The organism is Streptomyces sp. NPDC004126 (assembly GCF_050275515.1).
In the GTDB taxonomy this organism is placed as follows: Bacteria; Actinomycetota; Actinomycetes; order Streptomycetales; family Streptomycetaceae; genus Streptomyces.
The window spans coordinates 236,636-290,785 of record NZ_JBNNPF010000001.1; the positions used below are offsets into that span (position 1 = coordinate 236,636).

Annotated in this window: 53 protein-coding genes; 25 read left to right on the plus strand and 28 right to left on the minus strand. The window is 74.2% G+C overall.

All coding sequences use genetic code 11. The features are described 5' to 3' along the window. Positions 1–102: 102 nt before the first annotated feature. The 5 genes from ACQKM2_RS01065 to ACQKM2_RS01085 all read right to left on the minus strand — a co-directional run bounded on the left by ACQKM2_RS01065 (position 103) and on the right by ACQKM2_RS01085 (position 4,765). Complete coding sequence (locus tag ACQKM2_RS01065; RefSeq protein ID WP_427705028.1) at positions 103–1,401, minus strand: DUF6986 family protein; 1,299 nt, start codon at positions 1,399–1,401, stop codon at positions 103–105. A gap of 195 nt (positions 1,402–1,596) precedes the next feature. After that, positions 1,597–2,559, minus strand: a complete 963-nt coding sequence (locus ACQKM2_RS01070; RefSeq protein ID WP_427705031.1) for an electron transfer flavoprotein subunit alpha/FixB family protein — start codon at positions 2,557–2,559, stop codon at positions 1,597–1,599. Positions 2,560–2,619: 60 nt separating this feature from the next. Then, positions 2,620–3,405, minus strand: a complete 786-nt coding sequence (locus tag ACQKM2_RS01075) for an electron transfer flavoprotein subunit beta/FixA family protein (protein WP_427705033.1) — start codon at positions 3,403–3,405, stop codon at positions 2,620–2,622. A 202-nt stretch (positions 3,406–3,607) separates the two neighbouring features. After that, positions 3,608–4,138 carry a flavin reductase family protein gene (locus tag ACQKM2_RS01080; RefSeq protein ID WP_427705035.1) on the minus strand — a complete coding sequence of 177 codons (531 nt, stop codon included), beginning with the start codon at positions 4,136–4,138 and terminating at the stop codon, positions 3,608–3,610. Positions 4,139–4,390: 252 nt separating this feature from the next. Next, positions 4,391–4,765: a TlpA family protein disulfide reductase gene (locus ACQKM2_RS01085; protein WP_427705037.1), complete on the minus strand. Its 375-nt coding sequence runs from the start codon at positions 4,763–4,765 to the stop codon at positions 4,391–4,393. Positions 4,766–4,955: 190 nt separating this feature from the next. Here ACQKM2_RS01085 and ACQKM2_RS01090 point away from each other — a divergent pair, with 190 nt between their 5' ends. Continuing rightward, a complete protein-coding gene (locus tag ACQKM2_RS01090) occupies positions 4,956–5,684 on the plus strand; it encodes a lysophospholipid acyltransferase family protein (RefSeq protein WP_125814484.1) in 729 nt (242 codons plus the stop codon). 7 nt (positions 5,685–5,691) lie between these two features. Here ACQKM2_RS01090 and ACQKM2_RS01095 read toward each other — a convergent pair whose 3' ends face one another. Then, complete coding sequence (locus ACQKM2_RS01095; protein WP_427705039.1) at positions 5,692–6,300, minus strand: CGNR zinc finger domain-containing protein; 609 nt, start codon at positions 6,298–6,300, stop codon at positions 5,692–5,694. An 82-nt stretch (positions 6,301–6,382) separates the two neighbouring features. On the opposite strand from ACQKM2_RS01095, the gene ACQKM2_RS01100 reads away from it, so the two are divergent. Beyond that, entirely contained in the window at positions 6,383–7,636 is a 1,254-nt protein-coding gene (locus ACQKM2_RS01100) for an MFS transporter (RefSeq protein WP_427705042.1), read from the plus strand. On the opposite strand, the gene ACQKM2_RS01105 is transcribed toward ACQKM2_RS01100, so the two are convergent. The 5 genes from ACQKM2_RS01105 to ACQKM2_RS01125 form a co-directional block, all read right to left on the minus strand. Further along, positions 7,572–8,171: a transglutaminase-like domain-containing protein gene (locus ACQKM2_RS01105; protein ID WP_427705045.1), complete on the minus strand. Its 600-nt coding sequence runs from the start codon at positions 8,169–8,171 to the stop codon at positions 7,572–7,574. The genes ACQKM2_RS01100 and ACQKM2_RS01105 overlap by 65 nt on opposite strands. Positions 8,172–8,262: 91 nt before the next feature. After that, complete coding sequence (locus tag ACQKM2_RS01110; protein ID WP_427705047.1) at positions 8,263–9,324, minus strand: threonine aldolase family protein; 1,062 nt, start codon at positions 9,322–9,324, stop codon at positions 8,263–8,265. Further along, on the minus strand, positions 9,321–10,070 hold the full coding sequence (locus ACQKM2_RS01115) for an SDR family NAD(P)-dependent oxidoreductase (RefSeq protein ID WP_427705049.1): 750 nt from the start codon (positions 10,068–10,070) through the stop codon (positions 9,321–9,323). The genes ACQKM2_RS01110 and ACQKM2_RS01115 overlap by 4 nt, the downstream gene beginning before the upstream one ends. 26 nt (positions 10,071–10,096) lie before the next feature. Beyond that, positions 10,097–11,503, minus strand: coding sequence for a DUF6421 family protein (locus tag ACQKM2_RS01120; protein ID WP_427705052.1), 1,407 nt, complete (start codon positions 11,501–11,503; stop codon positions 10,097–10,099). Positions 11,504–11,716: 213 nt separating this feature from the next. After that, positions 11,717–12,859, minus strand: coding sequence for an LLM class flavin-dependent oxidoreductase (locus tag ACQKM2_RS01125; RefSeq protein WP_427705054.1), 1,143 nt, complete (start codon positions 12,857–12,859; stop codon positions 11,717–11,719). A 49-nt stretch (positions 12,860–12,908) separates the two neighbouring features. Here ACQKM2_RS01125 and ACQKM2_RS01130 point away from each other — a divergent pair, with 49 nt between their 5' ends. Continuing rightward, entirely contained in the window at positions 12,909–13,559 is a 651-nt protein-coding gene (locus ACQKM2_RS01130; RefSeq protein ID WP_427705057.1) for a PadR family transcriptional regulator, read from the plus strand. 190 nt (positions 13,560–13,749) lie between these two features. Continuing rightward, positions 13,750–14,442, plus strand: coding sequence for a glycerophosphodiester phosphodiesterase (locus ACQKM2_RS01135; RefSeq protein ID WP_427705059.1), 693 nt, complete (start codon positions 13,750–13,752; stop codon positions 14,440–14,442). A 14-nt stretch (positions 14,443–14,456) separates the two neighbouring features. Here the strand turns inward: ACQKM2_RS01135 and ACQKM2_RS01140 are convergent, their stop codons facing one another. Continuing rightward, positions 14,457–14,999 carry a GNAT family N-acetyltransferase gene (locus ACQKM2_RS01140; protein ID WP_427705062.1) on the minus strand — a complete coding sequence of 181 codons (543 nt, stop codon included), beginning with the start codon at positions 14,997–14,999 and terminating at the stop codon, positions 14,457–14,459. 146 nt (positions 15,000–15,145) lie between these two features. Between ACQKM2_RS01140 and ACQKM2_RS01145 the strand changes: the two genes are divergently transcribed. The 4 genes from ACQKM2_RS01145 (at position 15,146) to ACQKM2_RS01160 (ending at position 18,099) form a co-directional block, all read left to right on the plus strand. Beyond that, positions 15,146–15,688 carry a DUF5134 domain-containing protein gene (locus tag ACQKM2_RS01145; protein ID WP_427705065.1) on the plus strand — a complete coding sequence of 181 codons (543 nt, stop codon included), beginning with the start codon at positions 15,146–15,148 and terminating at the stop codon, positions 15,686–15,688. Between the two features lie 102 nt (positions 15,689–15,790). Continuing rightward, the gene (locus ACQKM2_RS01150) at positions 15,791–16,729 is read left to right on the plus strand and encodes a M56 family metallopeptidase (protein ID WP_427705067.1); all 939 of its coding nucleotides are present in this window, start codon (positions 15,791–15,793) and stop codon (positions 16,727–16,729) included. Between the two features lie 34 nt (positions 16,730–16,763). Continuing rightward, positions 16,764–17,429, plus strand: a complete 666-nt coding sequence (locus ACQKM2_RS01155) for a phosphatase PAP2 family protein (RefSeq protein ID WP_427705070.1) — start codon at positions 16,764–16,766, stop codon at positions 17,427–17,429. Between the two features lie 37 nt (positions 17,430–17,466). Next, positions 17,467–18,099 carry a TetR/AcrR family transcriptional regulator gene (locus ACQKM2_RS01160; RefSeq protein ID WP_427705072.1) on the plus strand — a complete coding sequence of 211 codons (633 nt, stop codon included), beginning with the start codon at positions 17,467–17,469 and terminating at the stop codon, positions 18,097–18,099. Positions 18,100–18,105: 6 nt separating this feature from the next. Here ACQKM2_RS01160 and ACQKM2_RS01165 read toward each other — a convergent pair whose 3' ends face one another. Further along, on the minus strand, positions 18,106–19,593 hold the full coding sequence (locus tag ACQKM2_RS01165; RefSeq protein ID WP_427705074.1) for an LVIVD repeat-containing protein: 1,488 nt from the start codon (positions 19,591–19,593) through the stop codon (positions 18,106–18,108). Between the two features lie 76 nt (positions 19,594–19,669). Here ACQKM2_RS01165 and ACQKM2_RS01170 point away from each other — a divergent pair, with 76 nt between their 5' ends. The 3 genes from ACQKM2_RS01170 to ACQKM2_RS01180 are packed head-to-tail and all read left to right on the plus strand — an operon-like array spanning position 19,670 to position 22,187. Continuing rightward, positions 19,670–20,326, plus strand: a complete 657-nt coding sequence (locus ACQKM2_RS01170) for a DUF305 domain-containing protein (RefSeq protein ID WP_427705076.1) — start codon at positions 19,670–19,672, stop codon at positions 20,324–20,326. 52 nt (positions 20,327–20,378) lie between these two features. Further along, complete coding sequence (locus tag ACQKM2_RS01175) at positions 20,379–21,734, plus strand: FAD-dependent oxidoreductase (RefSeq protein ID WP_427705079.1); 1,356 nt, start codon at positions 20,379–20,381, stop codon at positions 21,732–21,734. 36 nt (positions 21,735–21,770) lie between these two features. Then, a complete protein-coding gene (locus ACQKM2_RS01180) occupies positions 21,771–22,187 on the plus strand; it encodes a hypothetical protein (RefSeq protein WP_427705082.1) in 417 nt (138 codons plus the stop codon). On the opposite strand, the gene ACQKM2_RS01185 is transcribed toward ACQKM2_RS01180, so the two are convergent. Both ACQKM2_RS01185 and ACQKM2_RS01190 read right to left on the minus strand, forming a co-directional pair. Beyond that, the gene (locus ACQKM2_RS01185) at positions 22,184–22,549 is read right to left on the minus strand and encodes an ArsR/SmtB family transcription factor (protein ID WP_427705085.1); all 366 of its coding nucleotides are present in this window, start codon (positions 22,547–22,549) and stop codon (positions 22,184–22,186) included. The genes ACQKM2_RS01180 and ACQKM2_RS01185 overlap by 4 nt on opposite strands. A gap of 101 nt (positions 22,550–22,650) precedes the next feature. Then, positions 22,651–23,751 carry an NADH:flavin oxidoreductase/NADH oxidase gene (locus ACQKM2_RS01190; RefSeq protein WP_427705087.1) on the minus strand — a complete coding sequence of 367 codons (1,101 nt, stop codon included), beginning with the start codon at positions 23,749–23,751 and terminating at the stop codon, positions 22,651–22,653. Positions 23,752–23,969: 218 nt separating this feature from the next. On the opposite strand from ACQKM2_RS01190, the gene ACQKM2_RS01195 reads away from it, so the two are divergent. The 3 genes from ACQKM2_RS01195 to ACQKM2_RS01205 all read left to right on the plus strand — a co-directional run bounded on the left by ACQKM2_RS01195 (position 23,970) and on the right by ACQKM2_RS01205 (position 26,825). Next, on the plus strand, positions 23,970–25,058 hold the full coding sequence (locus tag ACQKM2_RS01195) for a WD40/YVTN/BNR-like repeat-containing protein (protein ID WP_427705090.1): 1,089 nt from the start codon (positions 23,970–23,972) through the stop codon (positions 25,056–25,058). Between the two features lie 49 nt (positions 25,059–25,107). After that, complete coding sequence (locus ACQKM2_RS01200) at positions 25,108–25,794, plus strand: uracil-DNA glycosylase (RefSeq protein ID WP_427705093.1); 687 nt, start codon at positions 25,108–25,110, stop codon at positions 25,792–25,794. A 110-nt stretch (positions 25,795–25,904) separates the two neighbouring features. Beyond that, the gene (locus ACQKM2_RS01205; RefSeq protein ID WP_427705096.1) at positions 25,905–26,825 is read left to right on the plus strand and encodes a hypothetical protein; all 921 of its coding nucleotides are present in this window, start codon (positions 25,905–25,907) and stop codon (positions 26,823–26,825) included. Positions 26,826–26,908: 83 nt separating this feature from the next. Here the strand turns inward: ACQKM2_RS01205 and ACQKM2_RS01210 are convergent, their stop codons facing one another. The 3 genes from ACQKM2_RS01210 to ACQKM2_RS01220 all read right to left on the minus strand — a co-directional run bounded on the left by ACQKM2_RS01210 (position 26,909) and on the right by ACQKM2_RS01220 (position 30,902). Continuing rightward, entirely contained in the window at positions 26,909–27,976 is a 1,068-nt protein-coding gene (locus tag ACQKM2_RS01210) for a lactonase family protein (RefSeq protein WP_427705098.1), read from the minus strand. 56 nt (positions 27,977–28,032) lie between these two features. After that, the gene (locus tag ACQKM2_RS01215) at positions 28,033–29,172 is read right to left on the minus strand and encodes a nitric oxide synthase oxygenase (protein ID WP_427705101.1); all 1,140 of its coding nucleotides are present in this window, start codon (positions 29,170–29,172) and stop codon (positions 28,033–28,035) included. Between the two features lie 224 nt (positions 29,173–29,396). Continuing rightward, positions 29,397–30,902, minus strand: coding sequence for an FUSC family protein (locus ACQKM2_RS01220; protein WP_427705103.1), 1,506 nt, complete (start codon positions 30,900–30,902; stop codon positions 29,397–29,399). Between the two features lie 329 nt (positions 30,903–31,231). On the opposite strand from ACQKM2_RS01220, the gene ACQKM2_RS01225 reads away from it, so the two are divergent. Beyond that, positions 31,232–32,854, plus strand: coding sequence for an FAD-dependent monooxygenase (locus ACQKM2_RS01225; RefSeq protein ID WP_427705106.1), 1,623 nt, complete (start codon positions 31,232–31,234; stop codon positions 32,852–32,854). Positions 32,855–32,865: 11 nt separating this feature from the next. On the opposite strand, the gene ACQKM2_RS01230 is transcribed toward ACQKM2_RS01225, so the two are convergent. From ACQKM2_RS01230 to ACQKM2_RS01240, 3 genes are all read right to left on the minus strand, one after another. Next, complete coding sequence (locus tag ACQKM2_RS01230; protein WP_385758849.1) at positions 32,866–33,288, minus strand: universal stress protein; 423 nt, start codon at positions 33,286–33,288, stop codon at positions 32,866–32,868. 11 nt (positions 33,289–33,299) lie between these two features. After that, a complete protein-coding gene (locus ACQKM2_RS01235) occupies positions 33,300–34,817 on the minus strand; it encodes an APC family permease (protein ID WP_427705109.1) in 1,518 nt (505 codons plus the stop codon). A gap of 64 nt (positions 34,818–34,881) precedes the next feature. Beyond that, positions 34,882–35,334 carry a carboxymuconolactone decarboxylase family protein gene (locus tag ACQKM2_RS01240; protein WP_427705111.1) on the minus strand — a complete coding sequence of 151 codons (453 nt, stop codon included), beginning with the start codon at positions 35,332–35,334 and terminating at the stop codon, positions 34,882–34,884. 46 nt (positions 35,335–35,380) lie between these two features. Between ACQKM2_RS01240 and ACQKM2_RS01245 the strand changes: the two genes are divergently transcribed. Beyond that, entirely contained in the window at positions 35,381–36,814 is a 1,434-nt protein-coding gene (locus ACQKM2_RS01245; RefSeq protein WP_427705114.1) for a PLP-dependent aminotransferase family protein, read from the plus strand. A 7-nt stretch (positions 36,815–36,821) separates the two neighbouring features. On the opposite strand, the gene ACQKM2_RS01250 is transcribed toward ACQKM2_RS01245, so the two are convergent. Continuing rightward, positions 36,822–37,415, minus strand: a complete 594-nt coding sequence (locus ACQKM2_RS01250; protein WP_427705116.1) for a histidine phosphatase family protein — start codon at positions 37,413–37,415, stop codon at positions 36,822–36,824. Between ACQKM2_RS01250 and ACQKM2_RS01255 the strand changes: the two genes are divergently transcribed. Together ACQKM2_RS01255 and ACQKM2_RS01260 are read left to right on the plus strand one after the other, a co-directional pair. After that, positions 37,414–38,202 carry a YoaK family protein gene (locus tag ACQKM2_RS01255; protein WP_427705119.1) on the plus strand — a complete coding sequence of 263 codons (789 nt, stop codon included), beginning with the start codon at positions 37,414–37,416 and terminating at the stop codon, positions 38,200–38,202. The two genes, ACQKM2_RS01250 and ACQKM2_RS01255, sit on opposite strands and share 2 nt — an antisense overlap. A 97-nt stretch (positions 38,203–38,299) precedes the next feature. After that, entirely contained in the window at positions 38,300–38,935 is a 636-nt protein-coding gene (locus ACQKM2_RS01260) for an RNA polymerase sigma factor (RefSeq protein ID WP_427705121.1), read from the plus strand. On the opposite strand, the gene ACQKM2_RS01265 is transcribed toward ACQKM2_RS01260, so the two are convergent. Then, entirely contained in the window at positions 38,859–39,845 is a 987-nt protein-coding gene (locus ACQKM2_RS01265; RefSeq protein WP_427705124.1) for a MerR family transcriptional regulator, read from the minus strand. The genes ACQKM2_RS01260 and ACQKM2_RS01265 overlap by 77 nt on opposite strands. 4 nt (positions 39,846–39,849) lie before the next feature. Next, positions 39,850–41,247, minus strand: coding sequence for a cryptochrome/photolyase family protein (locus ACQKM2_RS01270; RefSeq protein WP_427705126.1), 1,398 nt, complete (start codon positions 41,245–41,247; stop codon positions 39,850–39,852). A 222-nt stretch (positions 41,248–41,469) separates the two neighbouring features. On the opposite strand from ACQKM2_RS01270, the gene ACQKM2_RS01275 reads away from it, so the two are divergent. The 3 genes from ACQKM2_RS01275 to ACQKM2_RS01285 all read left to right on the plus strand — a co-directional run bounded on the left by ACQKM2_RS01275 (position 41,470) and on the right by ACQKM2_RS01285 (position 43,041). After that, positions 41,470–41,748, plus strand: coding sequence for a DUF6959 family protein (locus tag ACQKM2_RS01275; protein ID WP_427705129.1), 279 nt, complete (start codon positions 41,470–41,472; stop codon positions 41,746–41,748). 83 nt (positions 41,749–41,831) lie between these two features. After that, positions 41,832–42,311, plus strand: coding sequence for an Lrp/AsnC family transcriptional regulator (locus tag ACQKM2_RS01280; RefSeq protein ID WP_427705132.1), 480 nt, complete (start codon positions 41,832–41,834; stop codon positions 42,309–42,311). A gap of 46 nt (positions 42,312–42,357) precedes the next feature. Beyond that, positions 42,358–43,041 (plus strand): HAD family hydrolase, encoded by a 684-nt coding sequence (locus ACQKM2_RS01285; protein ID WP_427705134.1) that lies wholly within the window; start codon positions 42,358–42,360, stop codon positions 43,039–43,041. Between the two features lie 54 nt (positions 43,042–43,095). Here ACQKM2_RS01285 and ACQKM2_RS01290 read toward each other — a convergent pair whose 3' ends face one another. After that, a complete protein-coding gene (locus ACQKM2_RS01290) occupies positions 43,096–44,577 on the minus strand; it encodes an MFS transporter (protein WP_427705136.1) in 1,482 nt (493 codons plus the stop codon). A gap of 101 nt (positions 44,578–44,678) precedes the next feature. On the opposite strand from ACQKM2_RS01290, the gene ACQKM2_RS01295 reads away from it, so the two are divergent. Both ACQKM2_RS01295 and ACQKM2_RS01300 read left to right on the plus strand, forming a co-directional pair. Further along, positions 44,679–45,536 carry a helix-turn-helix domain-containing protein gene (locus tag ACQKM2_RS01295; RefSeq protein ID WP_427705139.1) on the plus strand — a complete coding sequence of 286 codons (858 nt, stop codon included), beginning with the start codon at positions 44,679–44,681 and terminating at the stop codon, positions 45,534–45,536. Between the two features lie 58 nt (positions 45,537–45,594). After that, entirely contained in the window at positions 45,595–46,779 is a 1,185-nt protein-coding gene (locus tag ACQKM2_RS01300; RefSeq protein WP_427705708.1) for an FAD-dependent oxidoreductase, read from the plus strand. On the opposite strand, the gene ACQKM2_RS01305 is transcribed toward ACQKM2_RS01300, so the two are convergent. The 3 genes from ACQKM2_RS01305 to ACQKM2_RS01315 all read right to left on the minus strand — a co-directional run bounded on the left by ACQKM2_RS01305 (position 46,674) and on the right by ACQKM2_RS01315 (position 50,502). Then, a complete protein-coding gene (locus ACQKM2_RS01305; RefSeq protein ID WP_427705142.1) occupies positions 46,674–47,594 on the minus strand; it encodes a hypothetical protein in 921 nt (306 codons plus the stop codon). The two genes, ACQKM2_RS01300 and ACQKM2_RS01305, sit on opposite strands and share 106 nt — an antisense overlap. 71 nt (positions 47,595–47,665) lie before the next feature. Further along, complete coding sequence (gene mltG / locus ACQKM2_RS01310) at positions 47,666–48,547, minus strand: endolytic transglycosylase MltG (RefSeq protein ID WP_427705145.1); 882 nt, start codon at positions 48,545–48,547, stop codon at positions 47,666–47,668. Between the two features lie 62 nt (positions 48,548–48,609). Then, positions 48,610–50,502 (minus strand): ABC transporter ATP-binding protein, encoded by a 1,893-nt coding sequence (locus tag ACQKM2_RS01315; protein WP_427705148.1) that lies wholly within the window; start codon positions 50,500–50,502, stop codon positions 48,610–48,612. A gap of 86 nt (positions 50,503–50,588) precedes the next feature. Here ACQKM2_RS01315 and ACQKM2_RS01320 point away from each other — a divergent pair, with 86 nt between their 5' ends. After that, on the plus strand, positions 50,589–51,059 hold the full coding sequence (locus ACQKM2_RS01320) for a MarR family winged helix-turn-helix transcriptional regulator (RefSeq protein ID WP_427705151.1): 471 nt from the start codon (positions 50,589–50,591) through the stop codon (positions 51,057–51,059). A gap of 64 nt (positions 51,060–51,123) precedes the next feature. Then, on the plus strand, positions 51,124–54,060 hold the full coding sequence (locus ACQKM2_RS01325; protein WP_427705153.1) for an FAD-binding and (Fe-S)-binding domain-containing protein: 2,937 nt from the start codon (positions 51,124–51,126) through the stop codon (positions 54,058–54,060). The last annotated feature ends 90 nt before the right edge of the window (positions 54,061–54,150 follow it).

Below are 54,150 nucleotides of genomic sequence, written 5' to 3' on the forward strand. Positions count from 1 at the left end.
GAACCTCGGCGCCTTCGCCGTGGCCGCCCTCGTGGCCCGTACGAAGCCGCTGCACCGGATCAGCGACTACCGCGCCGGGCCGGGCCGTCGGGGGCGCGGGGATCAGGCGGTCGCCGTCAGGGTGGCCGAGCGGCGCGGGATGGCGAAGGCGTCCAGTTCGGCGCGGGTCAGGCCGGTGAGGGCGGTGACCTCCTCGGCGCCGACGGCGCCGCAGTCGAGGCCGCGGACCAGGTAGCCGGCCAGGGCCTTCGCGGTGGCGGGCTCGTCCATGACGTCGCCCTCGATCTTGGCGACGTACGCCTTCAGGCGGGCGGCTGCGGCCTCCAGGCCCTCGCGGTAGAAGGTGAAGACGGCCGCGTAGCGGGTCGGCAGGTGCGCCGGGTGCATGTCCCAGCCCTGGTAGTAGGCGCGGGCCAGGGCCCGGCGGGTGAGGCCGTAGTGCAGCTTCCAGGCCTCGTGGACCTTCTCGGTGGTGCCGATGGGCAGCACGTTCGTCGAGCCGTCGGAGACGCGTACGCCGGTGCCGGCCGCGGCGACCTGCATGATCGCCTTCGCGTGGTCGGCGGCGGGGTGGTCGCTGGCCTGGTAGGCGGCGGAGACGCCGACGCAGGCGCTGTAGTCGAAGGTGCCGTAGTGCAGGCCGGTGGCGCGGCCCTTGGCGGCCTCGATCATCCGGGCCACGGTGGCGGTGCCGTCGGAGGCCAGGATGGACTGGCTGGTCTCGATCTGGATCTCGAAGCCGATCCGGCCGGTGCGCAGGCCGCGGGCCGATTCGAAGGCCTCCAGCAGCTGCACGAAGGCGGTGACCTGCTCCGCGTAGGTGACCTTGGGCAGGGTCAGGACCAGGTTGTCCGGGAGGCCGCCGTGGGCGAGCAGTCCCGAGAGGAAGACGTCGGTGGTGCGGATGCCGCGGTCGCGGACGTTGGACTCCATGCACTTCATGCGGATGCCCATGTACGGGGCGTTGGTGCCGTTGGAGTACGCCTCGGAGATCAGGCGGGCGGCGCGGGCCGCGGCCTGGTCCTCCTCCTCGTCGGAGCGGACGCCGAAGCCGTCCTCGAAGTCGACGCGGAGGTCCTCGATGGGCTCGGTGGCGAGCTTGGCGCGGACGCGGTCGTAGACCGGTACGGCCAGCTCGTCGGAGATGCCGAGCACCTTGGCGAAGGTGGCGGCGTCCGGGGCGTGCTCGTCCATGGCCGCGAGGGCCTGGTCGCCCCAGGAGCGGACGGTGTCGGCGGCGAAGACGTCACCGGGGACGTAGACGGTGTGGATGGGCTGGCGGGTGCCGGGGTCGCCCGGGTAGTGACGCGCGAGTTCCGCGTCCACCGGCGCCAGGGAGGCGCTGATGCCCTCGCTGACCGCGCCTGCGAGGCTCGTCGCCACCTTCTCCTGCTGACCCATCGTGCACTCTCCTCTTTTCCGCTTCACGGAAGCTTAGATCCGCATAGCAGAATTTAGTCACGGGGTTCCGCTCAGTCAATGGTCCCTCCACCGCCTGGGACAAACGACTCGGGGCCGTGCGGTGACAATCACCACACGGCCCCGTAGGCCAAGAGATGCGCAGGTCAGGGACCAGGCGCCGGGTCAGCCCCGGTGTCAGCCCTTGCGCGCCTTGATCTCGCCCGTCAGCTGCGGGACGACCTCGAAGAGGTCGCCGACCACGCCGTAGTCGACCAGGTCGAAGATCGGGGCCTCGGCGTCCTTGTTGATGGCCACGATGGTCTTCGAGGTCTGCATGCCGGCCCGGTGCTGGATCGCGCCGGAGATGCCGGAGGCGATGTACAGCTGCGGGGAGACCGACTTGCCGGTCTGGCCGACCTGGTTGGAGTGCGGGTACCAGCCGGCGTCGACGGCGGCGCGGGAGGCGCCGACGGCGGCACCGAGGGAGTCCGCGAGGTCCTCGATGATCGCGAAGTTCTCGGCGCCGTTGACGCCGCGGCCGCCGGAGACCACGATCGCGGCCTCGGTCAGCTCCGGACGGCCGGTCGACTCGCGCGGGGTGCGGGCGACGACCTTGGTGCCGGTGGCCAGGGCGCCGAAGGTGACGGCGAGCGCCTCGACGGCACCGGCGGCCGGGGCGGCCTCGACCGGGGCCGAGTTCGGCTTCACGGTGATGACCGGGGTGCCCTTGGACACGCGGGACTTGGTGGTGAACGACGCGGCGAAGGCGGCCTGGGTCGCGACCGGACCCTCGTCACCGGCCTCCAGGTCGACGGCGTCGGTGATGATGCCGGAGCCGATGCGCACGGCGAGGCGCGCGGCGATCTCCTTGCCCTCGGCGGAGGACGGGACGAGCACGGCCGCCGGGGACACGGCGTCGTACGCGGCCTGCAGCGCGTCCACCTTCGGTACGACGAGGTACTCGGCGAACTCGGGGGCGTCGGCGGTGAGGACCTTGACGGCACCGTGCTCGGCGAGCACGGCGGCGGTGGCCTCGGCACCGGCGCCCAGGGCGACGGCGACGGGCTCGCCGACGCGGCGGGCCAGCGTCAGCAGCTCGAGGGTGGGCTTGCGGACGGCACCGTCCACGTGGTCGACGTAGACGAGAACTTCAGCCATGGTGACTGCTCTCCTGCTGTTGCGAAGTGTCTGGGGGCTTGAGAGGGGTGGCCGAAGCTCTTAGATGAACTTCTGGCCGGCCAGGAACTCGGCCAGCTGCTTGCCGCCCTCGCCCTCGTCCTTGACGATCGTGCCGGCGGTGCGGGCCGGACGCTGGGCCGCGGAGTCGACCGCGGTGTAGGCGCCCTCGAGGCCGACCTCTTCGGCCTCCAGGTCCAGGTCCGACAGGTCCCAGGACTCCACCGGCTTCTTCTTGGCGGCCATGATGCCCTTGAAGGACGGGTAGCGGGCCTCGCCCGACTGGTCCGTCACCGAGACGACGGCCGGGAGGGAGGCCTCCAGCTGCTCGCTCGCGGAGTCGCCGTCGCGGCGGCCCGTGACGGTGCCGTCCTCGACCTTGACCTCGGAGAGCAGGGTGACCTGCGGGACGCCCAGGCGCTCGGCCAGGATCGCCGGGAGGACACCCATGGTGCCGTCGGTCGACGCCATGCCCGTGATGACCAGGTCGTAGCCGGCCTTCTCGATCGCCTTCGCGAGGACCAGCGAGGTACCGATGACGTCGGTGCCGTGCAGGTCGTCGTCCTCGACGTGGACGGCCTTGTCGGCGCCCATCGACAGCGCCTTGCGCAGCGCGTCCTTGGCGTCCTCGGGGCCCACCGTCAGGACGGTGATCTCGGCCTCGTCCGCCTCGTCGGCGATCTGCAGCGCCTGCTCGACGGCGTACTCGTCGAGCTCCGACAGCAGACCGTCGACGTCGTCGCGGTCGACGGTCAGGTCATCGGCGAAGTGCCGGTCACCGGTGGCGTCGGGCACGTACTTCACACAGACAACGATCCTCAGGCTCACGCCGGCTCTCCTACCGCATCGTCTTTTTCTGAAACCGCCTTGTGCAGGCAGCATAGGCGCCTTGTAGGGCGGGTCCCGGTCGGGGCGGCCCGCGCTCCGAAGGGAATGTTACTCGTCAGTACACAGTGGGTCTTCCCCGGTTGCAAGGCCGCTGAACTGTGATCTGTCCAACGCCGCCCGAACCCGCCCCAGCAGGGACGATTCAGTCCCGCAACGCGTTGAAGCGCCCCTGGTGGTACAGCAGGGGGCGGCCCTCCCCGGCCGGGTCCCCCGCGACCGCCTCGGCGATGACCACCCGGTGCGCCCCCGCGGGCACCCGCGCCACCACCCGGCACACCATCCACGCCAGCACCCCGCCGAGCAGCGGCACGCCGTGCGGGCCGGGGGACCACTGGGTCTGCGCCCCGAAGCGGTCGGCGCCGCTGCGCGCGAAGAGGCCGGCCAGCTCCCGCTGGTGCTCGCCGAGTATGTGGACGCCGAGGTACTCGCTGTCGCGCACCGCCGGCCAGCTGGAGGCGCCGGTGCCGATGGTGAACGAGAGCAGCGGCGGGTCGGCCGAGACGGAGTTGAGCGAGGTCGCGGTGAAGCCGGCGGGCCGGCCCCCGGTCTCGGCGGTGATCACCGCGACGCCCGCGGCGTGCCGCCGGAAGACGGAGCGGAGCAGTTCGGGGGAGCCGGGCAGGGGGTCGTCGGCGGAGCCGAGGGACACGGGCGGGGCCGTGGGGGCCGTCATGGGGATGCTTCCTTCTGCCGCGGGGTCGCGGGCGTGCTGGGGGGACCGGGGACCTGGGGCCTGGACGGGGCCGTCAGCGGTCCCGACAGCGCGCGCTCGCATGGCGGACGAGGTCCACGTGGAGCCGCCCGTAAAGCAGGAGTTCATACCGCATGCGGCCAGCCTGGCGATCTCACGCGCGCACAGTCAAGCCGCAGCGGGCAGATGTCAGGCGCGTCACGCTGCGTGCGGGCGCGCGTACCGGCGCGTCCGTCACACCGCGGCCCCCAGTGCGGCGATCACGTCGGCCTTGCGGGGCATCCCGGCCGCGCGCCGGACGACCCGTCCGGCGGCGTCCAGGACGAGGACCGTGGGGGTCTTCACGATGCCGAGGGCGCGCACGAGTTCGAGGTTGCGCTCGGCGTCGATTTCGATGTGCTCGACGCCGTCCACCATTTCGGCGACTTCGGCGAGGACCCTGCGGGTGGCCCGGCAGGGCTGGCAGAAAGCGGTGGAGAACTGGACCAGGCTGGCCCGCTCCCCCGGCTCCCGGCCCAGCTCGGCGGCGCCGAGGGGCCCCTGCCCGCCCGCCGCCGGCGTTCCTTCTCCGTGCCCGCGCACACCCGCTCCCGTCCGCCCTGTTCGCATGTACGTACCCTGGTCCGAGCACCCGTCCGGCGCCCGGCATTCCCCGCGTGACGAGAATCTCGCCCGGCGCGGGCGTCTGGGCTGGCCAGCGGGCCGCGTTTGGGGCACGATCCCCAATGGCCGCGTACCTACGCTGCCGTAACTTCCGGCCGGGAGCACCTCCCCAGGCAGAAAGCGGGGTCTCCCCATCATGGCTGAGCTCGTATACCCCCCGGTGATCGGTGCCGCGCACACCCTCTTCCGTGCGCTGGACATCCGGATCGACATGAAGGGCACCGAGAACATCCCGCGCAAGGGCGGGGCGGTCCTGGTGTCGAACCACATCGGCTACCTCGACTTCATCTTCGCCGGCCTGACCGCGCGCCCGCAGAAGCGCCTGGTCCGGTTCATGGCCAAGGAGTCGGTGTTCCGGCACAAGGTCTCGGGCCCGCTGATGCGCGCGATGAAGCACATCCCGGTGGACCGCCAGCAGGGCGAGACCGCGTACCAGCACGCGCTGGACTCGCTGCGCTCCGGCGAGATCATCGGGGTGTTCCCGGAGGCGACGATCTCCCAGTCCTTCACCCTCAAGAGCTTCAAGTCGGGTGCGGCGCGCATGGCCCAGGAGGCCGGTGTCCCGCTGATCCCGGTGGCCCTGTGGGGCACGCAGCGGCTGTGGACCAAGGGCCGCCCCAAGGACCTCAAGCGCAGCCACATCCCGGTGACGATGCGCGTCGGCGAGCCGATCGAGGCGCCGAAGGACCAGTTCGCGGGCGCCATCACCCGCCGCCTGCGCGAGCGCGTGCAGGAGCTGCTGGAGGCGGCGCAGAGCGCCTACCCGGCCAAGCCGCAGGGCTCCGCGGACTCGTGGTGGCTCCCGGCCCACCTCGGCGGCACCGCACCGACGGCCGCGCAGGTCAAGGAGCGCGAGGCCAACTGACCCCGCCCTACGGCCCGGGCGCCCCGCCGGCCGCCCCGCCCGCCGGATCCGGCGCCGCGCCGTCGCGCCTGCGGCGCCGGTGGGCGGCGACCCTGGCCCGCGTGGCGCACGCGGGGGTGCAGTAGCGGCGGGCACTGCCGGGGCCGGTGGCGAGGAAGAGCCGGCCGCAGCCGGCCGCGGCGCAGGCGCCCCAGGCGAGGCGCCCGTACTCGGTGAGCAGCCGGGCGAGGACGAGGGCGCCGGAGGCGAGGAACCACTCCCCCCAGTCCGAGCCGTCGCCCCGGTCGACGTGCAGGTGCCAGGGGTGGCCGTCGTGCCGGGTCAGCCGGGGCCGGGTGGCGTACTCCTCCAGCAGGGCGTTGAGGGCTCCGGCCGCGCGGTCCTCGTCCGTCTCGGCGAGGACCTCGGCCATGCGCCGGACCGCGGCGCGCAGTTCGTCCGCCTCCGCTTCCGTGAAGACCTCCGGGGCGAGATCCTCCGGGCGCTCCCCGTGCCGGGCGAGCAGCTCCGCCAGGGCGGCCCTCGGCAGCGCCGGGTCCGCGCGGACCGCCTCGGCGAGCTCGATCAGCCTGCGGGCCGCCGCGAAGCCACCGCCCGGGTTCTGCCGGTCCGCCATGCACGGATCCTTTCGTCCTGCACCCATCTGACGTAACGTCTTTTTCGCTTAACACGTTACCGAACGCGGAGGGGGTTCGCAGATGGGCGGGTTCGGGCGGTACCTGGCGGCGGCGCTGGCCGCGCGCTTCGCGTCCGAGGGCATGGGCATGGCGGTGGTGCTGCTGGCCGTCGAGCGCACCGGCAGCGCGGCCCACGGGGCGTTCGTGCTGACCGCCTGGCTGGCTCCGCACGTACTGGCCGCGCCGCTGGCGGGGACCGCCGCGGCCCGGGCCCGGCGGCCGCGGCTGTTCTACGCGGGCGCGCTGGCGGGGTTCACGGTGGCGGTGGCGGCGCTGTCGGCGCTGCTGGGGCGGGCCCCGGTGCCGGCGGTGCTGGCGGTGGCGGTGCTGGGCGGGACCTGCGGGCCGGTGGTGACCGGCGGGCTCTCCAGCCTGGTCGCGGGGCTGCTGCCGGAGGGCCCCGCGCGGGACCGGGCGTACGGCTGGGACGCCTCCACCTACAACGCGGCGGCGGTGACGGCCCCGGCGGCGGTCAGCGTGGTCGGAGCGGTGCTTTCGGCCGGGCCCGCGATGGCGGTACTGGCGGCTTCGGCGGCGCTGGCGGCGCTGCTGGCGGCGTCCCTGCCGTACGCGGACCCGTACGCGGACCCGGGCGCGGGCTCCTCTTCGCCGGACGGGCCCCGCGCCGGTCTCGGGGCGGGGCTGGCCGCCCTGTGGCGGGTCCGGGAGCTGCGGGCCATCACCTCGGCGACCACCCTGGCCTTCGTCGGCATCGGGTCGCTGACCACCACCTCGGTGCTGCTGGCGACCGGGCTCGGCCGTCCGGGCGCGGGCGGGGTGCTGATGACGGCCTTCGCGGCGGGTGCGCTGGCCGGGTCCCTGCCGCTGGGCCGGATGACGGGCGTGGCGCCGGGCCGGCTGGCCCGCTGGGGCATGGCGGGGACCGGGGTGGCCCTCGCGGCGGCCGCGTTCACGCCGTCGGTGCCGCTGACGGCGGCGGCGTTCGCGGTGGCCGGCTACTGCGACGGGCCGCTGCTGACGGCCACGCTGCGGATCCGCTCGGAGAACGCCCCGGCGGCGGTGCGGCCGCAGGTGTTCACGCTGGGGGCGGGGCTGAAGATCACGGCGGCTTCGACCGGCGCCGCCCTCGTGGGGCTGGCCGCCGCCGCGCCGCCGTGGACGCTGCTGCTCGGGATCGCCGTACTGCAGCTCGCGGCTGCCGTGCTGCACGCGCTGGTGGCGGAGCGGGGGCCGGTACCGGCCGAGGGGGTCAAAGAGCCGTCGGCAGGTTCCGCCACAGCTCCGGCCGGTCCGCGGACCCCTGGAGCGCCTTGAGCGCGGCGGGGTGCGGGGCGGCGTGGAGTTCGGGGTAGTCGATCTCGCCGAGCTCGGGGCGGACCGGGAAGGCGAGCTGCTCCCGGTCGAGGCTGAACTGCGCGTCGACGCCGGGCTTGTTGCCGCGCGGGTCGATCCGGGACCAGGCTTCGGCGCCGGGCAGCCGGACGGCGACGAGGCCGTGGACGACGGGGGCCGTGCCGTCGTCCTCCGTCAGGCGCTGGTAGCAGAGGGCCGCGGGGATGCCCTGGGCGCGCAGCAGGGCGGCGAGGGCGTGGGACTTGGCGTAGCAGATGCCGTTGCGGGTGGCGAGTACGTCGGAGGCGCGCCAGGAGACGCGCCCGTCCCCGGAGTCGGCCGAGTGCGGGATGGTGTCCCGGACGAATTCGAAGGCCACCTTGGCGTATGAGTATGCGTCACCGGTGGCGGACCAGAGGGCGTCGGCGGTCTCCTGCACCAGGGGGTGCCAGTGGTCTACGGCCTCGTCAGAGGCCAGGTAGGCATGGATGTCAGGGTTCTGCTGGATGAGCTGCATGGGCGGGAGCATAGGCACGCCTCCGACCGTAGATCAATAGATTTACGGTCGGAGGCATATCTATTCACTTCTGCGGAAGGAAACGGAGCGGCTAGCGGGCCAGCTCCTCCTTGAGCGCCTGGAGGAAGCCGTCCACGTCCTCCTCCTGGGTGTCGTAGCCGCACATCCAGCGGACGTGGCCGGCGGCCTCGTCCCAGAAGTAGAAGCGGTACCGCTCCTGGAGCCGGCGCGACACCTCGTGCGGCAGCTTCGCGAAGACCGCGTTGGCCTGGACCGGGTAGAGGATCTCCACCCCGTCGGTCTCGCGCACACCGGCCGCGAGCCGCTGCGCCATCGCGTTCGCCTGGCGGGCGTTGCGCAGCCACAGGTCCTTCGCGAGCAGGGCCTCCAGCTGCACCGAAACGAAGCGCATCTTGGAGGCGAGCTGCATCGACATCTTGCGGACGTGCTTCATCTGCCGGACGGCGTCCGGGTTCACCACGACCACGGCCTCGCCGAACATCATGCCGTTCTTGGTGCCGCCGTACGACAGCACGTCGACGCCCACCGCGTTGGTGAAGGTGCGCATCGGCACGTCGAGCGAGGCCGCGGCGTTGGCTATCCGGGCACCGTCGAGGTGCACCTTCATGCCGAGGCCGTGGGCGTGCTCGCAGATCGCCCTGATCTCGTCCGGGGTGTAGACCGTGCCGAGCTCGGTGTTCTGGGTGATCGAGACGACCTGGGGCATGGCCCGGTGCTCGTCCTCGAAGCCCCAGGCCTCCTGGTCGATCAGCTCGGGGGTGAGCTTGCCGTCCGGAGTGGGCACGGCGAGCAGCTTGAGGCCGGCCATCCGCTCCGGGGCGCCGCCCTCGTCCACGTTGATGTGGGCGGACTTGGCGCAGATCACGGCGCCCCAGCGGTCGGTCATCGCCTGGAGGGCGGTGACGTTCGCGCCGGTGCCGTTGAAGACGGGGAAGGCCTCCGCGTACGGGCCGAAGTGGCTGCGGATGATCTTCTGCAGGTGTTCGGTGTACTCGTCCTCGCCGTAGGCGACCTGGTGGCCGCCGTTGGCGAGCGCGATGGCCTCCAGGATCTCCGGATGCACCCCCGCGTAGTTGTCGCTCGCGAAACCGCGCACCGCCGGGTCGTGGTGGCGGCGGGCATCGGTCTTCACGGTTGCGGAGTGAGCCACAGACGCTGTCCGTTCACTTCGGAGGCGGGCCGCTCCCAGACGCCGGCGATGGCCTCGGCCAGCTCCTTGACGTCGGTGAAGCCCGCGAACTTCGCATTGGGACGCTCGGCGCGCATCGCGTCGTGCACCAGTGCCTTGATCACCAGGATCGCAGCTGCGGCCTGCGGCCCGTCCTCACCCCCAGCCTTGCGGAAGGAGTCCGCCATGGCCAGGGTCCAGGCCTCGGCGGCCGCCTTGCCGGCGTTGTACGCGGCGTTGTTGGCGACCGGCTTGTGCGCGCCGGACTGGCTGATCAGCACGTAGCGTCCGCGGTCGCTGCGCAGCAGCCCGTCGTGGAAGGCCAGCGAGGTGTGCTGGACGGTGCGGATGAGGAGCTTCTCCAGGAAGTCCCAGTCCGCGAGGTCCACGTCGGTGAAGGTCTTGCTGCCGCGCCAGCCGCCGACCAGGTGGACGAGGCCGTCGATCCGGCCGAACTCCTTCTCGGTGCGCTCGGCCCAGGCCTTGGCGGCCTCCAGGTCGAGCAGGTCGACGGTGTCACCGGTGACGGTGGCGCCTCCGTGGGCGTAGCGGGCGGCGTCGACGGCCTCCGCCAGGCGCGCCGGGTCGGCGTCCGAGGCCACGACCGTGGCCCCCGCCTCGGCGAGGCGCATCAGCGCGGCCCGGCCGGCGGGGCCGCCGGCCCCGGCCACCGCCACGACGGCTCCGTGGAGCGTCCCATTGCCGTTCATCCGTACAGCCTCCTGTGCGCGGTCGCTCACGCTGCGGTCCGCTCGGCGTCGTCAGCGTTCGCCGGGGTGATGCCCTTGGTGGAGGCGATCACACCCTTGAGCTTCTTGGCGAGGGCCTCGTAGAACATGCTGAGGGGAAACTCGTCGGGAAGCACGTCGTCCACCAGCTTGCGCGGCGGCTGCGTCAGGTCCAGGGCGTCGGGGCCCTTGGCCCACTTGGAGCCCGGGTGCGGGGCGAGGTAGGTGGAGACCAGCTCGTAGGCCTTGAACCAGTGGACCAGCTTCGGGCGGTCGATGCCCGCGCGGTAGAGGTCCTCGATCTCGGCGCACAGCTGGTTGGTGACCTGCGGGGCGCGCATCCAGTCGATCTTCAGCTTGTTGTCCGTCCAGCGCACGACGTCGTGCTTGTGGAGGTACGCGAAGAGCAGCTGCCCGCCGAGGCCGTCGTAGTTGCGGTTGCGGTCGCCGGAGACCGGGAAGCGGAACATCCGGTCGAAGAGGACGGCGTACTGCACGTCGCGGCCGTGCTCGTTGCCCTCGGACTCCAGCTTCACGGCCTCCTTGAAGGCGGTGAGGTCGCAGCGCAGCTCCTCCAGTCCGTACATCCAGAACGGCTGGCGCTGCTTGATCATGAAGGGGTCGAACGGCAGGTCGCCGTGGCTGTGGGTGCGGTCGTGGACCATGTCCCACAGGACGAAGGCCTTCTCGCAGCGCTCCTGGTCCTCGACCATGCGGGCGATGTCCTCGGGCAGCTCGATGCCCAGGATGTCCACGGCGGCGCCGGTCACCTTGCGGTAGCGGGCGGCCTCGCGGTCGCAGAAGATGCCGCCCCAGGTGAAGCGCTCGGGGGCCTCGCGCACGGCGATGGTCTCCGGGAAGAGCACCGCGGAGTGGGTGTCGTAGCCCGGGGTGAAGTCCTCGAGGGTGATGCCGAGGAAGAGCGGGTTGTCGTACCGGGTGCGCTCCAGCTCGGAGAGCCACTCGGGCCACACCATCTTCAGGACGACGGCCTCGAAGTTGCGGTCCGGGTTGCCGTTCTGCGTGTACATCGGGAAGACCACGAGGTGCTGCAGGCCGTCGGCGCGCTGGGCGGCCGGGTGGAAGGCCAGCAGGGAGTCCAGGAAGTCCGGCACGCCGAAGCCCTCGGCGACCCACTTGCGCAGGTCCGCGACGAGCGCGGCGTGGTACGCGGTGGCGTGCGGCAGCAGCGGGGACAGCTCCTCGACCGCGCCGGCGACCCGCTCCACGGCGGCCTCGACGTCGGCGCGGGCGGGGGCGCCCTCGGCGTCGAAGTCGATCGATCCGTCCTTGGCCTGCCAGGGGCGGATCTCCTCCACGGCGGCCTTGAGCACGGGCCAGGCGGGGTGGTCGACCACCCGCGCGCCAGCGGTTATCACGGCACCGCCGGAGCCCGGCACAAGAGTTTCCGTCATGTCACTTCCTCCACAGGAGAACCTCGCGTTAAGACAGCGTATGCATGCGAGGCTCCCCTGCTCAAGAGGAAACTAAGGAAAATATCCTGTGGGACCCCCCACTCCACCGGAAGTCTTCCCGTAACTCACGGTGGAATCCACCACTCCGCCTAGTAGTTGACCCGTTCGGCCTCCACCGGCGGCACGGAGAAAAGAAAGGGGGGACTCCCCCACTCAGGCGGGGCCGGCACCGCCGCGCTCCCCCCGGAAGTGCGGGATGACCTTCTCCCCCCACTGCCGCAGGGTCTCCAGACAGGCCTCCTGCGGCACCGTCCCCATCTGCACCAGGCACATCACCTCGTCGGCGCCCGCCGCCCGCAGCCGTTCCACGTACGCGATGGCCTCGTCCGCGCTCCCGTAGGCGTGGTCGGCGTTGAAGGTGGCCGTGGAGGTCGGCCGCACCGGGATGTCCAGCTCGTGCAGCCGCGCCACCACCTGCTCGGCGGCCCGGCGCAGCTCCGCCGCCTCGTCGGCGCCGGCCACCACCGCCTCGTCCGGGACGCCGGCGCCGCCGTACCAGTGCCCGATGGACTGCGCGAAGAACCGCTGCCCCCGGACGCCGATCCGGCGCGCCTCCTCGGGGTCGTCGAGCACGATGGTCGGGCAGAGCACCGAGAAGTGGTCGTTGACGGCCGTGGAGACGAACCGCCCGCCGTCGCGGGCCGCGAGCGCGGCGTCGTACACGGCCCGCATCCCCGCGATGGACTCCGGCCCGGCGAAACCCATCACCAGGGCCCCGACCCCCAGTTCCGCGGCCTGCACCAGGGTCTCGCCCCGGCTGCACGCCAGGAACAGCGGCGGGTGGGGCCGCTGGGCCGGACGCGGCAGGATCGGGTGCGGGCCGATGTCCAGCAGCTCGCCGTGGTACTCCAGCTCCTCCTCCTGCCAGGCCTTCCCGATGATCCGCAGCGCCTCCTCCACCTCTGCGGTGGTGCGCTCCCGGTCCACCCCGCACAGCGAGGTCTCCTGCTCGGTGCCGCCGCGCCCGGCGCCCAGGTCGAGCCGCCCGCCGGAGAGCAGGTCGAGCATCGCCGCCCGTTCGGCCACGCGCACCGGGTGGTTGAAGTTGAAGGGCATGCACACGACGCCGTGGCCGATGCGTATGGTGTTCGTCCGGGCCGCGACCCAGGTCAAGAAGACCTCCGGGGCACTCATGTGTGCGTACCACTTCAAGGAGTGGTGCTCGACGGCCCAGATCCGGTCGAATCCCATGCGTTCGGCGAGGACCGCCTGCTCGACGCAGTCCCGGATGACCTGGTGTTCCCGTTCCACGGTCGGATCGGCCAGCTGAGCCTCGAAGATCACGGAGAATTTCACGATGCCTCCAGGGATGCGTCCCGTACCCGGTCTTGCTTCGATTAGAAATATGACTAGTAGTCAGACCTCGAAGAAGCAAGAGCTCCCGCCGACCGCGTGGGCGGTGCTCGGCCTGCTGTCGTTCCCGGGTGAGCGCACCGGCTACGAGCTGAAGAAGTGGGCGGACTCCTCCCTGCGCTTCTTCTACTGGTCGCCCGCGATCAGCCAGATCTACGCCGAACTGCGCCGCCTGGAGGAACTGGGCTACGCGGCCTCCGCGCGCTCGGGGCCCGAAGAGGTCCGCGCCAAGCGCCGCTACGCCATCACGGAGGCGGGCCGCGAGGCCCTCGCGGGCTGGGCCTCCGACACCGCGGACGCCGGGCCTCCGGTGCTCAAGCACGGGCTGCTGCTGCGGATCTGGCTGGGGCACCTGGCCGAGCCGGAACGGCTGCGCGCGATGGTCGAGGACCACGTCGAGCGGACCCGGGGCGAGCTGGCCGCCGTACGGGAGGCCATGGAGCACGCGGCGGACGTACCGGAATGGGCCTTCCCGGTGCTCGCGCTGCGCTGGAGCGAGCGGCAGCACCTGGCCGAGCTGGACCTGGCCGGGGCCCTGCTCGACGACCTGCGCGAGGCCGCGGCACGGGCCGCCGCAGCCGGCGCCGCACCGACCGCGGAGGCCGCCCGTCAAGCCGGCGGGGACGCGCCCACCCAGGGGTGACGCGACACGGCACCCCTGGCCCGCCGGACGGCGCACACCCCTGGCGGGAAGCGGCCGGAGGGCTTCCGCAGGCACTTGCACGACCGGTCCCATCGCGGGCGGGGCGCACTAGCATGCGTCCTCACCGCGCGCGGCCGGTCGGGACACCGCGACCGCGCGGGGAGCCGCCCTCGACGGAAGCGAGAGAACCTTGACTTTCCTCACCATCGGTCACCGCGGGGTCATGGGTGTCGAGCCGGAGAACACCCTGCGCTCGTTCGTCCGCGCGGAACGCTGCGGGATGGACGTCATCGCGCTGGACGTGCGCCTCAGCAAGGACGGCGCCCTGGTCGTACTGCACGACGCCGAGGTCGACCGCACCACCGACGGTACGGGCGCCGTCGCCGACCTGACCCTCGCCGAGCTGCGCGGACTGGACGCCGGCCAGGGCGAGCGCGTCCCGGTCCTGGAGGAGGTCCTGGACGCGGTCCGGGTCCCGCTCCAGGTGTCGGTGCAGGACCGCGCGGCGGCCACCGCGCTCGCGGAGCTGATCGTGCGCCGCGACCTGGCCGCCCGGGTGGAGGTGGCCTCCGGGGACGGCGAGGTGCTCGCGGCGGTCGCCCGGCAGGCCCCCGGCGTCCGGACGGCCCTGCACCCCGAGCGGCCCGGCGCGGCCGCCGAGGACCTCGTGGACCTGGCGCTGGCGGCGGGCGCCCGCACCGTCGCCCTGGACATCCGCCGGCTCACCCTGGAGACGGTGGAGGCGGCCCACGCGGCGGGGCTGCGGGTGACGGGCCGGACGGTCAACACGCTGGACCGGCTGCGGCTCGCGCGGGCCCTGCAACTGGACGGCGCGGCCACCGACTTCCCGGAGATCCGCAGCACCGGCCGCTTCACCGCATAGGCGTACTGCAGCGCCTACAGCGCCTTGACCAGCAGCTCGAAGGCCAGGTCCTCGCGGAGCGGCACGCCGAAGCGCTCGTCGCCGTAGGGGAAGGGGCTCAGCTCGCCCGTGCGCTCGTAGCCGCGGCGCACGTAGTAGGCGATGAGCTCCTCCCGGACGTTGACCACGGTCATCCGCATCTGCTCGGCGCCCCAGGTCTCGCGGGCCCGGCGCTCGGCCTCCGCCAGGACCTCCTTGCCGAGGCCGGCGCCCTGGAGCCCGGGGCGCACGGCGAACATGCCGAAGTAGGCGTGGTCCCCGCGGTGTTCGAGCTGGCAGCAGGCGACGAGCTCGCCCGCGCGCTCGACCACCAGCAGGATGCCGTCCGGGTCGGCGATGATCGCGCCCACGCCCTCCGGGTCGGTGCGCTGCCCGTCCAGGAAGTCGGCCTCCGTGGTCCAGCCGGCCCGGCTGGCGTCGCCGCGGTAGGCCGACTCGACGAGGGCCACCAGGTCCGGTACGTCCGCCTCCACGGCGCTGCGGAAGCTGAGGGCGGCGGCGGGCTGGGCGGTCGGCATCGGGGGCTCCGTTCATCGCGGCGGCATATGACATGCCTGGTACGGCAAGCAGAGCCTATCCCGGCGCGGCGTGAGGGCGGCGTGAGCAGGGAATCCCTTCTGCTGACGCCGACGAACCGGGAGGTTCCGCCGTGCACGGATCCGCGATGCCCCTCACCCTGGCCTGGATGCTCGTGGCGCTGTGCGCGGTGAGCGGCGGGTACTGCCTGCTGCGGGCGCGCAGAGCGGACCGGCGCACCCGCGGGGCCGCCGCCGGCGAGGCGGTGATGGGCTTCGGGATGGCGGCGATGGCCCTGCCGGCGGACACCGGCCCGTGGGGCCCGTCGGTCCTGCTGGCCGTCTTCTGCGGGGCGGCGCTGCACGCGCTGTGGCTGCTGCGCGACGGGGTGCACCACGCGCACCACCTGGTGGGTTCGCTGGCGATGGCGTACATGGCCCTGGCCATGACCGCCGGGCACGGGCACGGCCGGGCGGGGCTGCCCGTGGTGACGGGGGCGCTGCTCCTCTACTACGCCGGGTACGTGCTGCTGGGCGGGGCCCGGCTGGTGACGGCGGGCGGTGCGGGTCAGCCGGTGACGCCTGTCCCCGCTGGGGGCCCGGCCGGGCTGCCGGGCGGGGCCGGGGAGCTGACGCGGGCCTGCCGACTGGCCATGGGGACGGGGATGTTGGCGATGCTGCTGGCCATGTGAGGCCCCTGGTACGGGTGTCGGGGCGCGGGGGTGACGTGTCCTGCGTCACCAATGCCCCGAGCCCGTACCGGTGGGCGGGGCCGCGCTCATAGGCTGGCGGACATGATGGTCCCCGCCGCTCTCCTGCTGCTCGGCGCACTGACCGCGGTGCTCGCGCCCCGCCTGCTGGCCCGGGCCCAGTGGCCCGAACGCGAACCGGTGGTCGCGCTGTGGGTGTGGCAGTGCGTGGTGGCCGCGACCCTGCTGTGCCTGGGGCTGTCGATGCTGCTGAGCTCGGCCGCGGCCTGGCAGGCGGTGCGGGGCCGGCTGTTCGCCGCGGCCCCGCACGGGGTGGTCGACGCGTACGCGCTGGGCGCGGAGGGCGGCGCCTGGGCCGCGGGTACGGCGCTGGCGCTGGCCTGCGGGGGGCTGTGGACCGGGGCGATGCTGGCGCGGGAGGTGCTGCGGGCGCGGGCCCGGCGGCGCGCCCGGGGGGCCGAACTCCTGGTCCGGGCCCCGCTGCTGCCCGGCGAGGATCCGTCCGCGGCGCGCCTGGTGGTGCTGGAGGGTCCGCGTCCGGAGGCCTGGTGGCAGCCCGGGGCGGCGCCGCGGCTGGTGGTGACCACGGCGGCGCTGGTCCGGCTCAAGGGCAGCCAGCTGGACGCGGTGCTCGCGCACGAGCAGGGTCACGTGGCGGCCCGGCACGACTGGCTGCTGCACTGCTCGCGGGCGCTGGCCCAGGGGTTCCCGCAGGTGCCGGTGTTCGCGGCGTTCGAGGCGGAGATGCACCGGCTGGTGGAGCTGGCGGCCGACGACGTGGCCTCGCGGCGCTACGGGCGGCTGACCGTCGCCCTGGCCCTGGTCGGACTGAACGAGGACCGGGGCGTGTTCGGCCCGTGCGGGCCGGAGGAGGCGCACGTCCCGCAGCGGGTGCGGCGGCTGCTGTCGGCCCCGCCGCGCCTGTCGCCGGCGCGGCGGCTGAGGCTGGCGGCGCTGGCCGCGCTGGTTCCGGCGGTTCCGCTGCTGGTGGCCTTCGTGCCGGGGCTGAGCGCGCTGGCCTGAAACGCGCGTCCCGCCTGCTGACAGGATCAAGGGCATGCGGAACACGTGGCTTTCGAGGGCCGGGGTGGGCTGCGCGCTGCTCGCGGCCGTGCTGACCGTGCTCGTGGTGGCGGGATGGCCGCCCTTGATCTCGTACGACGACCGGCTCGCGCGGGACCTGCACGCCTACGCCGTCACCCATCGCGGGGTCACCCACCTCGTGCGGGTCCTCTCGGACTGGGTCTGGGACCCGTGGACGATGCGCGCCCTGGCCGCCCTGGCCTGCCTGTGGCTCTGGCGGCGCGGGGACCGCTCGCGGGCGGTACGGGTCGGGGCGGCGGTGCTGGCGGCCGCGGCGGTGCAGCAGGGGCTGAAGGCGCTGACCGGCCGGGCCCGCCCGCAATGGCCGGATCCGGTCGCGACGGCCCACTTCGCGGCGTACCCCTCGGGCCACGCGATGACGGCCACGGTGGTGTGCGGGCTGCTGCTGTGGCTGCTGCCCGCGAAGGCGCCGAAGGGCGTGGCGGCCGCCGCCTGGACGGTGGCGGCGCTCTCGGTGGCCGGGGTCGGCTTCACCCGGCTCTACCTGGGCGTCCACTGGTTCTCGGACGTGCTCGCGGGCTGGCTCCTGGGCGTGGCCGTGGTGTCGCTCGCGGCGTTCCGGTATGCCTGCCCGGGGCGATCCCCCGCGTCGCCCCGAGCAGACGGTCCCGCGCGCTGAGTATATTGGCTCGGAGCCAGTCAACGCAGGAGTAAGCATGGTCCCGCGCAGCCCGTCGGTCAATGAAGAATTGCGCAGACGTTCCCGGGAGCGGCTGCTGCAGGCTACGGTCGAACTGGTGGCCGAGCGCGGGTACGAGGCGACGAAGCTCGGCGACATCGCCGACCGGGCGGGCGCGGCGCGCGGCCTGGTCTCGTACTACTTCCCCGGCAAGCGCCAGCTGCTGCAGTCCGCCGTGCACCGGCTGATGCACCTGACGCTGGAGGCCGCCCTGGAGCGCGAGCCCCGGACCGACGACGGGCGGGAGCTGCTGGCGCGGGCGATCGACGCGGTCCTGGGGCTGGCCCGGGACCAGCCCCGGCTGATGCGCACGCACATGGCGGGCATCCTCCAGGCGGAGGGGTTCATCCGGTGTCCGGAGCAGCAGCGCCTGGCGGAGCTGCTGCGGGGGGCCGTCGCCGCGTACGGCTCGGCGGACGTGGACACCGACTACCCGCTGCTGCGGGCGCTGCTGATGGGGGCGGTGGTCGCGGTGCTGCTGCCGGGGGCGCCCATGCCCGCGTCCCGGCTGCGGGCGGAGCTGTTCCAGCGGTACGGGCTGGACTGGGAGCTGGGTGTCCCGCCGGACGGGGGGCCGCCCGGCGGAACGTTTCCTCCTGGTGCGGGGTGACGGCCGTCAGTGGTATTCGGGCTGGCTCTGCACGTTGAGCCGGTCCAGCCGCACCCACTTGGCGCTCTCGGTGCGCCAGTCGTCGAGCCTCAGCACGTCGAGGCCCTTGACGATGTCGTTCGAGTAGATGTGCCCGTTGTAGTAGTACGCGGACCACGAGCCGCCGAGTCCCAGCTGGTCGGTGGTCAGCGGGCCGCGCTCGAAGTAGCCGATCTCCTTGGGGGCCGCGGAGTCGGTGAAGTCCCAGACCGAGACGCCGCCCTGGTACCAGGCCTGGACCATGATGTCGCGGCCGCCGCCGACCGGGATCAGCGAGCCGTTGTGGGCGACGCAGTTCTCGGTGTCGGCCTGGTGACGCGGGATCTTGAAGTAGCCCTTGAAGACCAGTTTGCGCTGGTCGCCCCGGCCGGTGATGTCGTAGATCCCGTCGGCGCCCCGGTTGGGGCCGGTGGCCTCGTTGCAGGTGGCTCCGCCACCGCCGCCGAGTTCGTCGGTGAACACCACCTTGTTCGCCCGCTCGTTGAAGGTCGCCGAGTGCCAGAACGCGAAGTTGACGTTGTCCTGGACGCGGTCGATGACCTTCGGCTGCTCCGGCCTGCTGATGTCGAAGAGGATGCCGTCGCCCATGCAGGCGCCCGCGGCCAGGTTCTTGGACGGCAGCACGGTGATGTCGTGGCAGCCGGTGGTCTTGGAGACGCCGGGGTTGGCCGGCGCGCCCGGGTTGCCGCCGTCCGGGAAGAGCACCGGGAAGCCGACGACGGCGGCCTGGGTCGGGGCCTTCTTCGGGACCTTCACCACCGAGATGCCGTCGTGCGGCGGCTTGCAGTCCGGGAAGGCCTCGTTGGGCGAGTACGAGGAGACGTAGAGGTAGATGTCCCGGCCGCCGGGCACCAGGGTGTGGGTGTGGGACCCGCAGGCGGTCTCGACGGACTTGATGTACTTCGGGTTCTTCTTGTCCTTGATGTCGAAGATCTTGATGCCCTCCCACGAGGACTTCTCCGTCGCGGGCTGCGAGACGCTGTTGCAGGAGTCGTCGCTGCGGGAGGAGTCGGTGGAGAGGAAGAGCAGGTCGCCGGAGACGGAGATGTCGTTCTGCCCGCCCGGGCACAGGACCTGGGTGACGACCTTGGGCGACTTGGGATTGGCGATGTCGTAGATGGTGAAGCCGTCGTAGTTGCCGGCGTAGGCGTAGTCGCCCTGGAACGCCAGGTCGGAGTTGATCCCGGCCGGGTTGGCGCTGGGGATGTTGGCCAGGGGTTTGATGTTGGCGCTGTGCACGATCTCGTCCTTGCCGGGGATCTCCCCGGGGGCGAGTTCGCGGTCCTGAGCGGGGGCGGCGTTCTGCCGGGATCCGGGACCCGGGGTCAGGTCGCCCGGGTCGGGGGTGGCGGCCGCCGGTCCGGCGGTGGCCAGGAGCGTGGTGAGGAGTCCGGCGGCGGCCAGCGCCGCCCCCAGACTCCGGTGGCGCACTCTGACGCTGCGGTGCGAGGTCACTGTGCCTCCCGTGGGGGCCCGTACGTTTCGCTCCTCCTGGGAACGGAACCTGGACCCCGGCAGTATCTTGCTTTTCATGGACATGGCAAACGCATTACTCGGCCGATTCCTGGGGGCGGCGATGACCGCCGGCCTCCTCCTCGCCCTCACCGGCTGCCAGGACGACGACGCGGGCTCCCGGGCGGCGCGCGACGGCTCCCCGGTGGTCGTCGCCCCCGGGAAACCGGGCGGCCCGGCCCGCACCCTCACCCCCGAACAGGCCGCGAGGGAACGCCCCGACGACAGCCCCAACGCGGCCGACCACGCGTACGTGCGGCACATGGTCGAGCACCACCGGCAGGCCCTCGCGATGAGCGCCCTCGCCCCCGGCCGGGCCTCGGCGGACGGGGTGAAACGGCTCGCGGAGCGGATCTCCGCAGCGCAGGGGCCCGAGATCGGCGCCATGGAGAAGTGGCTCTCCCGGTACCCGGCGCCGGGCGGCGACTCCGGCGGCCACGACCACGCCGCGATGCCCGGCATGGCGACCGAACAGCAGCTGGCGGAGCTGACCGCCGCCCGGGGGACCGACTTCGACCGGCTGTTCCTGCGGCTGATGACCGCCCACCACCAGGGGGCGCTGAAGATGGCCGGGGAGGCCCTCGCCCAGGGCAACAACGTCGCCGTGGAGGAGATGGCGAACGAGGTCGTGGCCACCCAGAGCGCCGAGATCGAACGGATGCGCGCGTTGGGCTGACGGGTCCGGGGGCCGGTGGCATCCTGGGAGCACCTGCGGGAGGAGTACCGCCGTGCTTCGTGTCGCCGTCGTCGGTTCGGGCCCCAGCGGGGTCTACGCCGCCCAGACGCTGGTCCAGCAGCGGGAAGTGCCGGGCGTACGGGTGGACGTGCTGGACCGGCTCCCGGCCCCCTACGGCCTCGTCCGGTACGGGGTGGCCCCCGACCACGAGAAGATCAAATCGCTGACCGGAAACCTGCGGTCGGTCCTGGAGGACGAGCGGATCCGCTTCCTCGGCGACGTGGAGGTCGGCGGCGGGGGCCTGCCGACCGCGCGGCTGCTGGAGCTGTACCACGCGGTGGTGTACTGCGTGGGCGCCGCCCGCGACCGGATGCTCGGCATCCCCGGCGAGGACCTGGCCGGGGTGCACTCCGCGACGGCCTTCGTGTCCTGGTACAGCGGCCACCCGGACGCCGGCCCCTTCGACCTGGGCGGGGTCCGCTCGGCCGTGGTGGTCGGCGCGGGCAACGTGGCGGTGGACGTGACGCGGATCCTGGCCCGGGGCGTGCCCGAGCTGGAGCCGACCGACATGCCCCAGCCCGCGCTGGGCGTGCTGGCGGACAGCGGGGTGCGGACGGTGTCGATGGTGGCCCGGCGCGGCCCCTCCCAGGCCAAGTTCACCACCAAGGAGCTGCGCGAACTGGGCACGCTGCCCGGGGTCGGCACCCGGGTGGACCCCGCCGAGCTGGCCCTCGACCCGGCGTACGACGGCCAGGGCGCGGCGGCGGCGCTGCCCGCGGCGGTCCGGCGCAACCTGGACGTGCTGCACGGCTGGTCCGGGTCCCCCGGTGACGCGGCGGCGGCCCGGGACATCCGGCTGCGCTTCTACCTGCGGCCGGTGGAGCTGCTGGGCGGGCCCGACGGCCGGGTCCGCGGGCTCCGCTTCGAGCGGACGGCCCCGGACGGCCGGGGCGGGGTGACCGGGACGGGCGCGTACGAGGACGTCGAGGCCGAGCTGGTGCTGCGCTCGGTGGGCTACCTGGGCGTGCCGCTGCCCGGGCTGCCCTTCGACGCGGCCACCGGGACCGTGCCGCACGCGGCGGGCCGGGTGGTGCGCGACGGCCGGGCCTCGGTGGGCGAGTACGTGGCGGGCTGGATCAAGCGCGGCCCGACCGGGGTGATCGGCACCAACCGGCCGTGCGCCAAGGAGACGGTGTCCTCGCTGCTCCAGGACGCGGGCGCGCTGGCCCGGCGCGACCTCCCCGGCGACCCGCTGGACGCCCTGCGGGCGGCGGGCCTGCACCCGGTGGAGTGGCCGGGCTGGCTGTCCATCGAGGCGGCCGAGGAGGCCCTGGGGCGCTCCCTGGGCCGCCGCTCGGTGAAGATCCCCGACTGGGCGGGCCTGCGCGCGGCGGCGGGCCTCCCGTAGGGTGACCGGTTCCGTTGCCGGTCAAGGGAGTTGGGCATGGGGAGTTCGTTACGCCGGGGCGTCCGCGCGGCACTGGGGGCACTCGCCTGCGGGGTGCTCGCGGCGGGCTGCGCGCAGGAGGAGCGTGCGGCTCCCGCACCCTCTCCGCCGGGTCCGAAGTCCACCACGGCGGCGGCCCCGCCTGAGGCCGCCGCGGTGGCCGAGCGGTACCGCGCGGCGGGCGGGGACCCGGACGTGTCCGGGATCCGGCAGGAGGCCACGCCCGACGGCGTACCGCTACTGATCGTCTGGACCCGCAACCCGAGCCTGGAGGCCCGGATCTTCGACAAGCAGGCGGCGTCGATCCCGGCGTACCTGGCGGCCGAGGAGGGGGCCCCGCTGGGGCGCGGGTACCGGATGAACGTCTACGGGCCGGAGGGGACCGGGCTCCACCAGTTGGACGCGACCCCCTAGGAGGCCTCGGCGGAACCGTCCCCGGCCCGGTCCTCCTCGGCCGTGGCGGCCGTCAGGATGCTGTCCAGGAGGCCCGGGAAGCGGCTCTGGAGGTCCTCGCGGCGCAGGCCGTTCATCTTGGCCGTGCCGCGGTAGGTCTGGCGTACGACGCCGCTCTCGCGCAGCACGCGGAAGTGGTGGGTGGTCGTGGACTTGGTGACCGGCAGGACGAAGTCGGAGCAGGCCAGTTCGGCGTCCGTGGAGGCGAGTTCGCGGACGATGGACAGCCGCATCGGGTCGGAGAGGGCGTGCAGGACGCCCTCCAGCCGGATCTCGCGCGGCTCGGGGTGGGCGAGGGCGCGGGCCGTGTCGCGTTCCGTCATGTCCTGCTCCACTCGTTCGGCTCGGCTGCGGATCCCATCGTACGAGAAACGTCGTAGGAAGGGGGCGGGTGCGGCGCCTGCCGGCCGGCGCCGCACCGGGCTCACCAGCTGCGGTGGTACTGGTCCGGCGTGGGGATCTCCGCGCCCAGCTCGACGGCCGCGCGGCGGGCCCAGTAGGGGTCGCGCAGCAGCTCGCGGCCGAGGAGGACGGCGTCCGCCTCGCCGTTGGCGAGGATCTTCTCGGCGTGCTCCGGCTCGGTGATCAGGCCGACGGCGGCGACCGGGAGGGTGGTCTCGGCCTTGACCCGGGCGGCGAAGGGCACCTGGTAGCCGGGGCCGAGCGGGATCTTCACGTGCGGGGCGAGGCCGCCGGTGGAGACGTCGAGGAGGTCCACGCCGTGCTCCTGGAGCAGCCGGGCCAGCCGGACGGTCTCGTCGGCGGTCCAGCCGTTCTCCTCCAGCCAGTCGGTGGCGGAGATCCGGAAGAACAGGGGCAGCTCCTCGGGCCACACCGCCCGTACGGCGTCGACGACTTCGAGGGCGAGGCGGGTGCGGTTCTCGAAGGAGCCGCCGTACTCGTCGGTGCGCCGGTTGCTGTGCGGGGAGAGGAACTCGCCGATGAGGTAGCCGTGGGCGCCGTGGACCTCCAGGACCTCGTAGCCGGCGTCGAGGGCGCGCCCCGCGGCGGCCGCGAACCGGGCGGTGATCTCGTGGATCTCCTCGGCGGTGAGCTCGTGGGGCACCTGGTGCCCCTCGTCGAACGGTACGGCGCTCGGGGCGACCGGCTGCCAGCCGTGGCCCTCGGGGCCGACGGGGCGGCCGCCCTTCCAGGTGCGCTCGGTGGAGGCCTTGCGGCCGGCGTGGGCGATCTGGATGCCGGGGACGGAGCCCTGGGACTTGACGAAGGCGGTGATCCGGCGGAGGGCCTCGACCTGGGTGTCGTTCCAGATGCCGAGGTCGTAGGGACTGATGCGGCCCTCCGGCGCCACGGCGGTGGCCTCCTGGATGATCAGGCCGGTGCCACCGGTGGCGCGGGCCGCGTAGTGCGCGAAGTGCCAGTCCAGGGCCACTCCCGCGTTCGGACCGAAGGCCTCGGCGCTGTACTGGCACATCGGGGCCATCCAGACGCGGTTCGGGATGGTGACCGAACGCAGGGTGTAGGGCTGGAACAGGGCGGCGAAGGCAGCGGGTGCAGCACTCATGGGGCTCTCCATACGTGACCGGACGCGCACCGGGGTCGGCGCTAAGTACGAAAGTCACCGTACTACGAAATCTCCCGTAGTACGAGCCCCTTCGTACAACGACGCGGAAGGGTCGAACGGACCTTCGGCGGCCCGGCCTGCCCGGCTGCCGTCGGCGGCCGGGTGCAGACTGGCTGGAAAGCTGCCGTGAAGGACAACGACGTCCGGAGGTGTCGGCCATGACCGACGTGGTACTGCTCGCCGGGACCCGCAAGGGCCTGTTCATCGGCCGCCGCCGGGGCGAGGGGCCCTGGGCGTTCGACGGACCGCACTTCAACGCCCAGGCCGTCTCGGCGGTGGCCGTCGACACCCGGGGGCCGCGGCCCCGGCTGCTGGTCGGCGGGGACAGCTCGCACTGGGGGCCGTCCGTCTTCAGCTCGGACGACCTGGGCGCGACCTGGCAGGAGCCCGCCGCGCCCGCCGTGAAGTTCCCCAAGGACACCGGCGCCTCGCTGGAACGGGTCTGGCAGCTGCACCCGGCCGGCCCGGAGGCCCCGGACGTGGTCTACGCCGGGACGGAGCCCGCCGCGCTCTTCCGCTCCACCGACCGGGGCGAGTCCTTCGAGCTGGTCCGGCCGCTGTGGGAGCACCCGACCCGCTCGGAGTGGGTGCCGGGCGGCGGCGGCGAGGGCCTGCACACGGTGATCACCTACCGGGCGGACGCGGACGCCGTGACGGTGGCGGTCTCCACCGCCGGGGTGTTCCGCACCCGGGACGGCGGGGCGAGCTGGACACCGTCCAACCACGGGGTCTCGGCCGTGTTCCTGCCCGACCCGGACCCGGAGTTCGGCCAGTGCGTCCACAAGATCGCCCAGGACGCCGGGGACCCCTCCCGGCTCTACCTCCAGAACCACTGGGGGGTCTACCGCAGCGACGACGCGGGCGCCGCGTGGACCGACATCGGCTCCGGCCTGCCCTCCGACTTCGGCTTCGCGGTGGCCGCCCACCCGCACCGCCCGGACACCGCGTACGTCTTCCCGCTGAACGCCGACTCCGACCGGGTCCCGGCGGAACACCGCTGCCGGGTCTTCCGCACCCGGGACGCGGGCGCCACCTGGGAGCCCCTCTCCAAGGGGCTGCCGGCCGGCGACCACTACGGCACCGTCCTGCGCGACGCCCTGTGCACCGACGACGCCGACCCCGCGGGGGTCTACTTCGGCAACCGCAACGGCGAGCTGTACGCCAGCCACGACGACGGCGACAGCTGGCAGCTGCTCGCCGACCACCTGCCGGACGTGCTCTGCGTACGGGCGGCCGTGCTGCCCTGAGGCCTCGGGCGGGACCGGCTGTCGGTGTGGGCCAGTAGAGTGATCACCCATGGCAGCACGACCGTTGAACGAGATCGTCGAGCCGGGCTGGGCCCGTGCTCTGGAGCCGGTGGCGGGGCAGATCGCCGCCATGGGCGACTTCCTGCGCGCCGAGATCGCGGCAGGCAGAACGTACGTCCCGGCAGGGGCGAACGTGCTGCGCGCGTTCCAGCAGCCCTTCGACGAGGTGAAGGTACTGATCGTCGGGCAGGACCCCTACCCGACCCCCGGGCACGCCATGGGGCTGTCCTTCTCGGTCGCGCCCGAGGTGAGCCCGTGGCCGCCCAGCCTCGACAACATCTTCCGCGAGATGCACGCCGACATCGGTACGGGCAAGCCCCTCAACGGCGACCTGACCCCGTGGACCCGGCAGGGCGTCCTGCTGCTGAACCGCTCGCTCACCACCGCCCCCCGCAAGCCGAACGCGCACCGCGGCAAGGGCTGGGAGGCGGTCACCGAGCAGGCGATCCGGGCGCTGGCCGCGCGCGGGAAGCCGCTGGTCTCCATCCTGTGGGGCAGCGACGCCCGCCGGCTGCGGCCCCTGCTGGGCAGCCTGCCGGCCGTGGAGTCGGTCCACCCCTCCCCCATGTCGGCCGACCGGGGCTTCTTCGGATCCCGGCCGTTCAGCCGGACCAACGAGCTGCTGGCCGGGCAGGGAGCGGAGCCCGTCGACTGGCGCCTGCCGGCCGTCAGTTGAACCGTATATGACATTGAACTACGACATTCAATGGATAAATACGGACAGATGCCGCCCGAGCAGGCCCTGCCCGAACACGTGGTTCCGATAAACCAGTAGCATGCGGCGCCATGAGCTCCCCCACTGGGCCCGCAAACGGCCTGCCCGTACGAATGCCGCGACCCCGCCAGACCGGACGGCACCGCCGGCCCGAGCCCGCGGTGGCGCCCGAGGGCGCGCCCGCGCTGGTGCTCGCCGTGCCCGGTGCCCCCTCGGCCGCCTCGCGGGGGCTGGCCGAAGAGGTCATCAGCATCGGTCGCTCCGAGCTGCCGGGCCTGGACGCCCGGATCGGCTACCTCGAAGGCGAGGACGGCGAGGAGAGCGAGTTCCCCTCGCTGTCCGGCGTCCTGAACGCCGTCGCGCACGAGCGGACCGCGCGCGCGGAGTTCGCCCGCGCCGCCGGTCTGGAGGTGCCCGCGCCGACCGGCCCCGACGCCGTGGTCGTGCCCCTGCTGGCCGGTCCCGACGCGGACCTGCTGCGCCGGATGCGCCAGGCGCTGATGGACTCCTCGGCCGCCGCCGAGCTGGCCGACGTGCTCGGCCCGCACCCGCTGCTCGCCGAGGGCCTGCACGTCCGGCTCTCGGAGGCCGGCCTGGCCCGCGCCGACCGGGCCCGGCTGTTCACCGTGGCCACCGCCGCCGACGGCATCATCCTCGCCACCACCGGCGGCGAGGAGGCCGTCCAGGCGGCCGGGATCACCGGCATGCTGCTGGCCGCCCGCCTCGCGGTGCCGGTCATCGCCGCCGCCCTGGACCAGGAGGGCTCGGTGGCGGCCGTCGCCGCCGAGCTGCGCGGTGCCGGTTCGGTCCAGCTGGCGCTGGCCCCGTACCTGATCGGCCCGGAGGCGGCCGACGGCCTGCTGGACACCGCCTGCAAGGAGGCCGACTGCTCGGCCGCCGAGGTGCTCGGGGCCTACCCGGCGCTCGGCAAGCTGGCCGTGGCGCAGTTCAGCGCCGCCCTCGGCATCCAGCTCGGCGCCGCCGCGCAGTAGGACCGCCCGCACCTGTGGCGAAGGGCCCGCCCGGAATCCGTTCCGGGACGGGCCCTTCGCCGCGCCTGGGGGCGCCGGGCCGGCTAGCCGAAGACCACGCAGGAGGCCGCGGGGACGGCCAGCGATCCGGCCCGGCTCGGGCGGCCGGTCAGCGGGTCCACGTCGAACCAGGTGACGTCCCCGGAGCGCTCGTTGGCCGCGTAGAGGCGGCGGCCGGAGGGGTCGGCGGCCAGGTCGCGCGGCCAGTGGCCGCCGCATCCGGTGGTCCCGGCCGGCCGCGGCTCCTCGGGGCCGTCGGCGAGGGAGAAGGTCACCAGGGTGTCGGCCCCGCGGACGGCGGCCCACAGGAAGCGGCCGTCGGGCGAGACCGTGACCGCCGAGGGGTAGGCCCGTGCGCCGCCCGGAGCGGTCCCGGGGGCGACGGGGACCTCCCCGACGGGTTCGAGGTGCCCGGCGGCCGCGTTCCAGCGGCAGACGGTCAGCAGCGGCTCCAGCTCGTGGAGTACGTAGACCAGCCCGCCCGCCGGGTGGAAGGCGAGGTGGCGCGGCCCGGTCCCGGCGCGCAGGACGGTCTTGGCGTGCTCCCGGGGCGCTCCGGTGTCCGGGTCGAGCGCGAGGACGCGTACGGCGTCGCCGCCGAGGTCCACGGTGAGCAGCCAGCGGCCGGCGGGGTCGGGGAGCACCTGGTGGGCGTGCGGGCCCGCCTGCCGTTCGGGGTCGGGGCCGGAGCCGCTGTGGGTGAGGACGGCGGCCGGGCCGGCGACGCTGCCGTCGGGGGCGAGCGGCAGGCTGCTGACGCTGCCGGAGCCGTAGTTGGCGGTGAGCAGCCGGCGTCCGGCCAGGCTGAGGTGGGTGGGTCCCGAGCCGTCGACGGGGACGGGGGCTCCCAGCGGGGCGAGCCCCGCGGCGGTGGGGCGGAAGGCGCCGACGGCTCCCCGGCCGGTCTCGCTCACCGCGTACAGCACGCCGGAGTTCCGGTCGAGGGTGAGGTACGAGGGGTCGGCCAGGGAGTCCGCGGAGGAGAGCGGGGTCAGCGCTCCGGTGGCCGGATCCACGGCCGCGGTGGTGACACCGCGGCCGCCCCCCGAGGTGAACGAGCCGATGTAGGCCCGGTGTCCGCCGCCCTGGTCCGTGCTGTGCGCGCCGCCCACTGGTGCCTCTTTCCGCCGTCCCGGATCCGTCTCCGGAGCCGACGGTAACAGAAGGTCTAGACCAAGTCCCGCCCTCTGGCCCGTTCCTGGGCGCCGGGGTGGTGGACGTACGCCGTGGAGCTCGGCCGGTCCTCGTACGTCCGGTGGAAGACGGGCGTGGCGGCCCCGGAGATCGGCGGCACGATCCAGGACCAGTCCGCGCCCACCTCGCGGCCCTTGCGCTCCTCGCGCTCCAGGTGCGAGAGGAACCGCCGGGACTCGGTGTGGTGGTCGGCGATGGTGACCCCGGCCCGGTCGAAGGAGTCCAGCACCGCGCGGTTGAGCTCGACCAGCGCCCGGTCCTTCCACAGCGAGCGCTCGCTGGAGGTGTCCAGGCCGAGCCTGCGGGCGACGGCCGGGAGGAGGTTGTAGCGGTCGGTGTCGGCGAGGTTGCGGGCGCCGATCTCCGTGCCCATGTACCAGCCGTTGAACGGGGCGGCCGGGTAGTGGATGCCGCCGACCTCCAGGCACATGTTGGAGATGGCGGGCACGGCGTGCCAGCGCAGCCCCCAGTCGCTCCAGTCGTCGCGCCCGTCGGGGTGCCGGATCGGGACCTCCAGCACCGCGTCGGCGGGGGTGTCGAACCAGCGGGGCTTGTCGTCGACGCCCTGCACGACCAGCGGGAGGAGGTCGAAGGGGGTGCCGGCGCCGCCGGACCAGCCGAGCCCGAGCAGGGCCTCGGTGAGCGGCGCGTTGCGGGCGTCGCCGACCGTGATGGAGTGGTGGTCCCCGTAGCCGGCGTAGCGCACCAGCTGCTCGCTCCAGATCAGCGGGCCCGGGCGGTCCGGGGTGTCGGGGGCGAAGACCGTGATGGTGGGCCGGACCCGGCCGCCGTTGGTCGCCTCGCGCAGGTGCTCGAAGCACTCGGCGGCGACGTCCTCGGCGTCGGTCAGCCCGCGCCGGTCGCGGACCCGCAGGGAGTTCCAGTAGAGCCTGCCTATGCAGCGGTTGCTGTTGCGCCAGGCCACGCGGGCGCCGTGGACCAGCTCCTCGGGGGTGTGCCGGTAGGTGCCGGTCTCCGCGAGCTCGGCCCGTACGGCGGCGAGCCGGGCACGCGGATCACCGGCCTGCGGATTCTCCCGGTGGAAGAGCCGGATGAACTCCTCGGCTTCCTCCCACACCTGAGCGGCGCTCGAGTGCTTCTGCAGAATTTCCATTCCGGGCGGTTACCCCCTGTCCGACCAGATCCACCCTGTACATGCCGGATGAATGTGCAATGAACAATCACCCGTTGTACACGGCGCAGGTCAGCCCGGCGGGCAGGGAGCTCCCGGAACACCCCTCCGGGTGATGTCGGCGCAACGGCCTGCGGCGAGGCACTCCGTGGGCCTATCATCCGCGGCATTCCGGATAGTTGCGGAGCGGGAGGGTCCGGAGCGGTTCAGGCCGTGATGACCAGCGGGGCGCGGGGGTCCGTGCGCAGCGGGGTGGCCAGGGCGACGAGGGCCTCCTCCAGCCCGTGCAGGTGGGCCAGGGCCGGTTCGCTGCCGGACTCCCGGGCCGCGGTGCGCGGCGCCGCCGGCTCCGGGGATCCCTCGGGGGCGGTGAGCGCCTCGACGGCCGCCTCCACCCGCCAGCAGGCGGCGGCGAGCCGGGCGTCGTGGGAGGCCTGCGGGTCGGCGGCTACGGCCACGAGCCCGCGCACCTCGCGGGCGCAGTCGTCGAGCAGCGCCATGACCTGCCGGGCTCGGGCCTTGCGGGCGCGCAGCGGGCTCAGCGGGTGGACGAGCGGCGCGAGGGCGACGCGGGCGCGGACCAGCAGGAGTTCCAGCTCGGCGGCGTGCGGGGCGGGGTCGGCCGCGGGGTCCCCGGCGAGCCGGTCGAGGGAGGCCGCGGTGGCGGCCCGGACGCAGTGCAGGGCGCGCTGGATCCAGGCGTCGTTGGCGCCGTGGGTGGTCACGGGGAGGATCAGCACCACGGCGAGGGCCGCGCCGAGGGCGCCGACGGCGGTCTCCTCGAAGCGCAGGAGCAGCAGCCCGGGGTGCAGCACGCCGAGGAGCCCGTAGAGCAGCCCGGCCATGACGGTGACGAAGAACATCATCCAGGAGTACGAGGGCGCCGCCGTGTAGAAGATGCCGAAGACGCAGACCGCCACGAGGGCGGCGGTGGGCGCGGGCGCGCCGTGCAGCGGTACGGCGATCAGCAGGCCGGCGGCGATGCCGACGACGGTGCCCAGGACCCGTCGGAAGCCGCGGACCAGGGTCTCGCCGCGCGAGGCGGTGTTGACGAAGATCCACCAGGCGGTGCCGACGGCCCAGTACCAGCGGTCCTCGGACAGCACCTGGCCGACGGCGAGGGCGAAGGCGCAGGCGGCGGTGGCCTGGAAGGCCTGGCGGGTGGTGGGCCGGGCCAGGCCGGTGCCCGGCAGCGGCGGCGGCGGCGCGGCGGGCGGCGTGCGGCGCTCGATGGGCCAGAGCAGGAACCGCACGGCCCCGGCCGACAGGAGCGCCAGGGCGACGGCGGCGAACAGCTCGGGCAGCTGGGCGGGCCGGGCGTGCAGGAACTGGGTGACGAAGAACATCATGAAGCCGAAGATGCCGAGGGCGTGGCCGCGCGGCCCCCAGCGGCGTGCGTAGACCCCGGCGAAGACGACGGCGAGGAAGGCCGCGTCGCGGGCGGCCGGCACCGCGTGCAGTCCGGTGGCCAGCACCAGGACGGGGAAGCCGGTGGCGGGCAGCAGGGCGGTGGTCGCCCGCTGGGCGCGGACGTCCGCGTCGAGCACGGTGAACAGCGCGAGCAGTGCCGCGAGCCCGCCGGTGATGGAGGCGGTGAGCGAGAGCCCCGCCAGTTCGGCGACGGCGACGGCGAGGCCGGTGCCGATCACGGCGCGGAGCGAGTTCCGCAGTCTGGAGCGCCCCGGATCCGGAGCCGTGAACATCCTCTTCATGGCGGTGTGCCGCCCCCCTCGGAGTGAAGCGCGCCGGCCCGGATCCGCCCGGGGGTGGTGGGCGGCGCACGGGCACGGCGAAGGCACCGCGCTCCGGACCGGCCTCGTTGCCGTCCGGCGCTGCGCGGCGCCGAAAGTACATGGATATGACACAGATAAGCATCCGCAGGGGCATTGGCTCAAGCGACGTCCGTCACGCTGGACCGTTGGCACAGCTCCGGAGCACCTTTTCCGGCCACCGGGAGGCCAACGGACCGGGCGGTCCGCGGCCGGGCCGGCGCCGGGCTCCCCGTCGCGCGCGGCGGGGCGCGCGAGCCCACGATGGAGGGGTGCGAGGCGAAGCGGCGGACGTCCTCGTCGCGGGTGCGGGCCCGGTGGGCCTGACCGCGGCGGCGGAGCTGCGCAGGCGCGGGGTGGCCTGCCGGATCGTGGACCGGCTGCCGGCCCGGCTGCCGTACGCGAAGGCGGTGGGCATCCAGCCGCGCACGCTGGAGGTCTGGGACCGGATGGGCCTGGTGCGGGAGGCCCTGGAGGCGGCGGTCCCGATGTACGGGCAGCTGGTGTACGTCGACGGCGTCCGGCGGGAGCGGATGGAGATGGTGCTGCCGCCCGAGGTGCCGTACGGGTTCGCCGCGCTCCCCCAGTACGAGACGGAACGGATCCTGGAGGGGTTCCTGACCCGGTTCGGGACCCGGATCGAGCGGGGCACGGAGCTGGTGTCCTTCGCGCAGGACGCGGGCGGGGTGACCTGCCGGCTCGCCGGCCCCGAGGGCGCGGAGGAGCTGCGCACCCGGTTCCTGGTGGGGTGCGACGGGGCGCACAGCCTGGTCCGCAAGGGGCTCGGGCTGGCCTTCGGGGGCGGGGCCTTCGCGGAGGAGTACATGCTGGCGGACGTCCGGGTGGACTGGGACCTCCCCCGCGGCTACGGCGTGCGGTCCACGCACCTCGGACCCGACGGCAGGCCGGACGACCTGCTGGTGTGCGTCCCGCTGCCGGGCCCCGGCCGGTACCGCATGTCGATGCTGGTGCCGCCGGAGCTGTCCTCGCCGTCGGTCGCCCCGGACGGCACCGCGCACGGGCTGGAGGGCGGCCGGGCCCCGGCCCTGTCCCACGTGCAGGCCGTCCTGGACCGGCTGTCGCCGCGGCCGGTGACCGCGTCGGACCTGCGCTGGTCCTCGGTCTTCCGGATCAGCCACCGGATCGTGGACCGGTACTCCGACGGGCGGGTCTTCGTCGCCGGGGACGCGGCGCACATCCATCCGCCCACCGGCGCCCAGGGCATGAACACCGGCATCCAGGACGCCTGGAACCTGGGCTGGAAGCTGTCCCTTGCGGTCGCCGGGGGCGCGCACCCCCGGCTCCTGGAGAGCTACGACGCCGAGCGCCGGCCGGTCGGCGAGGAGGTCGTCGGGCGGACGGTCCGGCACGCCACCCGGGGCTTCTCCGCCGATCCGGCGGACCCGGCGCCCTTCGTGCTGCGGGAGGCGCAGCTGCTCGTCGGCTACCCCGGCAGCCCGGTGGTCCGGCCGGCGGACGGCGGAGCGGACCGCGGGCCGGGGCCCGGTGAGCGGGCGCCGGACTGCGGGGGGCTGACGGGGGAGGTCGCGCGGTTCCCGCTGCGGCTGTTCGACCTGCTAAGGGACCGCGAGCACGTGCTGCTGCTCCACACGGACGGCGCACCCGGCTCGTACGTCCCCGCACTCGCCGCGCTGGCGGACGGGTTGCCCGCGGGGCGGCTCACGGCGTACGCGGTCCTCTCCGAGGGCGGGACCGCGCCCGCCGGGGCTGCGTGGCCGGTGTACCGCGACGCGCGGGGCGAGTTCGCCCGGCTGTACGGGGTGCGGGGGCCGACGGCCTTCGTGGTGCGGCCCGACGGCTACCTCGGGGCCCGGCTCTGCCCGCCGGCGGCGGAGGGCCTGGCCGCGTACCTGGCGGGGGTGTTCCGGAACTGAGTCCCGCCGGTTCAGGGGCCGTCCTCGGTCGGCACGCACAGCACCGGGACGGGCGAGAGGTGCAGCAGCTTGTGCGGGGTGGAGCCGAGCAGGGCGCCCCGGATCGGGCTGTCGCCCCAGCTGCCGACGATGATGACCCGCGCGTGGTGGCGTTCGGCGGCGGCGAGCAGGGCCTGGGCCGGCTTGTCGTCCACCACCTCCACCGTCGAGGGGACGCCCGCCTCGTCTGCGGCCTCGACGGCCCGGGCGAGCGCGGTGCGGCCGGCCTGCAGGACGGCCTCGCGGTGGGCGCGGTACTCCTCCCCGGTGGCTCCGGGCGCGGCGGCCCCGTAGACCAGGACCAGGGGTTCCCCGAAGGCGGTGGCCACCTCCAGCGCCACCCGCAGGGCGCGCTCGGCGCCGGGGGACTCGTCGTAACCCAGGACCACGGACATGTCCGGCCTCCTCAGCCCTTCCCGCCGCGCACGAGGGCCGGGTCGACCACCCCGCGGCGCTCCTGCCAGAACCGGCCGTCGCGGACCCGCCAGAAGCACATCAGGACCACGCCGAGGGCCGCGATGCCGATGCCGATGACCAGCGGCGGGCCGAGGCCGAACCAGGAGACGCCGCCCGCCGAGTTGCCGGGGTCGGACATGTCGACGACGGACTCCACGAGCAGCCACGCCAGCAGGCCGGCGCCGACCAGCGGGCCCACTCCGATGAGGAAGAAGTTGTGGGCGTTCTCCAGCAGGTGGCGGCGGTAGTAGACGGCGCAGGCCACGCCCGTGAGCGCGTAGTAGAACGCGATCAGCAGGGAGAGCGCGGTGAGGGAGTCCAGGAGGGCGTTCTCGCTGATCTGGTTGACGACGAGGTACCAGGCGATGGCGATGCCGGCCACCCACCAGGTGCTCACCTCCGGGGTGTGGAACCGGTGGTGGATGTGCGCGAGGCGCGGCGGCAGGGCGTGCCGGCGGGCCATGGACAGGGCGGTGCGGGAGGCGGGGATGATCGTCGTCTGGGTGGAGGCGAGGGCGGAGGTGCAGACGGCGAGGAGCACCATCCAGTCCCAGCCGCCCATCACCTCGTGGGCGAGGACCGCGAAGATCGCCTCTTCCTCGCCGGCGTTCTCCGCGAGGAACTCGGTCCCGGCGTAGGCGACGATGGCGAAGCCGACGGACAGGTAGGTGACCAGCAGCACCAGGGTGGACCAGATGCCCGCCTTGCCGGGGGCGGTGGCGGAGTCCTCGACCTCCTCGGTGAGGTTCACGGCCGACTCCCAGCCCCAGTAGATGAACACGCCGAGCAGGAGTCCGCCGGTGAGGGCGGCGCCGCCCGCCCCGAAGGGGTTGAGCCAGCTCAGCGAGGGGTGGATCTCGTCGAGGGTGCTGGTGCCGGCGTACACCCGGTACATGGCGACGACGGCGAAGACCAGCAGGAAGAAGACCTGGGCCAGGATCAGGACGTCCTGGAGGTGGGCGGAGAGTTCGGTGCCGATGACGCAGACGGCCGTCATCACGAGGATGACGACCACGGTGAGGGTCTGGCGTACGACCTGGTTGGCGGCCCAGTCGTCGAGGCCCGCGGCGAGCAGGCCGAAGTGGACGGCCACGTCGGCGAGGGAGCCGATGACGAGGACCCCGGTCATGGTGATGGCCCAGCCGCCGAGCCAGCCCGCCCAGGGGCCCATGGCCCGGGTCACCCAGGAGAAGGTGGTGCCGCAGTCCTGGTCGACCTTGTTGAGGTAGTAGAAGGCGGCGGCGATGAGGAGCATCGGCACGAACGAGGCCAGCATCACGCCCGGGGCGTAGACGCCGGCCAGGGCCACGATCGGTCCGATGACGGCGGCCAGGGAGTAGGCCGGCGAGGTGGAGTTCAGGCCGATGACGAGGGCGTCGAGGAAGCCGATCGCGTTGGCCTGGAGGTGGTCCTCGGAACCGGCGTCCCCGGTCGTGCTGCCCGCCTCGGCGCGGTCGCCGTCGTTCATGTACGCATCGTCACGCACGGGACGGCCGCGCGCGAGGCGGGCGGGGCAGGTGGGGCGGACGGGGCTACTCGGTGCCGGGGGTCTTGCGGGTGGTGACGTTCATCCGGTTCCAGGTGTTCACGGTGAAGACGAGCGCGATCAGCTGGGCCAGCTCCTCCTCGCCGAAGTGCCGTGCGGCCTCGTCGTAGACGGCGTCCGAGACTCCGCCGGGCAGCAGGGTGATCTCCTCGGTCAGGGCGAGGGCGGCGCGTTCCTTCTCGGTGAACAGGCTGGACTCGTGCCAGGCGGAGAGCTGGTAGATCCGCTGCTCCGACTCGCCGCCCTTGCGGGCGTCGCCGGTGTGGTAGTCGATGCAGTACGCGCAGCGGTTGATCTGCGAGGCGCGGATCTGGACCAGTTCCAGCAGGACGGGGTCCAGGCCCTTGCGCGCGGCGGCGTCGAGCGCGAGGACGGCCTTGAAGACGCGGGGGGCGACGGCGGAGAAGTTCATGCGTTCGGGAACCTGAAAAGTTGTCATGTGAAGAACCTATGGGCGTGATCGACCGGGCGTAGGGTTCATTTCCATGCGGGAATCCTGGGTCAATTCGGCGGAGGGGCCGGCCTCCGGCAACGGCAGTGATCTGCACCTGGACCTCGGCGGCGGGGGCAGCCTGCGCGCCCGGCTGATGCGGGCCCTGCGGGAGGCGGTGCACTCGGGGCGGCTGGCTCCGGGCACCCGGCTGCCGCCCTACCGGACGCTCGCCGCCGACCTGGGGATCGCCCGCAACACCGTCGCCGACGCGTATGCCGAGCTGGTCGAGGAGGGCTGGCTGTCGGCGCGCCAGGGGTCGGGCACCCGGGTCGCGGAGCGGGCCGTGCCGCTGGAGCCCGAGCGGCCGCGCGGTCCGGCCCGGCCCGTGCGGCGGCGTACCGTCCACGATCTGCTGCCCAGCTCCCCGGACGCCTCCGCCTTCCCCCGTACGGCCTGGCTGGGCGCGGCCCGGCGGGCCCTGGCCGCCGCCCCGCACGACGCCTTCGGGGTGGGGGACCCGCGCGGCCGGATCGAGCTGCGGCGCGCGCTGACGGAGTACCTCGCGCGGGCGCGGGGGGTGCGGACCTCCCCCGACCGGATCGTGCTCTGCTCCGGGTTCGCGCACGCGCTGGAACTGCTGGGCGGGGTCCTGACGGGCCCGGTCGCCGTCGAGTCGTACGGGCTGCCGTTCCACCGGGAGGTCCTGGAGCGGGCGGGGAGGAAGACGGTACCGCTGACCGTGGACGGGCGCGGCGCGCGGGTCGGGGAGCTCGCGGGGACGGGGGCGCGGGCGGTGCTGCTCACACCGGCGCACCAGTTCCCGACGGGCGGGCCGCTGCACCCCGAGCGGCGGGCGGCGGCGGTGGACTGGGCGCGGGCCCGCGGCGGGCTCGTCGTCGAGGACGACTACGACGGGGAGTTCCGCTACGACCGCCAGCCGGTCGGCGCCGTGCAGGGCCTGGACCCGGAGCGGATCGTCTACGTCGGCTCCGTCAGCAAGAGCCTGTCGCCCGCGCTGCGGATGGGCTGGATGGTGCTGCCGGGCCGGCTGGTGGACGAGGTCCTGGAGGCGAAGGGGGAGCGCGAGATGTGGTCGGGGGTGACGGACCAGCTCACCCTGGCCGAGTTCGTCTCCTCGGGCGGCTACGACCGCCACCTGCGCCGGATGCGGCAGGTCTACCGGCGCCGCCGGGACCTGCTGGCGGCGCGGCTCGCGGCCGAGGCCCCGCACGTCCGGGTCAGCGGGGTCGCGGCGGGGCTGCACGCGGTGCTGGAGCTGCCGCCGGGTACGGAGGCGGCCGCCCTGCGCGCGGCGCGGCGGGCGGGACTGGCGCTGGACGGGCTGGGTCCGTACCTGCACCCGGACAGCGCCATGCCCCCGCGGGACGGCCTGGTGCTGGGCTACGGCACCCCGCCCGAGCACGCTTTCGGGGCGGCGCTCGACGCCCTGTGCCTGGCCCTGCCCGAACCCCCGGAAGCGGCCTGAGGGGCGGTCAGGGGCGGGTGTTCCAGCCCGCGATGACCGGGAGCCCGTGCTCCGTGGACAGCACGCTGACCGTGCCGGTGCGCAGCAGGAAGAGCCTGCCGTCCTGCGGGGGCAGGCCGAGGTAGCGGGCGGTCAGCACGCGCAGGAAGTGGCCGTGGGCGACGAGTACGACGTCGCCCCGGCCGGCGCTCAGCGTCCGGGCGGCGCGGGCGAGGACCCGGTCGGCGCGGACGCCCACCTGGGCGGCCTGCTCGCCGGGGTGCTGCGCGTCGCCCGGCGGGACGCCGTCGGTCCACAGCGACCAGTCGGGGCGGGTGCGCCGGATCTCGGCGGTGGTGACGCCCTCGTAGCCGCCGTAGTCCCATTCGTGGAGGTCGGGTTCGGGGATCCCGCCGGTGAGCCCGGCGAGTTGGGCCGTGGCGACGGCCCGGCTGAGGGGGCTGGTCAGCACCAGGGCGGGCTCGCGGTCGCGGAAGAAGGGGGCCAGCGAGAGGGCTTCGTCGGCGCCCTGTGCGGTCAGCGGCACGTCGGTCAGCCCCGTGTGGCGCCCGTTCGCGCTCCAGGCCGTCTCCCCGTGCCTCACCAGTAGCAGTTCACTCATGCCCGGACCCTACGGCGGTGCGCCCGCGCCCGGCATGTCGGGCCGCCGGAGCCGGGCGGGCGTGTCACTGTCGGGCGTCATGGACGTGCGTGAGTGCAGGCGGCTGACCGTCCTGCTGCTGGTGCTGACCTGGGTGACCGGGCTGATCGAGGCCGTCAGCCTGCTGGCCCTGGGGCCGGTGTTCACCGCCATGCAGACCGGCAACGTGCTGTTCCTCGCCTTCGGCGCGGCCCACCAGGGGAGCCTGCCCGCGCTGGCGTCGGGGGTGTCGCTGCTGTCGTTCGCGGTCGGCGCGGTGTGCGCGGCCCGGCTGGAGGGGGCCGCGCAGGCCCGGGGGCGGCACTGGTTCGTGATCGGCCTGGCGGTGGAGGCGGCGCTGGTCCTGGCCGCCGCCTGCGTCGGGTGGGGCGTGCCGCCCCGGTACGGGAACCCGGAGGCGCGGCACCTGATGACGGCCGGCGTGCTGGCGGTGGCGATGGGCTTCCGCAACGTCACCAGCATGCGGGTCAACCTGCCGGGGGTGCCGACCACTCTGGTGACCCGGTCGATGACGGCCCTCCTGGGCGGCTCGGCGCTGGGGCGCGACAGCGCCTTCGGGTACGGCACGGGGGCGTGGGGGCGGCGCGCGTGGGCGGTCGCCGCGATGTTCACGGGCGGGCTGACCGGGGCCCTGCTGGTGCGGGCCGGGTGGACGGTGAACTGGCTGCTGCTGCCGGCGTCGGCGGTGGTGTGCGCGGTCGGCCTCGCCTACGTGCGGCAGCCGGCGCTGCGCCCCGGCACCTGCTGAGCGGGGGCGGACCCGCGCGGGACGGAGACGGGGGGGCGGAATCGATGCGGAAACAGTGCAAGTGGAGGCCCCGGCGCCGTCTCGGGAGGCTCGTCCCATGGACACCGCTCCCCCGCAGGGCTCCCGCCCGCAGGACGACGCCCCCGCCGGTGCCGCCGGCCCCACCGGTGCCGCCGCGGAGCCCGGGCTCGTGGCCGCCGGGTTCGCCGCCGGCGACGAGGGCTGCGCGGAGGCCGTCTACCGCCGCTGGCGGCCCATGGTGCACGCCCTGGCCCTGCGCGCCCTGGGCGATCCGCGCGAGGCCGAGGACGTCGCGCAGCAGGTGTTCCTCGCCGCCTGGCGCGGCCGGGCCGGGTACCGCCCGGGGCCCGGCGGGATGGGGGCCTGGCTGACCGGCATCACCCGGCACAAGGTGGCCGACGCCCTGGAGGCCCGGGTGCGGCTGGCCCGGGTGGTGCGGGCCGCCGCGCGGCGCGCCGGGGAGCCGCGCGAGGGGGTGCAGGGGCCGCCGCCGGACCACGCCGTGGACCGGGTGCTGGTCCTCGGGGAGCTGGCCCGGCTTCCCCCGGCCCAGCGGCGGGTGCTGTGCCTGGCCTTCTACGCCGATCTGAGCCAGAGCCAGATCGCGGAGCGCACCGGGCTCCCGCTGGGGACCGTCAAGAGCCATATGCGGCGGGCCCTGCACGCCCTGCGGCGGTCGCTGGAGCCTGCCCGGCCGCCAGGTCCGCGATGACGCCGAGTCCGGAGCGCAGCCCGAACAGCCGCCCGGTGCGCGGCCCCTGGGACTCCGGGCCCCAGCCGGGTCCGGCGAGCAGGAGCGCCGAGTGGCCCCGGGCCCCGCGCAGCCCCCACTCGATGCCGGCGACCGAGCGGGCCAGGCCCCGGTCCGCGGTGGTGCGGGAGTGCGCCCAGAGCACGGCGGCACGGGGACCCGTACGCCGTACCGCGTCGCACAGCGCCCCGGCGGGCAGGGCGGCGCCGAACATCCGTACCGGCACGCCCCGTTCGCCCAGGGCCGCCGCCAGGGCCTCGATGGGCAGGCTGTGCAGCTCCCCGGGGACGCACGCGAGGAGCACCGGGGGCATCCGCGCCTGGTCCGGCGCGGGGCGGATCCGGTGCAGGGCGGCGGAGACCTGCCAGGACAGCAGGTGCTCCACCTCGACGTAACGCTCCCCCGCCGAGGCCCACTTGCGCCCGACCGCGTGCAGGGTCGGCGCGATGACCTCCTCCCACGCCGTGACCAGGCCGTGTTCCGCCAGGGCGGCCTCCAGCAGTTCCGCCACCGCCGGCTGGTCCAGGCGTACGGCGGCCCGTGCGAGCCCCCGTCCCTCCGGCCGCGCCTCCCCGAGGGGGAGGGCACCGGGCCCGCCCGGCACCACGGCCGCCGCCCTCCCGCCCGCGCGGGCGGCGGGTGCTGCGCCCAGCGCGGCCCGCGCCGCCTCGGACGGGGGAACGCCCCGTGCGGTGAGCCGGCACATCTCCTCCAGGCGGGCGATGTCCCGGGGCGTCCAGCGGCGGTGCCGGCCGTCCTCGCGGTGGGCCGGGCCGATGGCGTAGCGGCGCTCCCAGGAGCGCAGCGTGGTCGGGGAGACCCCGAGGCGGCGGGCGACGGCGCCGGTGCTCAGGGCGGGTTCGGGATCCACCGGCCTACGGTACGCCGCCCGGTGCCGCGCCGGGCCGCGCCTGGCGGAAGCGGTCGAGGGCGTCGGCGAGTTCCACGAGCGGCGGCGGGTAGTCGTACCGGGCCCGCTCGGTGCCGGGCAGCCGCCAGGGTTCGTGGACGCGGGGCGCGGGGAGTCCGGCCAGCTCGGGCACCCAGCGGTGGACGTAGCGGCCGTCGGGGTCGTACTTGATGCCCTGGCGGACGGGGTTGAGGACCCGGTTGGGGCGGGTGTCGGTGCCGGTTCCGGCCACCCACTGCCAGTTGAGCTGGTTGTTGGCGACGTCCCCGTCGACGAGGAGGTCGAGGAAGTGGCGGGCGCCGGCGCGCCAGTCGACGTAGAGGCTCTTGGCGAGGAAGCTCGCGACCAGCAGGCGGCCGCGGTTGTGGATCCAGCCCTCGTGGCCCAGCTGGCGCATGGCGGCGTCGACCACCGGGTAGCCGGTGCGGCCGTCCTTCCACGCCTGGAGCTCCTCCTCGGCGGCCGGTCCGGTGCGCCAGTGGTCGTGCCGGGTGCGGTAGTCCGCGGTGGCGGCCTCGGGGCGGGCGGCGAGGACCTGGTGGTGGAAGTCGCGCCAGCACAGCTGCCGGACGAAGGCCTCGGCTCCGGCGCCGCCCGCGGCGGCGGAGCGCTGGACGGCCTCGGCGGGCGAGAGGGTGCCGAAGTGCAGGTGCGGGGAGAGGCGGGAGGTGGCGTCGGCGGCGAGGTCGTCGTGGACGTCCTCGTAGCGGGTGATGCCGGAGCGCAGCCAGTTGGTCAGCAGCCGCCGGGCCTCGCGTTCGCCGCCGCGCGCGAGGCCCGGGGAGGTCCCGGTGACGTCCGCGCGGCGGGGCAGCTCCTCGGAGCCGATGTCCTCGGGGACGCGTACGCGGCGGGGGGCGGCGGCCACGGCCCGCTGGGGCAGTTCCGTCCAGCGGCGCAGGTAGGGGGTGAAGACGGAGAAGTGGTCGGCGCCCGAGCCGGCGGGGACGACCGCTCCGGGGGCGACCGCCGTGACCACGGTGTCGTGGGTGTAGAGCCGGCGCCCCTGGGCCTCCAGTGCCTCGCGCAGCCGTTCCTCGCGGGTCCGGGCGTAGCCGCTGACGCCCGCCGCCATGTGCACCTCGTCGGCGTCGGCCTCCCGGACGAGCGCGCAGACCTCGGCGACGGCGTCCCCGGAGCGCAGGACGAGCCGGCCGCCGCGCTCGCGCAGGGCCGCGTCGAGGTCGGCGAGGCAGTCGGCGAGGAAGGCCAGCCGGTTGGGCGCGGCGAAGCCGGAGTCCGCGATGGCCCGGTCGCGGACGAAGAGCGGCACGATCCGGTCGCAGGACGAGAGGGCGGCCCGCAGCGGCGGGTGGTCGTGCACGCGCAGGTCGGAGGTGTACAGGACCACTGCGGTGTTCATGCGCTCGGCTCCGTGTCGGGGGCTGGGGGCGGCGGCTGTCACCCTTTTCGACTGTCGCCCTGTTCTTCGGCGCCGGGGGCGCGATCGGATGCGGGCGCTTCCCGGGCTGTGGCCCATGTTTCGTGAGGTGAACCTCGCGCAGGATCGCCGCGCAACTCCCGGAAACGCTGACGGGCGCGGATACGGCTTGGTGCGGGCCGGCGTCTGCTGTTGGATGGCTCGATGGAACGCATCGAGGCTGAGCTGTTCACGGATCCGGGCAACGACGCGGTCGTCCGGTTGCCCCCACGCCACTTCCCGGGGGTACTGATCCAGGGGGACTCGTTGTCGATCATCCGCGCCGACGTTGCCGAGATCGTGCAGGCCTGTGCCCAGGGTGACGTCGATGACGCCCACGAGGCGGCCACGATTCTCCTGGCCGACTTCGACGCACTGCTGGATCACTACGAGCGCGCGCTGGATGCCCACGGCATCAAGCGCCCCTACGGACCACGCGCGTAGGGGCGCGGTCACAGCCGCTTCCCGTGGTCGGGCGGGGTCGTTCCGGGCGGCGGGACGATCCGGGCCATTGGTACAGTCCTGACATGGCGGTGGACGAGCTCGACACCCGGATCCTGCGCCTGCTGATCGAGCAGCCGCGCACCAGCGTCCGCGAGTACGCCCGGATCCTCGGCGTGGCGCGCGGTACCCTCCAGGCCCGGCTGGACCGGCTGGAGCGCACCGGGGTGATCACCGGTTCGGGGCCGGCCCTCTCCCCCGCCGCGCTGGGGCATCCGGTGCTGGCGTTCGTGCACATCGAGGTCACCCAGGGGCACCTGGACGAGGTCGGGGACGCGCTGGCGACCGTTCCGGAGATCGTCGAGGCCTTCTCGATCACCGGCGGCGGGGACCTGCTGACGCGGGTCGTGGCCCGGGACGCCGGGCACCTGGAGGACGTGATCCAGCGGCTGATCCGGCTTCCGGGGGTGGTCCGCACGCGGACGGAGGTCGCCCTGCGGGAGCGGGTGGCGCACCGGCTGCTGCCGCTGGTGGAGTCCGTGGGGCGGGCGGCGCACAAATCCTGACAGGATGGCCGGGACAGGTACACGACCGGCAGGACGGGCACAACGGATGATCTCCGTCATATTCGATCTCGACGGCACCCTCGTGGACAGCGAGCCGAACTACTACGAGTCGGGGCGCCTCACCCTGGAGCGGCACGGCGTGCCCGACTTCACGTGGGAGCAGCACTCCCGGTTCATCGGCATCGGCACGCTGGAGACCCTGGAGGTCCTCAAGGACCGCTACGGCCTGCGGCCCCCGGTCGAACAGCTGCTGGCCGAGCAGAACGCCGCCTACCTGGAACTGGCCCGCACCCGCACGGAGGCCTTCCCCCGGATGCGGACCTTCGTGGAGCGGCTGCACGCGCGGGGCGTGCCGATGGCGGTGGCCTCCGGCTCCTCGCGGGAGGCGATCGACGCCGTGCTGGAGGGCACCGGGCTGGCCGCGCTGCTGACGACGGTCGTCTCCGCCGAGGAGGTCGAGCGGGGCAAGCCCGCCCCGGACGTGTTCCTGGAGGCGGCCCGCCGGCTCGGGGCCCGGCCCGCCGACTGCGTGGTGGTCGAGGACGCGGCGCCGGGGGCGCTGGCCGCGCACGCCGCCGGGATGGGCTGCGTGGCGGTCCCGTACGTGGCGGAGACCGCCGGCGATCCGGCGTTCGCGGCGGCGGGGCTGCTCTTCGCGGGCGGCCAGCGGGAGTTCGACGCGGACGCCGCCGAGGAGTGGCTGTTCGCGCGCGGGGCCGCCCGCGCCTGACGCGCCGACGCGGCGGGGGCGGGGGCGGCCGGCGCGGGCGGCCCCCGGTCCCGTTCAGCGCATCGCGCGCGGCAGGCGCAGGCTCAGGGCCGCGGTCACCGCGATCAGGCCGAGCTGGACCAGCAGGACCACGGCGAGCGCGTCCCGCATCCCCAGCGATTCGGCCAGCGCGAGGAAGAGGGTGCCCACGGTAGCCACGCCCAGGGCCAGCGAGGACTGCTGGGTGGTGATCATGACGCCGCTGCCCACTCCGGCCCGGTCCGCCGGGACGTCCGAGAGCATCAGCCGCATCAGCACCGGCAGCTGGAGCCCCTGGCCGAGGCCCGCGACGGCGACGCCCGGGGCCAGTGCCGCGAGACCGAGGTCCGGCCAGCCGTACCGGACGGCCGCCAGCACCAGCGCGATGCCCAGGGCCTGGATCAGCCCGCCGGCGGTGACGACCCGGGTGCCGAACCGGCCGACCAGCCGGGGTCCGGCGAGGGAGGCGCCGAAGAAGGCAAGGGCCATCGGCACCAGCGCCAGCCCCGCGGCCACCGGGCCCATGCGCAGGCCCTGCTGGAGGGCGACGGCGACCACGAACATGAAACCGCTGAAGCCGATCGAGAACGGCACCAGCATCACCAGCCCGCGCCGCAGGGACACCAGCCGCAGCAGGCTCGGCGGGACCAGCGGGGTGCGCCCGAGCCGGTCGGCGCGGCGCTCCACCAGGTAGAAGGCCAGGGCCGCGAACGGGGAGACGGCCAGCGCCGCCCAGGTCCACAGCGGCCAGCCGGCCGCCCGCCCCTCGGTCAGCGGCAGCAGCAGGGACACCAGTGTGAGGCCGAGCAGCAGCGTCCCGGGGACGTCCACGGACGCCGGACGGTCCGAGCGGGTCTCGGGGACGGCCCGGACGGCGAGCACCAGCCCCGCCACCACCACGGGCACGTTGACGAGGAACACCGAGCGCCAGCCGGACCCGGCCACGTCGGCGGCGACCAGCACTCCGCCCAGGATCTGCCCGGCGACCATGGACAGGCCGGCGGTGGCCCCGTACAGGCTCATCGCGCGGGCCCGGCGCGGGCCCTGGGTGGTGGCCTGGATGGTGGCCAGCACCTGGGGCAGCATCAGCGCCGCCGCGGCGCCCTGCGCCACCCGCGCGCCGACCAGGGTCCAGGCGGTCGGCGCCAGGCCGCAGGCCAGGGAGGTCACCCCGAAGGCGGCCATCCCGACGATGAAGAGCCGCCTCCGGCCGACCGTGTCGCCGATCCGCCCGCCCAGCACCAGCAGCACCGAGTACGCGACCCCGTAGCCGCCGACGACCAGTTCCAGCATGGCCGGGCCGGCGGCGAGGTCGGCGTCGATGGCGGGCAGCGCCACGTTGACGATGAAGAAGTCGATCAGGGGGAGGGCGGCGCCCAGCAGGACGGTGAACAGCCCGAGCGGGGTGAGGACTGCGGGCTCCGCGGCGGCGGCCGGGGCCGCGGCGGTAGCCGGGGCGGCCGGGGACGCGGGGACGGACGGGGACGGGTGGGTCGTGCGTACGGTTGTTTCGCTCACGGAAGGAACGATCCGCCGCCGCTCAGCCTGGTACCAGAGTCTCTTCATCCTGGTAGCGGGAGTACCTGGCAACGGGATGCGCGGTACCGCATCCTGGTGTCATGACCACCGTTGCCCCCGAGAGCGACCTGCGCCGCCACGAGCTCGCCGACTTCCTGCGCAGCCGCCGCGAGCGGATCACGCCCGAGCAGGTCGGGCTGGTCCGGGGCCCGCGCCGGCGCACCCCGGGGCTGCGCCGCGAGGAGGTCGCGCAGCTCTCCGCCGTCGGCGTCACCTGGTACACCTGGCTGGAGCAGGCCCGCGAGATCCAGGTGTCCTCCCAGGTGCTGGACGCGCTGGCACGGGCCCTGCTGCTGGACTCCAGCGAGCGCGCGCACCTGTTCGCGCTGGCGGGCAGCGCCGACCCGGCGCCGGACACCCGCTGCCCGAGCGTCACCCCGGCGCTGCGGGCCATGCTCGACCAGCTGGACCCGATCCCCGCCTGCGTGCAGAACAGCCGCTACGACATCCTGGCCTACAACCGGACGTACGGGCGCCTGCTGTGCGAACTGGACGCGCTGCCCCCCGAAGACCGCAACTGCATGTGGCTGGCGTTCACCAACGCGGACTGGCGGGCCTCCCTCGTCGACATGCCGGAGGTGAACCGGCTGCTGGCGGCCAAGTTCCGGGCCTCCATGGCCGGGCACCTGGCGGAGCCCGCGTGGAAGACGCTGCTGGCCCGGCTGGAGGCGGCCTCGCCGGAGTTCCGGGAGATCTGGGCCCGGCACGAGGTGGTCGCGGCGGGCGGCAACACCAAGTACATCCGCAACGCCCACGTGGGGCTGCTGCGCCTGGAGCACACCAGCCTGTGGCTCGGCCCTGCCTCGGGGGCGCGGCTGACGACCTTCGTCCCGCTGGACGAGGAGACCCGCCAGGGCCTCGTCCGCCTGCGCGACCTCGCCCCCGTCCGGGGCCGGTGACCCCGGCTCGCCGGGGAAGATCCCGCACCCCCCGCGGGTTGGTAGAACCGTGAACAACATGCTGAGGGACGCGGCGGACGTGGACGCGACTGACGTGGACGTGGTGGTCGTCGGGGCCGGTCAGGCGGGGCTGTCCAGCGCCTACCACCTGGCGCGGGCGGGCATCGGGCACGTGGTGCTGGACCACTCGCCCCGCCCCGGCGGGGCCTGGCAGTTCCGCTGGCCCTCGCTGACCTACGGCAAGGTGCACGGCATGCACGCACTGCCCGGCATGGAGCTCACCGGCGCCGACCCGCTGCGGCCCTCGTCCGAGGTGATCGGCGAGTACTTCGCGGCGTACGAGGAGCGCTTCGGGCTGCGCGTACGCCGTCCCGTGGACGTGACGGCCGTGCGCGAGGGGGCCGGGGGCCGGCTGCTCGTGGAGTCGGCGTCCGGGAACTGGTCGGCGCGGGCGCTGGTCAACGCCACCGGGACCTGGGACCGGCCGTTCTGGCCGCGCTACCCGGGCCAGGAGCTGTTCCGGGGCCGCCAGCTGCACACCGCGGACTACCCCGGGCCCGGGGCGTTCGCCGGGGCCCGGGTGGTCGTGGTGGGCGGCGGCACCTCGGCGGTGCAGCACCTGCTGGAGGTCTCCGGGGTGGCGGCGGGGACGACCTGGGTGACGCGGCGGCCGCCCGTGTTCCGCGAGGGGGCCTTCGGGGAGGCGGAGGGCCGGGCTGCGGTGGCTCTGGTGGAGGAGCGGGTCCGGCGGGGACTGCCCCCGCGGAGCGTGGTCAGCGTGACCGGGCTGGCCCTGACGGATGCCGTGCGGGCGGGGCTGGACTCCGGGGTGCTGGAGCGGCTCCCCGTCTTCGACCGGATCACCCCGACCGGCGTCGCGTGGGCGGACGGGCGGAGCGTGGACGCCGACGTGATCCTGTGGGCCACCGGTTTCCGGGCCGCCGTCGACCACCTGGCCCCGCTGCGGCTGCGCGAGCCGGGCGGCGGGATCCGGGTGGAGGGGACCAGGGCGGTGCGCGACGAGCGGGTCCACCTGGTGGGCTACGGCCCGTCGGCCTCGACGATCGGCGCCAACCGGGCGGGCGGCGCCGCGGTGCGCGAGATACGCCGCCTGCTGGCCCGGCGCCCGGCGGCGCCTCAGCCCGCGGCGGGGCCGGGCTCCCCGGCGGGGGCCGGGGCCGCGCCGTCCACCGGGTACTCGCGGTCGGCGGTGCCGGCTTCGCGGGCCTCCTCGGTCGCGTAGACGCGGACGACGCCGTCGCGGATGTCCAGCACCGGGTCCGTCCACTCCTCGCCGGGCCCGGGGACGAGCACGTGCTCCACGCCCCGCTCTGCGTCGTACACCAGCAGGGAGACGATCCTGTAGAGCCAGGCCCCGATGTCGCCGAGGCCCTGGAGCGGATGGTCGTCGGGGCCGCCGACGCGGATCACGTAGAACCGGTCGTCCTGCCACCACCCGCCGTTGTCCAGCCAGCGGCCCTCGCCGACGGGGACCCCGTCCACCCACATGCGGGCCGCGTCCGGGCCGCCCCGGAGCAGGAGCACCGTGCGGTGCCGGTCGTCGCCGGTGAAGTGGACCCGGATCTCGTGCGCGCTGTAGCAGTCGATGAAGCGGCTGCACGCCCCTGGCACGGGGCCGGACCTGTCAGGGGCCGGGCTGCCGGGAGGGGGCGGGGCGGGGTCCTGGCCGCAGACCTCCGGGGTGCGGCAGCGCCGGTCGACCCGGCGGCTGCAGCCCAGGCCCATGGCCGCGATGTCGCGCGGGGCGGCCCGCGACAGCAGCAGGGCGAGGCGCTCGCGGTGGCGGTCCGGGCCGACGAGGGCGGTGAGCTCGCCCCGCCGGTGCCACCAGAGGAGCAGGTCGACCCCTTCCGGGGAACGGGCCAGCCACTCCTGCCAGTCCGCCACGTCACTGCCCCAGAGTTCCTCCAGGTGCTTCCGGGCGGCGATCGCCTCCCGGTCCTCGTGCGCTTCCTCCGCCTGCGGCGCGGTGCCGTCCGGCCCGGCCGGCGCGGGCGCGCGGGTCCTCGTACGGCGTGTCCACCATGATCGTCCCATGCTCCGCCGCCCCCGTCCGCGCGTCCCGTCAGGCGGCCGATGGTAGGCCGGGGCGCCGCGGTGGCGCCTGCTCATTTCGCGGCGGGGGCCTTCGCCGGCGGGCCGGCGGCGGCGCGCAGCCGGTTGAACTCCGCGACGTGCTTCCTGTGTTCCTCGTAGGTCGCCGAGAAGCGGGTGTCGCCGGGCTTGACGGTGACGAAGAACAGCCAGTCCCCGGGTGTCGGCGCGACCGCGGCCGCCATGGCCCGCAGGCCCGGGCTGTCGATGGGGGTGGGCGGCAGGCCCTGGTGCGCGTAGGTGTTGAAGGGGTGGTCGATGCGGGTGTCGGCGAGCGTGGTGTCCACGGTGGTGCGGCCCAGGGCGTAGTTGACGGTGGAGTCCATCTGGAGGGGCATCGACTTCGCCAGCCGGTTGTGCACGACCCGGGAGACCTTGCCCATGTCGGCCGGGTCGTCGGCCTCCGCCTCGATGACGCTGGCGAGGGTGGCCGTCTGGTACGGGGTCATCCCGTGTGCCCTGGCGCCGTCGGCGACGGCCTTGGTGGCGAGCTTGCGGTGGGCCGTGCGCACCATGGTCGAGAGCAGTGAGGCCGGGGTGGACTCCTTGGTCACCGGGTAGGTCGCCGGGAAGAGGTAGCCCTCCGGGTTGCCCTTCGCCTCCGCCGGCAGGTCCAGGGAGGCCGTGGCGACGGCCGCTCGGGCGGTGCCTGCGGGAAGCCGTAGTTCGCGGTCGACGGCGGCGTAGACCTGCGCGGCCCGCCAGCCTTCGGGGATCAGCAGCCGGCGCGGCTTCTCGGGCGGTTCCTCCTCCGGCAGCAGGGGTCCGACCACCAGCGTGGCGAGCCCTATGCCGAGGAGCGTGCCGAGGAGGAGCACCAGGCGGCCCCGCCGGGTGAGCCGGGAGCGGCGCGGTGGCGGCTGGTGCGCCTGGTAGGGCCGGTGCTCGTCAGACATGCGGGCACGTTAACGCCCGAACCTGCACCTTTCAGGCATCACACCCCGCCCCGGTCGTACGATCACACGTTCACCGGAGTGGGTGCGGGCTCGCCCGCGGGCCCTCTCCCGGAGTCGCCGCGCTCCCGGTCGGGCGCCTGGGCGGCGGCGTCCCGGTCCCGGCGGACCAGTGCGGCGTAGCGGCCGCCGGCCCCCAGCAGTTCCTCGTGCGTCCCGCGCTCGGCTATCCGGCCGGCGTCCAGGACCACGATCTGGTCGGCGTCGCGGATGGTGGAGAGGCGGTGCGCGATGGTGATGGTGGTGCGGCCCTTGGAGAGGTTGTCGATGGCCCGCTGCACGGCGTGCTCGGTGCGGGTGTCGAGCGCGCTGGTGGCCTCGTCGAGGATGAGCACCGGCGGGTCGCGCAGGATCGTGCGCGCGATGGCCAGGCGCTGCTTCTCGCCGCCGGAGAACCGGTAGCCGCGCTCGCCGACCAGGGTGTCGTAGCCGTCGGGCAGGGACTCGATATGGTCGTGGATCTGCGCGGCGCGGGCGGCCTCGACGATCTCCTCCCGGGTGGCGTCCGGTTTGGCGAAGCGCAGGTTGTCGGCGACCGAGGCGTGGAAGAGGTAGGTCTCCTGGGAGACGACGCCTATGGACCGGGCCAGCGAGTCGAAGTCGAGGTCGCGCACGTCGACCCCGTCGAGGGCGACCCGTCCGCCGGTCACGTCGTAGAGCCGCGGCACCAGGTAGCTGAGGGTGCTCTTGCCGGAGCCGGTGGGGCCCACCACGGCGAGGGAGCCGCCGGCCGGGACGGTGATGTCGATGCCGGTGAGGGTGGGACCGGTCTTCGCCTCGTAGGCGAAGTGGACGTCCTCCAGGCGGACCTCGCCCCGGGCGCGGTCCAGCCGCACGGGCTCCTCCCGCTCGGTGATGTCCACCGGCAGGTCGAGGTACTCGAAGATCCGGGCGAACAGCGCGAGCGAGGTCTGGATCTGCACACCGGTCGACAGCAGGCTCACGGCGGGCCGGAACAGGCCCTGCTGGAGGGTGACGAAGGCGACGAGGGTGCCGACGGAGAGCGAGGGGGCGCCGGTCTGCAGGGCGATGCCGGCGGCCCAGTAGATCAGCGCCGGCATGGCGGCCATGACGATGCCTATGGTGGACATCCGCCAGCGCCCGGCCATGCTGGAGCGCACCTCCAGGCCGACGAGCTTCTCGGACTCCTCGGCGAAGGCGTCCGTGAGGGACTGCGAGCGGCCCATGGTGCGGCCGAGCAGGATGCCGCTGACCGAGAGGGACTCGGTGACGGTCGCCGCCATGGCGGCCATCTGCTTCTGCCGCTGCGTGGTGATCTTCTTGCGCTCGTTGCCGACGCGGCGGCTGATCCACACGAACACGGGCAGCAGCAGGAGGGAGACCGCGGTCAGCCGCCAGTCGAGCGCGAGCATCGCGACGACGGTGGCGATCACGGCGGTCAGGTTCGACACGAGCGAGGTCGCGGTCGAGGTGACGGTGGCCTGCATGCCGCCGATGTCGTTGGCTATCCGGGACTGCACCTCGCCGGTGCGGGTCCGGGTGAAGAAGGCCAGCGGCATCCGCTGCAGCTGGGCGTAGACGGCGGTGCGCAGGTCGTGCATGACGCGCTGGCCGACGGTGGTGGATATCAGCGTCTGGAGCACGCCGAAGACGCTGGTCACGACCGCCGTGAGGATCATGCCGAGCGCGAGCAGGCTGAGCAGCCCGGTCCGGCCCTGGGGGATCGCGACGTCCAGGATCTCCTTGAGCAGGAACGGCGAGGCCACGCCGACCAGCGAGGAGGCGCCGACGAGCGCTCCGACCACGGCGAGCCGGCCGCGGTAGGGGCGGAACAGGCCGACGATGCGGCGCAGCTCGCGGGGGCGGTCCGCCGGGGCCGGGCGGGTGGGGTCGAGGGCTTCGTTCGATGGGGTCCACTTCGGTTCGTCGTGGGGCATGGGCCTCCTTACAGGCGGGACTGTGATGAGCCTAGCTCATTGTTACCTATGCTCACAATGAATCCGGTCCTGATACTGTTCCCAGTATGAGCACCGGTTCCGAGACCGACACCCGTGATTCCACCGACGGCGTCCTCGCCGAGCAGCTGCTGCGCCTCACGCGCCGGCTCCACCGCATCCAGAAGCGCCACATGGAGCCCCTCGGGATCACCCCGGCCCAGGGCCGGCTGCTCCGCCTCGTCTCGCACTACGGCGGCGACCAGCCGCCCCGAATGGCCGACCTGGCAACGCGCCTTGAGGTCGTACCGCGTGCCGTGACCACCCTCGTGGACGGGCTGGAGGCCGCCGACTGCGTGCGCCGCGTCCCCGACCCCGCGAACCGCCGCGTGATCCGGATCGAGCTCACCGAAACCGGTCGCGCCACGCTGCGCCGTCTGCGCAACGCGCGGACGGACGCCGCAGAGGAGATCCTTGCTCCATTGACCGCCGGACAGCGCGAGGTGCTCGGCGGCCTGCTGAACGCGCTCACGGACGCTCCCGCGGAGCGCCGCTGCTGAGACGGGCGGTACGGGCGCCGGCCCCGGCGCCCGTACCGGACCGCGACGGACGAAGGGGCTGCCCATGCCGCTGCTCGAACCGAAGCCGGGAGCCCTGCGCCCCCGCGCCACGGGCGCCCCGGCCCCCGACCGGGTCCCCGAGCACCTGGCCGGCGGCACCCCGCCCGCCCTGCGCGCCGAGCTGAGCGAGCTGCTCGGCGCCGAGAAGGTGCTGTGGAAGGTCTCCGACCTGGTCCGCTACGCCACCGACGCCTCCCCCTACCGGTTCGTCCCGCAGGTCGTGGTGGTCGCCGAGGACATCGACGACGTCTCCGCGGTCCTCTCGTACGCCCACGGCAAGCAGCGCGAGGTGGTCTTCCGGGCCGCCGGGACCTCCCTGAACGGCCAGGCGCAGGGCGAGGACATCCTCGTCGACGTACGCCGCCACTGGACGGGCGTCGAGGTGCTGGAGGAGGGCCGGCGGGCCCGGATCCGGCCCGGCACGACCGTGTTCCGGGCCAATGCCGCCCTCGCCCGGCACGGCCGGATCCTGGGCCCCGACCCGGCCAGCGCCGTCGCCTGCACCCTCGGCGGGGTCGTAGCCAACAACTCCTCGGGCATGACGGCCGGGACCACGAGGAACTCGTACCGCACCCTGTCCTCGCTCACCCTGGTCCTGCCGACCGGCACCGTCGTGGACACCGCCGACCCGCTCGCGGACGAGGAGCTGGCCCGCGCGGAACCGGGCCTGTGCCACGGGCTGATGGAGCTCAAGCGGGAGATCGAGGCGGATCCGGCCCTCGTCGCCCGGATCCGGGCCAAGTACGAGATCAAGAACACCACCGGCTACCGCCTCGACGCCTACCTGGACGGCACCACGCCCGTCGAGATCCTGCGCGGCCTGATGGTCGGCTCGGAGGGCACGCTCGGCTTCATCGCCGAGGTCGTCTTCGACACGCTCCCCCTGGACCGCGAGCTCACCAGCGCGCTGCTCTTCTTCCCGTCCCTGCCCGCCGCGGCCGCCGCCGTACCGCTCTTCAACGACGCGGGCGCCATCGCCGTCGAGCTGATGGACGGAAACACCCTGCGCGCCTCGGTCAGCGTCGCGGGCGTGCCCGCCGACTGGGCGGAGCTGCCGAAGGAAACCGCCGCGCTGCTGGTGGAGTTCCGGGCGCCGGACGCGGCGGCCCGCGCCGAGTACGAGCGCCGCGCGGCCGCCGTGCTGCCCGCGCTGGAGCTGGTCGCGCCGGTCGCCTCCGTCACCAACTCCTTCACGAGCGACCCGGCCGCCATCGCCGGGTACTGGAAGGCCCGCAAGGCCTTCGTCACCGCCGTCGGCGGGGCCCGCCCGCCCGGCACCACCCTGATCACCGAGGACTTCGCGGTGCCGCCGTCGCGGCTGGCGGAGGCCTGTGAGGCGCTGCTGGCGCTCCAGGCGGAGCACGGCTTCGACGCGGCCGTCGCCGGTCACGCCGCCCACGGCAACCTGCACTTCCTGCTGGCCTTCGACGCCGCCGAGCCCGCCGACGTCGACCGGTACGCGGCCTTCATGGACGCCTTCTGCCACCTCACGGTGGAGCGGTTCGACGGCTCGCTGAAGGCCGAGCACTCCACCGGCCGCAACATGGCCCCCTTCCTGGAACTGGAGTGGGGGGCGAAGGCGGCCGGCCTCATGTGGCGCACCAAGCGGCTCGTCGACCCGGACTCGGTGCTGGCCCCGCGCATCCTGCTCGACCGGGACCCGCTGGCCCACCTGCGCGGCCTGAAGACGATCCCCCGGGTGGAGGACGTGGCCGACTCCTGCATCGAGTGCGGGTTCTGCGAACCGACCTGCCCCAGCGGAGACCTGACGACCACTCCGCGCCAGCGGATCGTGCTGCGCCGCGAGATGACGCGGCAGCGGCCGGGCTCCCCCGTGCTCGCCGAACTGCTCGACGCCTACGGCTACGACGCCGTCGACACCTGCGCGGGCGACTCCACCTGCGCCCTCGCCTGCCCGGTCGGGATCGACACCGGGGCGCTGATGCGGGACTTCCGCCACCGCCGGCACGGCGCGCGCGAGGAGCGGGCCGCCGAGCTGGCCGCCCGGCGGTTCCGGACCGTCGAGGCCGGTGCCCGGCTGGCCGTGGCCGCCTCCGGGAAGATCACGCACGCCCTCGGGGACCGGGTGCTGGAGGCCGTCACGGGGGCGGCGCGCAAGGCCGTCCGCCCCGACCTGGTGCCCGAGTGGCTGCCGCAGGTGCCCGGCGCCGCCGCGCGGCGGCTGCCCGGGACCCGGCGGGTGGGCGCGGCCGCCGTGTACTACCCGGCCTGCGTCAACCGGATCTTCGGCGGGCCCGCGGGAGACCCCGGGCCGTCGCTGCCGGAGGCGGTGGTGGCGGTGTCGGAACGGGCCGGGAAGCCGGTGTGGATCCCCCGCGACGTGGCCGGGACCTGCTGCGCGACGATCTGGCACTCCAAGGGCTACGAGGCCGGCAACCGGCTGATGGCCAACCGGATCGTCGAGGCCGCCTGGGGCTGGACGGCCGGGGGCCGGCTCCCGCTGGTGGTCGACGCCTCCTCCTGCACCCTGGGCCTCGCCCGCGAGGTGGTCCCGTTCCTGACCGCGGACAACCTGGCCCTCCACGCCGAGCTGCGGATCGTCGACTCCGTCGTGTGGGCGGCCGAGGAGCTGCTGCCGCACCTGGAGGTCCGGCGCACCGTCGGCTCGGCGGTCCTCCACCCGACCTGCTCGACGAGGCACCTGGGCGGCGAGGCGCAGCTGCGGGCCGTGGCCGGGGCCTGCGCCGCCGAGGTGGTGGTCCCGGACGACGCGGGCTGCTGCGCCTTCGCGGGCGACCGGGGGATGCTGCACCCGGAGCTGACGGCCGCGGCGACGGCGCGGGAGGCCGCGGAGGTGAGGGCACGGGAGTTCGACGCGTACCTGTCGGCGAACCGGATGTGCGAGGTGGGCATGGACCGGGCCACGGGCCGCCCCTACCACTCGGTGCTGGTCGAGCTGGAGCGCGCGACGCGCCCCTGAACGGGCCCGGCGCGCAGGGGGGCGCGTACGCCGGAACAGGCGCTGTACGCGCGCCCCCGGCCCGGAAAATCGATTGCCGCCGTCCGGTCC

Coding starts and splice junctions, on each gene's coding strand:
- ACQKM2_RS01065 (WP_427705028.1), bottom strand. CDS start 1,401: ATGGGTCAGCAGGAGAAGGTGGCGACGAGCCTCGCAGGCGCGGTCAGC.
- ACQKM2_RS01070 (WP_427705031.1), bottom strand. CDS start 2,559: ATGGCTGAAGTTCTCGTCTACGTCGACCACGTGGACGGTGCCGTCCGC.
- ACQKM2_RS01080 (WP_427705035.1), bottom strand. CDS start 4,138: ATGACGGCCCCCACGGCCCCGCCCGTGTCCCTCGGCTCCGCCGACGAC.
- ACQKM2_RS01085 (WP_427705037.1), bottom strand. CDS start 4,765: ATGCGAACAGGGCGGACGGGAGCGGGTGTGCGCGGGCACGGAGAAGGA.
- ACQKM2_RS01090 (WP_125814484.1), top strand. CDS start 4,956: ATGGCTGAGCTCGTATACCCCCCGGTGATCGGTGCCGCGCACACCCTC.
- ACQKM2_RS01095 (WP_427705039.1), bottom strand. CDS start 6,300: ATGGCGGACCGGCAGAACCCGGGCGGTGGCTTCGCGGCGGCCCGCAGG.
- ACQKM2_RS01100 (WP_427705042.1), top strand. CDS start 6,383: ATGGGCGGGTTCGGGCGGTACCTGGCGGCGGCGCTGGCCGCGCGCTTC.
- ACQKM2_RS01105 (WP_427705045.1), bottom strand. CDS start 8,171: ATGCAGCTCATCCAGCAGAACCCTGACATCCATGCCTACCTGGCCTCT.
- ACQKM2_RS01115 (WP_427705049.1), bottom strand. CDS start 10,070: ATGAACGGCAATGGGACGCTCCACGGAGCCGTCGTGGCGGTGGCCGGG.
- ACQKM2_RS01120 (WP_427705052.1), bottom strand. CDS start 11,503: ATGACGGAAACTCTTGTGCCGGGCTCCGGCGGTGCCGTGATAACCGCT.
- ACQKM2_RS01130 (WP_427705057.1), top strand. CDS start 12,909: ATGACTAGTAGTCAGACCTCGAAGAAGCAAGAGCTCCCGCCGACCGCG.
- ACQKM2_RS01140 (WP_427705062.1), bottom strand. CDS start 14,999: ATGCCGACCGCCCAGCCCGCCGCCGCCCTCAGCTTCCGCAGCGCCGTG.
- ACQKM2_RS01145 (WP_427705065.1), top strand. CDS start 15,146: ATGCCCCTCACCCTGGCCTGGATGCTCGTGGCGCTGTGCGCGGTGAGC.
- ACQKM2_RS01150 (WP_427705067.1), top strand. CDS start 15,791: ATGATGGTCCCCGCCGCTCTCCTGCTGCTCGGCGCACTGACCGCGGTG.
- ACQKM2_RS01155 (WP_427705070.1), top strand. CDS start 16,764: ATGCGGAACACGTGGCTTTCGAGGGCCGGGGTGGGCTGCGCGCTGCTC.
- ACQKM2_RS01160 (WP_427705072.1), top strand. CDS start 17,467: ATGGTCCCGCGCAGCCCGTCGGTCAATGAAGAATTGCGCAGACGTTCC.
- ACQKM2_RS01170 (WP_427705076.1), top strand. CDS start 19,670: ATGGACATGGCAAACGCATTACTCGGCCGATTCCTGGGGGCGGCGATG.
- ACQKM2_RS01180 (WP_427705082.1), top strand. CDS start 21,771: ATGGGGAGTTCGTTACGCCGGGGCGTCCGCGCGGCACTGGGGGCACTC.
- ACQKM2_RS01185 (WP_427705085.1), bottom strand. CDS start 22,549: ATGACGGAACGCGACACGGCCCGCGCCCTCGCCCACCCCGAGCCGCGC.
- ACQKM2_RS01190 (WP_427705087.1), bottom strand. CDS start 23,751: ATGAGTGCTGCACCCGCTGCCTTCGCCGCCCTGTTCCAGCCCTACACC.
- ACQKM2_RS01195 (WP_427705090.1), top strand. CDS start 23,970: ATGACCGACGTGGTACTGCTCGCCGGGACCCGCAAGGGCCTGTTCATC.
- ACQKM2_RS01200 (WP_427705093.1), top strand. CDS start 25,108: ATGGCAGCACGACCGTTGAACGAGATCGTCGAGCCGGGCTGGGCCCGT.
- ACQKM2_RS01205 (WP_427705096.1), top strand. CDS start 25,905: ATGAGCTCCCCCACTGGGCCCGCAAACGGCCTGCCCGTACGAATGCCG.
- ACQKM2_RS01215 (WP_427705101.1), bottom strand. CDS start 29,172: ATGGAAATTCTGCAGAAGCACTCGAGCGCCGCTCAGGTGTGGGAGGAA.
- ACQKM2_RS01220 (WP_427705103.1), bottom strand. CDS start 30,902: ATGAAGAGGATGTTCACGGCTCCGGATCCGGGGCGCTCCAGACTGCGG.
- ACQKM2_RS01230 (WP_385758849.1), bottom strand. CDS start 33,288: ATGTCCGTGGTCCTGGGTTACGACGAGTCCCCCGGCGCCGAGCGCGCC.
- ACQKM2_RS01235 (WP_427705109.1), bottom strand. CDS start 34,817: ATGAACGACGGCGACCGCGCCGAGGCGGGCAGCACGACCGGGGACGCC.
- ACQKM2_RS01240 (WP_427705111.1), bottom strand. CDS start 35,334: ATGACAACTTTTCAGGTTCCCGAACGCATGAACTTCTCCGCCGTCGCC.
- ACQKM2_RS01245 (WP_427705114.1), top strand. CDS start 35,381: ATGCGGGAATCCTGGGTCAATTCGGCGGAGGGGCCGGCCTCCGGCAAC.
- ACQKM2_RS01255 (WP_427705119.1), top strand. CDS start 37,414: ATGCCCGGACCCTACGGCGGTGCGCCCGCGCCCGGCATGTCGGGCCGC.
- ACQKM2_RS01250 (WP_427705116.1), bottom strand. CDS start 37,415: ATGAGTGAACTGCTACTGGTGAGGCACGGGGAGACGGCCTGGAGCGCG.
- ACQKM2_RS01260 (WP_427705121.1), top strand. CDS start 38,300: ATGGACACCGCTCCCCCGCAGGGCTCCCGCCCGCAGGACGACGCCCCC.
- ACQKM2_RS01270 (WP_427705126.1), bottom strand. CDS start 41,247: ATGAACACCGCAGTGGTCCTGTACACCTCCGACCTGCGCGTGCACGAC.
- ACQKM2_RS01275 (WP_427705129.1), top strand. CDS start 41,470: ATGGAACGCATCGAGGCTGAGCTGTTCACGGATCCGGGCAACGACGCG.
- ACQKM2_RS01280 (WP_427705132.1), top strand. CDS start 41,832: ATGGCGGTGGACGAGCTCGACACCCGGATCCTGCGCCTGCTGATCGAG.
- ACQKM2_RS01285 (WP_427705134.1), top strand. CDS start 42,358: ATGATCTCCGTCATATTCGATCTCGACGGCACCCTCGTGGACAGCGAG.
- ACQKM2_RS01295 (WP_427705139.1), top strand. CDS start 44,679: ATGACCACCGTTGCCCCCGAGAGCGACCTGCGCCGCCACGAGCTCGCC.
- ACQKM2_RS01300 (WP_427705708.1), top strand. CDS start 45,595: ATGCTGAGGGACGCGGCGGACGTGGACGCGACTGACGTGGACGTGGTG.
- ACQKM2_RS01305 (WP_427705142.1), bottom strand. CDS start 47,594: ATGGGACGATCATGGTGGACACGCCGTACGAGGACCCGCGCGCCCGCG.
- mltG (WP_427705145.1), bottom strand. CDS start 48,547: ATGTCTGACGAGCACCGGCCCTACCAGGCGCACCAGCCGCCACCGCGC.
- ACQKM2_RS01315 (WP_427705148.1), bottom strand. CDS start 50,502: ATGCCCCACGACGAACCGAAGTGGACCCCATCGAACGAAGCCCTCGAC.
- ACQKM2_RS01320 (WP_427705151.1), top strand. CDS start 50,589: ATGAGCACCGGTTCCGAGACCGACACCCGTGATTCCACCGACGGCGTC.
- ACQKM2_RS01325 (WP_427705153.1), top strand. CDS start 51,124: ATGCCGCTGCTCGAACCGAAGCCGGGAGCCCTGCGCCCCCGCGCCACG.